Genomic DNA, 52932 nt, shown 5'->3' on the forward strand with positions numbered 1-52932 from the left:
TTTGGAAAAGTTCTATATCTCTCATAATGAAAACGGGATACCACGATAGGCGGTGGCTAAGCAAGCATTACCCACAGGAAACAGCGAGGAACCGTTTATTTCCGGTGTCTTGCCGGAAAGTCGGTCACAGGGGGTGTATTGCCTCTGAATGGATTACCAAGGCAGTTGGGGGCGAGTTTTGAAAAAGGGCAACCATTGAAAGAATGTTGTTCGGTTCTCTATTTTAGGCTTATTCAACAAAGGAGAAGATAATGAAAATCCAAATCCTGGGACCAGGATGCGCTAAATGCAGCAAACTCATGGATACAGCTAAGACTGCAGCAATGGAGTTGGGTATTGCCTGCGATTTTGAAAAAATTTCGGACGTGAACCAGATTATGGGTTTTGGTGTCATGATGACTCCCGGCCTTGTAGTCGACGGAGTGGTAAAAAGCGTCGGTAAGGTGCCCTCGCTTGAAGAAATGAAAAAGCTCTTACAATAAAGGAGAGAGTAATGAGTGCAACGCAAAGCGAATGTACCTGTTCCTGTGGAGGAGAGAACACCGGATTAAAAGTCATTTTTTCCTGTTCAGGATGTGCGGATGTCGGAGAATTGGCTGATCAATCAGCACGCAAGCTTACCAGGGACGGTGCGGCAAAGATGGCTTGCCTGGCAGGAATTAGCGGCAAAGTCGACGGCATTGTTAAATCTGCTGAAGCAGCCGATTCAATTCTTGCCATAGATGGTTGCCCCCTTGAATGCACAAGAAAAACATTGGAAGAATCTGGATTTACCGAGGTAAACCACTTGCGATTAAGTGATCTTGGTTTTGAAAAAGGAAAAACAGAAATTTCCGCCGCCTCGATTGCCGAGGTTATCAGCAAAGCGAAAATGTATCTTTAAGATAGGAGTTAGCGGTGAGAAAGTATTCTTTATTATGTGTCTTGATGGCGCTTGTCTTTTTTATAACCCCTGGACTCCTTGTACTTACCCAGAATTCTGTCAAAGCAGAATCCTTGCCACAGGTTCCGGTCCCCGGATTAGTGACCATGGTTGATTTAGGAGCTAAAAAATGCATCCCTTGCAAAATGATGGCCCCGATTATCGAAGAGCTGGCCAGGGAATATGAGGGACGGGCAGCGGTCATATTCATTGATGTCTGGGAAAATACCGATGTCCCGTCGAAGTTTGGAATCCGCACTATTCCTACTCAGATCTTTTATAATGCGCAAGGTAAGGAAATTTCCCGCCATGAGGGATTTTTAGATAAAGAATCCATCGTCGGTATCTTCACAGAATTAGGGGTCAAATAGAAGCTATGGATCAATTTTTCCTCACCATAAATACCTGGATGACCCAGGGCCTCCTGCTAGGGGGCCTGGGATGCTTTCTTTGGGGGATGGTCAGCGTGTTGTTCAGTCCCTGCCACTTGGCATCCATCCCGCTTATTATAAGCTATGTGGCAGGACAAAATCACACCATGGCAGGAAAGAAGGCCGCCCTTTATGCAGTGGTATTTACACTTGGCCTGTTTCTCACCATTGCTACCGTTGGAATGATATGCACTCTCCTTGGACGCATGCTGGGAGATGTTGGTCCCTATATGAATTTTGTCGTTGGTGGCATTCTTGTATGGGTTTCGTTGGACATTCTCGGTGTGGCGAAATGTTCCATGTCCGGTGGACTCATGGCAAAGATCAAAGTAAAGGGGATGGTTGGTGCACTCACCCTTGGCCTGGCTTATGGCGTTCTCTCTGGTTCTTGCACATTTGGCTTCATTGCCCCCATCCTTGCCATCATTACCGTACAGCAGAAAATCCTTACCGGTGTTGTCTTTATTCTTCTTTTCGGCATAGGTCACTGCATTCCCATTGCCGTTGCCGGCAGTTCCACTGCCCTCGTCAAACGTTTTCTGGAAAATGGTACCTGGTTACAGGGAAGTGGCCTGTTTCGTAAAATCGCAGGGGTTTGCATTGGTGCTCTTGGCCTATATTTCATAAGTCAACCGTTCATTGCAAGAGTTTACTAGTTCGCTCAGAATCATTTAGGAAAAAGTATGACACGTTTCATCGGTCCACGACGAAATCATTCATCATATCGAGAATCCGAAATCACTTGAAGCCTGTCGGAGACAAGTGTTCTCTCTTCCTGGCAAAGCATTGATCAAAGTGCAACCCTATGGCGAATACTTTCTGCATACAGCCTGCTCTCAATATATAAAGACAGTGAGGCCACGGCACGATCGCACACGGGAAAAACCGGAATACCTTTTTCAAGCAGAACATCACGAAAGGGATCATACATTCTCCCTCCGTCCACCACGGCAACAACGGGAACTCTGCTCTCGACAACCACCTGGGACAACAAGGAAACAATACCCTGTTCCGCATCAAGCGCATATGCAGGGTTGCAGGTTTCTTTAAGAGTATGCATCTGCGGCGACAGCGGGTCCAGACCAACAACAATGGCATCAACAGCACCGTCCCTGCTCAATATTCGGACTGCTTCTGCGTGCATCTCATCATCTGCAGACGGGTTGATGTCCAGTGGATTATTTATGGTAACCAGTGAATCCAGCTGTTTTGCCCGTAGAATATCAGCGATTTTATCAATGGTAGTCTGGGAATATTCAGCCAGCTTCATCTGGAAATCATCGGATTGTATGGAATCAGCCATACCCACGGCTTCAAATCCTGCCCCGCTCAGAGCTGCCAACCGATTACCGCGTATAGGTTTCATACAGAAAAGCTCTGCGAGCAAAAACAAATCCTGAAATTCGGTAAAGGTTCGGGCAACAATGGCACCAGCCTGCCTAATACAGCTTTCACACACCATGTAATCCCCTGCAAGGGATGCGGTGTGTCCACTGGTGGCTGTCTGTCCCTCAGGGGTTCTGCCGGCCTTGTAAAACACCACCTCTTTCCCCTGTATCACAGCTTCTCTTACAGCCCAGGCAAATTCAAGACCATCCTGGTCGTTAAACCCTTCAGCATACACGGCAATAACATCAACCTCATCGGAATCCTTGAAGTACTTGACCATATCACCCAAGGTAAGGTCTGTCTGATTACCCATGGAAACCAGATACGCTGGGGCCAGCTCCGGGCACTGACTGCTCCGGTGCAGCATAAATGCACCGCTCTGGCTGACCAGTGCTGCCCTGCGCGGGCTCTCATCTCTGTTTCTGGGAAGTTTATCTTCTGGAATAAACCAGGTGTCATACTTGCCCGGAAAGGAAATCACGCCCATACAGTTGGCTCCGAGAAATACAGGACCACCATCTCCTTTCCCATGTGCCAGGTTTATTTTTGTTACCAGTTGTTCCGCACGTCCTCTGCTCTCTTCATTTTCACCCATACCACCGGGAATGAGCATGACACTTCTGGCACAATCAAGGGCGATGATCTGCTCAACCAGATCAGGAACCTGCTCAGCATGGATGGCAACCACCAGCAAATCAAGCTGCCCGGGCAGAGATGAGAGGTCTTTTACACAACGTACTCCGGCCAGTTCTTCATGGTCTGGCTTGATAATGATTACTCTCTCTTTGTCAAATCCCTGGGCGAGGATATTATCCAGAATGGTGCGTCCAAAGTTTTTTCTTTTGCCCGAGGCTCCGATTACGCCGATGGTTCGAGGGTGCAGCAAATTATCTATTTTGGCAACAGGACGTTGATACTCCACTCTTTCAGGGATGGAAAAATTGCACATTCCATCCAAAGGTACCATGAGAAAATCTGTAAACGCATAAGGATTGATCTCCATTTCTTCAATCACGAACTTTGTTTCAGGATTGGCAGGAGAATAGGTACGCCCAAGTTCTATAAACGAGCTGAAACACTCTATCAACTGTTCATCGCTGACAATGCGTCTCTGGCCACGGGTAAGACCTGCCAGTTTTCTGTAGGATATGGTTTTCCTGAACAGTTCAAAAAAACGCTCCCCGTCAATCAGTTCACAGGAGGCGGCAACAACTGCCTGTCCCTTACGGAATCTTTTTGCGTACAACTCCGTATCAGTACCGCCAAGACCCGCACTGATAACCATGCCAAATTCACGGGTATTTCTCAGACCTACGATCAGTTCATTGCCAAAGGCTTCCGAATCAGGGGGCATGAACTGAACCATGAGAACGCCCTTGAGATCTCGGGCTATGGCATTGATCAAGGCCTCTCCAGACAACCCACGGTATATTTCCGGTACCCCTTGAGGATTAGCCTGACACCAGGCAGCATAATTTTCAGGCACCTCATACATCATCCTCCGAAAAGCAGAGCGTATCTTGTTGGCATCCTTGTCCACGATTCTGACGCCCTTTACTTCGGTCTTATGGATAATTGTGGGAGAAACAATCTTGAGAACAATTTTTTCACCTGGCAGGGCAAGCAGTTCTTCTTCCGAAGAACGAGCCCCCCTTGGAATAAAAATGGACTTAGGTGGTGTTTCAGCGCCTGATTTTGCCAACAGGTTATACACCTCATATTCAAACAGGTACGTACGCCCATCCTGCTGTGCGGAACCAAACAGTTCTGTGATGGCTTGATGTTGAATCTGAGCGGTTATACTGGTTTCCATATGAAAACTCCGGATCATTTACAAATATAAAACCTGAGAGAGTGACTACTCGCAGGGGAAAAGGATAAGCTTGGCAGCCTTCCGTGCTATGACTGGGCACAGGGTGTATGGGACTTTCGCAAGCAGGCTGGCGCAACGTTTAGGCAGACTCAAGCCAGGTTCTTCATAACAAGAGCAGCTGTATAGTGATCAGCTCACCTTAAAAGAGAAGATACGGCATATGGAGTCTGCATGCCATAACCAAGCGAGACTATACAGGCATTTCTGGTAATTGGCTTGTGGCAGTTCTCACCTGTGACCAGTTGCAATAAATTATGTAGAATAACAGGATTTATTGCACCCAGATTTGCATTTGCCGATTTCCTGGAATATCATAATGACAGCGATGTTCATGCAGCCATACTGGACGCTGCAAAATCGACAGGCTCTTCTTGTAAGTCAGTAAAGAAAAACCCGGTGTGGGCAATTCATACAGCATCTATGTGTCAGTTACACCCTTTCCGGGGCCACATACTGTAAGCGTTAGCAATATATTTATCACCGTGTTCACATTCTATGACGTCACAGGGGTATTCTATTGGTTCACCTGATAAGTTTACAAGCAATCATAAAGGATTCGGAAAACCTGCTTACCTTGCCTGATATATGGCTCCGACTCAGAAGAATGATTGATGACGACCACTGTTCAGCGGATGATATGGCAACGCTTATCTCCCGTGATCCGTCACTGAGTGCCCAATTACTGAAGCTCGTCAATAGCCCCCTGTATTATTTTCCCAGAACCATTTCCTCCATCTCCCAGGCCATAACGCTCATCGGCAGCAAACAGCTGTATGCGCTGGTTACCGCTGCCTCCACCGGGGCGATAATCAGATCTGCTGCCGGACGACATATTGAGCTGAAATCATTATGGAAACACTCATTGTACACTGCTTTCGGCACAACACTCCTTGCTGAAGAGATGAAACAGAGTGCAGATACGTTTTTTCTTTCCGGTCTTCTCTGCAACATAGGAACACTGGCTGTAGTAACATATGCTCCAGATATCGCCTTGGCTGCCGTGGGATATCACTGTAAAAACCAGTTTCCATGGGACAGAGAAAAAGAAGTACTGGGCTTTACCATGGCCGAGGCCGGAGGAGCTCTTCTGGACGCCTGGAACCTGCCGTTTGACATTGTTACTCCGGTATTGTTTCAGCATACACCCGGTAAGTCGGCGGAATATACAGCCAACTGCCACGCATTACACTGTGCCAGTCGAATTGCTCTGGAGATATTGCAATCCAATGGTCAGGATACCCTGGATTATCTCTCTGTCATCAACGATGACAGCCTTTCCGCCATCGGTCACCCAAGAAATACTCTGGACGCTCTGGTTAAACAAATTACTGCTCGTGCTCCCGAAATGTTGGATATTTTCACAATGTAACCGTAGGTAATCATGGATGAATTAATTTTCAAAAGCGACGACGAGGCCACCGCAGTTGAGGAAAAGTACAGCCCATGGAAAATCCTTGTAGTGGATGATGAAGACGGTGTGCACCAAGTAACCAATCTGGCCTTAAAGCATTTCAGCTTTGACCATAGAGAATTGTTACTCCTGCACGCATATTCTGCCGAAGAAGCATTGCATCTTCTCAATGAACATGCAGATATTGCAGTAATTCTACTGGATGTTGTCATGGAATCCGAGCATGCGGGGCTCAATCTCGTGCATACCATCCGCAAGGAGTTGAATAATACCAGCGTACGTATTGTCCTGCGAACCGGACAACCTGGAAAAGCTCCTGAACACGACGTCATCCAGAATTACGATATCAACGACTATAAAACAAAAACCGAACTCACCTCCAACAAACTCTTTACCCTGATGTATTCAACATTGCGGGCATACAGAGATATCATAACACTGGACAAAAGCAGAAAAGGCCTTGAAAAACTCATTATCGCCTCAAGGGGAATCTCTTCACGCAGTGCCCTTGCTGAATTTATACGGGCAACACTGGGACAGCTTTCCAATTTACTGAACATAGAAAACACCACTATTTTTTCCTGCAAGGCAATTGGGTATATTCTGTTTGACGAATTTCTTGAAATCTTTGCTCCCGATGATACGGGAGATGGGCAATGCATTGATATCGATGATCTCCCTGAAGACAAAAAAGAACTCATTAACAGGGCCATTGAAGAACAGAGAAACATCTTTGCCGGAAATAAATTTGTGATGTACTGCTCAAATCGCAGACACATTGTTCTCTTTTTTGCCCAGATCAACCAACCACTCTCAGACATTGACACCAGACTGCTCAACATCTTCACTGAAAACCTTATAGTTACACTTGAAAACATCTACCTGAACGAGGCTATCACAGGAAGCCAGAAGGAGATGATATACAGGCTGGGAGAGGTCGTGGAATCTCGTTCCAACGAAACCGGCAACCATGTTAAACGCATTGCCCATTACACTGAGCTGATGGCCCGTCTTATTGGTTTTGACAACAGTGAGGCTGAGCTGATAAAGACGGCTTCAACCATGCATGATATCGGGAAGATAGCTATTCCGGACGCAATCCTGACCAAACCGGGGAAACTGGACAGTGAAGAATGGGAAATTATGAAAACCCATGCCGAACGTGGATATCAGATACTGCAATACTCCTCGCTGACAGTCATGAACATGAGCGCGACTATTGCCCTGACCCATCATGAAAAATGGGATGGTTCCGGATATCCCAAAGGACTGAAGGGTACAGACATCCATATTTATGGACGCATCACCGCCATTGCCGATGTATTTGACGCCTTGGCCAGCGATCGCTGCTATAAGGCTGCATGGCCAATGAAAAATGTATTGGAATTGTTCAAGGAGGAGCGGGGAAAACATTTCGACCCCCTGCTTACAGACCTTTTTCTTGAAAATGCAGAGCAATTCATTGCCATAAAAGAACGATTTGAAGATTAACCGGCCTCTAGGAGGTTGTCCGAGAATAGGAATTTTCGTTCAGTTCGAGGCAAACCTGAAAAAATACCACAGGCATATACATGATATTCCGAGGATATTTTTTCAGGTTTAACAAAGATATGGGCGGAAATACCATTCTTGGACAGCCTCCTAGTGTGGTTCGCACAATGTGTACATAAACCGGCCAGGTAGTTTCTTCAAGTAAAGGATTATTACCGTTAACGGCTAAAGACAGCCCGACGAGGATTGTATGACTGAAACCCCAGACAGAACACAGCCCCTTATTCTTGTTGTTGACGACGAACCCTTTATCAGAGATTGCTTTTCAGACACCCTTGAAGACAGTGGCTACGATCCACTCGTGGCAGAAAACGGCCGCATTGCTCTGGAGCTTATAGAAGAGCATCATCCTGATCTCATTCTCTGCGACATGCAGATGCCGGAGGTGGGAGGTCTGGAAGTTGTCCGCACTGTGCACGAGAAATACCCCAACCTGCCGATTATTGTGGTCTCTGGCGCAGGCGTAATAGAGGATGCCATTGAGGCCGTTCGAGAGGGTGCCTGGGACTACCTGGTCAAACCTCTCTACAGCCTGAAAACGCTTATCCAGTCCGTTGAAAAAGCCCTGGAACGGGCACACCTGATTGCGGAAAATCAAGAATATCAAAAAAACCTGGAAAAACGAACACTGGAATTACAGAAAGAAATTGAAGACAGGGAAAAAGCAGAGAAAAAACTGGTTCAGTCCGAAAAAATGGCCGCACTTGGTGACCTTGTCGCTGGTGTTGCCCATGAAATCAACACCCCCCTGGGGATAGGGGTGACCGGTATATCCTACCTGCAGGATGCGACAAACACCTTTCAGCAGCTCTTTGAAACAGGAGAAGCCAAAAAAAGCGACCTGGAAAAGTTCCTTAAAGACTGCCGTGAAGCCTGTGAAGTCACCTTGTCGAACCTGAGCCGTGCTGCTCAGCTGGTAACCGGATTTAAACAGATAGCCGTTGACCAGAGCAGCGACGAACGGCGCACATTCAATGTGAAAGAGTACATTCAGGAAATCCTTTTCAGTCTGTACCCACGTATAAAAAAAACAAAACATACGGTCGACCTGGACTGCCCGGAAGAACTGGTTATAGACAGTTATCCCGGCGCATTTTCCCAGATTCTCACCAATCTGGTTATGAATTCCCTGATTCACGGATTTGAAGATATCGAACAGGGAACGATCAGTATTGCCATCATGCAGGAAAACAGTTCGTTAACCCTGCATTATAAAGATGACGGCAAGGGCATGACTGAGGAACAACGGACAAAAATCTATGACCCTTTCTACACAACCAAGCGCGGTTCAGGTGGAACCGGCCTGGGCATGAATCTTGTCTTTAATCTGGTGAGTGAAAAATTCACCGGTGAAATTGAATGTGAAAGTACGCCTGGTGGGGGAGTTCATATTACCATATCCATTCCAAATGTAGTAAAAAGTGGGGAAGCATCATGATTCTCATATATGGTTGTCGACAAGCAAAACGGCATCGCACAAAGTAATGAATACAATTTTAATTTTAGATGATGAATCCGGAGTTCGGCAGAGCTTTGCAGATTATTTCGAAGATCAGCTCTGGGAGGTAATTCAGGCTGCCAGTGCCGAAGAAGCTTTGGACCTTACCGCTGACCGGACCATCCAGGCAGCGGTGGTAGACATGCGTCTACCAGGAATGGATGGCAATGATTTTATCAGGGCCATGTACCAACGGGGGCATAGAGCGGCCTTTGTAATCTGTACAGGGTCCCCTGAATATACAATTCCCGATGATCTGTTACCCCTGCCCTGTGTCTGCAGCCAGATAGTTACCAAACCGGTGTACAGGTTTGAAGATCTGCAGGAGCTGGTCCTGCAAACCATGGAAGAGCTTGCAGACGAAACATAGCCCCAAAAACAAAAAAGCGATACGTATAGGATCAAGAGAAGATCTATCTCTGAAGAGGAAGGCGGATAACAAAGGTTGAACCTTTTCCTGGAGAAGAATCAACACTCAGTGTTCCACCATGATTTTCTACAATAATAAAATAGGAAACGCTTAGCCCCAAGCCTGTTCCCGTACCTACTTGTTTGGTGGTAAAAAACGGCTCAAACACCCGCTTTCTGGTTATCTCGTCCATTCCCGGTCCATTATCCGTGATTTCAACACATGCCATCTTCTTTTTCTTATCCCGGTAGGTATGAATACCGAGAGAGGGCGACGGGGTACCAGCCTCCTGCATTGCCTGGGCAGCGTTACGAAAAATATTGAGCAGCACCTGCTGAATTTTGCTCTGTTCGCAGGGAATATGCAACGGAGAGTCCTTGAAGTCCTTGTGGATTGCAATCTGCTTGAAGTCGTACTGCTTTTTCAGGTCATAGTCCGTTGCAGCAAGCTCCAGGGTTTTTTCTATAAGTTCTTCCAGGTCGCTATAGGTGACAATTGACTCTCCTTTACGCGCAAAACTGAGCATATTTGCAACAATGGAAGCCACTCGCCTGCCGGATTCATTGATGGTATCAAGCATGCGATATATGCCGCGGGCATCCATGAACTGCTCGATGGACTCCATGGTTGTTCCGGCGGCCTCTGCCGCTCTCGTGTTGGCCGAAATTGGCACACCTCTTCGCAACCGATTGCTCATCACCTCTGCTGTCTGCATTATGCCCGCCAGGGGGTTGTTGATCTCATGGGCCATACCGGCAGCAAGTCCGCCAACGGAAAGCATCTTTTCACTCTGAATCATCATTTCTTCCAGACGAATATGTTCGCTCACATCATCTACGCGGATTACGGCGCCCTCCACACCATTTGCAATAAGCGGATAAATGGTTAATTCTTCATACCCCTCGCTGCCCCCCAGAAAACCAGGTCTTTTTTGCTCATGAATTATCTGTCGCTGGGTGATACTTGTATAAATTTTCTCCATCTCAAGCGACATGTACGGTAACACTTCAGGGAGCATCCTGCCCCGGGCAATGTCAGCCTCTATCCCCGTATGCCGCTCTGCTGTTTTATTCCATTGAGTTACCCTGCCCATCTCATCCACGCCGATCAAGGTAGAAGGCATGGAATCAATGATATTGGAGAGATAATTTCGCAGGCTCCGTAGCTCGTGCTCATCCTGTTTTCGCCTGCTGATATCACTGACAACCCCTACTACACCGATGATGCAGTTATCATCATCCTTAACTGGAGAGAAACTTTCACTGAACCATCCCATGCGTCCACTTCCTGTGGGTAACCGTCTTTCAACGGTTTCTGTCACTTCACCCCGCATGGTTTTTCGGATCTGTTTTTCACTCTCGCTCTCTCTTACAAAAGCAAAGACTTCCCAGGGGGTTTTACCTAAAATATCTTCCCTTGACGTGCCGCTCATCATCTCCATGTTCTTGTTAAACACGGTATACCGAAACTTCTGATCAAGCACCAGAACCCCTTCATTCATGGATTCCAGTATATAATTGAGCAGACGCTGATTTTCGCGCAGCTTATTTTCCGCCTCTTTCCTCTGGGTGATATTCTGGCAGAAAAGGACATAAAAGTCCTGACCTCCAAAAGAGATCATGTTTATGATGACATCTACCTGAAACTCCTCTCCGTTTTTCCTCTTATGTATCGATTCTCCAGTGATTACACCCTGTTCATGCAAAAGTTCCTTACTTGCCTCCCACAAATCAGGAGAGAGGGTGGGATTAAATGTAAAAAGATTTACCTCAGAAATTTCTTTCTCTGTATACCCTAAACTTTGGCGGGCCTCTTCATTGGCTTCCAGAATTTCTCCTTGCTCCCCTATTCTGAAGATACCTATGGAGGCTTTATCAAAACAGAATTGGGTTAATTTCAATGAATCTTCTGCCTGTTTCCGTTGTGTGATATCCTGTATAAAAATAATGGAATACCGTTTCCCCTCATATTCAAGCCTGTTACTGAATATCTCCACGACTATTCTGGTACCGTCCTTTTTTACAAAAGTGGTTTGAAAATGTCTCTTTTGTCCTGGAGATAGTTCATCCCAGAGTACCTGCCAGCGCTCTTCATCCAGGTCAAAATCAATATCTACAACCCTTTTGGTAACCAGTTCTTCACGGGTATACCCCAATAGTTCTGCGGCCTTGTGATTGACATCCAATATACTGGCATCTGCAGCAACACGAAAAATTCCCATTTCAGCATGATTAAAGCTGAACTGGGTAATGCGAAGGGATTCTTCAACCCGTTTGCTTGCCGTAATATCAAAAAGAACACCGGCATGGATAACAACATCACCATATGTCTGGGGTTCGGCATTGCCTAAAAACCACAGAGTGGAACCATCGGACTTAATAAAACGCCCCTCGTAGTTCCACGGTACCTTCTGCTCTATCGCCCTCCTTCACAGACAGGACAAACAGTTCACGGTCCTCTTCAGGAAGGTGTTTGCAAAACTCTTTAAAAATCGTTTCAGGATTAGAATCCAGACCAAATATACGGGTGATATTATCACCAAAAAACTCAGTGTAAAACTGATGATTCGGACGATCAATAAACTGAAATACAGCACCAGGAACATTGCAGGTTATGATTTTAAGGCGTCTCTCACTTTCCAGTATAGCACCTTCCCGCTTAACGATTTCCTCTGACATGTACTCCAAATTCCGCTCCAAACTGCGAAAGTCTTCTTCCTCTGCCAGTGGCCAGGAAAGAGCAAAATTTCCCAGGGCTATGCTGCGGGCGTTTTCTGCATATTGGTGTATATACGAGGAGAGCTTGTTGATGTATAGCCAGGAGAGGGATAAAGCAAGCAGGAGAGAAAAAAAGATACCGGAAATGATGGGAATGAACAGCTCAGTACAATCCCTGCCGCGATTTAACAGCAGGAATATGACCGTAAAGCACACTGGCAATACAGCCGCTAAAATAAGTTGCAGTGTTACAAAGCGTTTCAAGATATCCGTACGTATTTAAGATAGTATGTTACAACACTCCAGAAACTCAGTAACTGATCACAGGTACGCCACAAAGTCTCCCGCTGGTCGCTTATCTCTTTGCATGATCGCGGTTTCCCGCATAGATATGCTATGGCGAAAAACCGCACTTGCACAAATCTGAAGCATCTGTGATCAGTGACGACTCAGAACTCATTGAAATATCAGTGTTGTTAACCCAGTGATCAATTACGAAACTCAACTTAAAATCAGTATAGCATAAACTGACAACAGATTATCAAAGGAAATGTACCCCCGTTCGCCAGCAGCTCTTTTTTTATGGAATGCTCCCTGCAAAGATACCTGCCTGACCAAATAACAGCGACCGGTTAACAGCGGTGTAATATACACGCTAAGTGATTCTGACAGTATCAGGAGCCGCATTTCTTATGAGTATATTTTCCAGTGGATACGAGGCATCGGACATGCAGCCGCAGTAAACTGCCGTAAACCTGCGCTTGCCTGCAAGTGCCTGGTAACAAAGCAGATACTGAAAAAATGTATCTCCCTCCCGTAGGATGACTTTTGTGAGATTTTATGAAAAGACAATGGCTTCAAGGCATGCCACATAAACAACAGCATGACAGCTTGTCAGCCATTCGCTCGATAAAATCATGAGAGATGCTGGGTAGCTTCACTTAGTCTCTTTAACTGCCACTCAAGAAGTTCTTTAAATTCTTTGAGCACATCATCCTCTTCAGAGAGGCTGCCAGCGGTTATCTTTTTAAAGAACCGCTCAGCCACGGCTCGTTGTTCCCTGCTCCAAAGCGTGGTTACTCCGGCACGCGTTGTTGAACCATCAATTTCTGCAGAGGTATAGTCCCGCCTGCCGTGAGCCCAGTTGGTCACGTGGCTGTAAAACAGAAAAAAACGGTCCAGAAGAATATACACCAGTTGCACATTGGTCACCGGACCAATACGAACCTGATCGCCCCCCACCTTCATGCCAAGAAGGTGCAAATCACCAAGCCATTTTTTCCCTTTCATGGCCGTGCCAATCGCCCCAATGACACCGCCGAGGGTAGAGAACACTCCAAAAGTAATTCCACCGGCAGCAAGGTCCACTCCTGCTCCGACAGCGGCTCCTCCCATGGCACCGGCCATGATTACCTGTTTATCAGACAGGCCCAGGAACTCCCAGGTGCGTTCACTAAACAGGTCTTCCTGGAGGATAGACTGCTGGGGTAAACTCACATTAAAAATATTGTGTTTAAACAATCGCCTGATGGCTTTCTGGGCAGCCTGCTCCTTTTTCGCAACATGCTGCTCAAAACGTTCACGGACCTTTACCCTGGCTTCTACCTCCTTGTCCGGAGTACAGGCCAGGGTCTCTGAATAGGGCAATACCTCTTCAAAAAACTCCAGCATTATAGCCACAGTCTGCCGGGTACGTGCCTGCCAGTTGGCGGTGAAAGATTGTACCACCTTGCGCAGAGCCGGCTCCCATTGCTGATCCATGGATTTCAGGCTTTCCAGCAGTTCAATGCGTTGAACATAGGTAGCTTTAGCGGAGTTGAACAAACGAGTGGAATTAAAATGTTTGCGAAAAGCCACATGCCAGTTTTCCAAAAAACCGGTCTCGTTTTCCTTGCTGTTCAAGATGGCCATTCGAGGAGCACCGGTAAGCCGAAGAATCTCCATTTCCGCACGATCGACATTACGAACAGGTCGTGAACCATCAGCCACAAAAATTACTCCTGCTCCTGCGGCAACAGGACCCAGCAACTCACAATCATCACGAAAGGCAGGATTATCTTTATGAGCCTCAATATACGCCGGGATGAGCTCTATCTCGTCTCCGGTGTAGGCCTGCATCCATTCAAGAGTTTTACGTGGATTCTGAAATCCAGGGGTATCTATGAACCGGATAATCTCCTTGCCATCGATAACCACAGGGAACGGCTGGCATTTCACAGTTTCTCCCGGTTTGGAACTGACCCGGACAGAATCGTCTTCTGCCAGCGTTGAAAGAACAGAGGATTTCCCTTCGTTGGGGTGACCTATAATAGCAAACTCAGGGACTTGATCAGACTGTTTATGCATGGGAAAAACTCACTATTTCAAGGTATGGGTCCAGCAGGTCTGCAATTTTTTTCTGCCAGATAACTATGTCCTCCTCCCTGGCAGGGGTAAGAAGGGACTGCGGGCTGGGTTTTCCAAGCAGCCACAAGGTAATTGCCGTCTCTTTGCCTGCTGCATTGCGCAAGGAACTGAGAAACTGAAGCGTTTCCTGGATCGGCGGTTGCCACCCCTCGGTTAACAGGGTGATGGCCAGGAGATCGCCCAGATCTTTTCTCTGTGTGAGATCTGCAAACAGTTTTGCATCTCCTCCCAAGTCACCGTACCGCAGTACCACAGTATGTTGCAGGCCAGTATTGGGTTGGGGATTTCCCATAAGAGAGGGAACGGCAATGTCATCGAATATCTCGTCAGGAATAAGCAGAACCACATCCTTGGGAACAGAACCAGAAACCTGCTCTCCGGTATCAGCTTCCTCCTGACTTGAAATTTCCACCGGCAATTCCTCTGGCTCTGGCTCTGGCTCTGGCTCTGGCTCTGGAGGGAAATGTACAGATGGTTCCTGGGGCTGTCCAGTCTCTTTTATCTCGGTTTTCACCCGCTTTACCGGTTGAGTAGCGGCAGTTGTCACCACCTCAGTCGTCATCCGGTGAATCACCATGTGCATGGCAGTGGATAATGTCGGCATAGAAGCGAGCAGACCACGCAGTCTCCTTCCACTCCACACATATAGGCCGATACGCGGCAGTAGGCCATAGGTGGTTACAGCAAAACATAAAAACGGCCACCAAGAGACCAGATCCTTTGTTGTCAGCAGATACAGACCTTCTTTGAGCACCATTTTGCTGCCTTCTATGGCTTCCAGGCTCGGATAAGCAAGGTGCTCCGGAACCAGCCAGCTCCAGGGAAGTGCGATCAACTGTACGAAATGGCTCAGCTGGGTTGCATTGATCTGCAAAGTGGACTGCCAGCCAAAGGCTGTATCAGTAACCAGCACTTTTCCAAGCGTTGCCAGTAACACGCCTCCATTAAAGCCTGCTCCAAAAAGTTGCAGCCACAAAAAAAACGACCAGACAAATAACGGGGTGCAGAACCCGTATTTTTGCGATGCGAGCCGTATGGAATATAAAGCATCCAGCCTGGAAGGCCCCCTTTTTCTGGCAAGCTTCTGCAGTTGCTTTTCAAGAACACTGATAAGAGACTGTTTCAGCAGGGAAAGCAACAGTGAAGCCGGCAGTTTTTTCCCCTGTATGCTGTTCATAACCAGGCAGCCAAATTGCATCACAAATATCAGTGCCTGGACAACCACAAAAAGAAAAAAATAGAAGGTCACATTAATGGGAGCTTCGCCGGAATAACTCAGCACAGGCACAGCCACTGAAATGCCGAACAGAATGCCGATGCCAAGAAAAAGCCAACGCATTCCGGTATTGACCTCCTGCCACAACTCTCCCGGCAGAACAGATTGTTCATCCTCACCTGCCAGTTTCTTTCTTCGTGCATGCAACCATCCAAGGAGCAATGTATGAGGACTTTTTCGCTCGGCTGCGGAAAGTGCCGGTGCAACAAACTGCAGGTACAGGGATCGATCACGCGTATTCAAATCGCGTTTTCCCTTGCCTGGTTTCTCCTGCTTGTCCAGGTCAAGGAGGAAAAAGAGGTCTAGAATGTCAGCAAGGTGCCATCGCTGTGCCATCAACGGTCCCCCTGGAAAGAAGAAACCAGACAGGTACTTGAAAAAGAATTGCGCAAGGAAGGTATTCTGTATACAAATCGTTTCAGATTCATAGAACCACAGTATGTATTAAAAAAACGTACACCTGAATCCACGGAGGCTCAGATCATAACGCGAGCAACACCCCAGGAGGCTGTCCGAAAATGCTCTTTTGGGGACAGCCTCCTGGGGTACAGAACTCACACATCGGGTAAAATCGGGTTTATACATAATGAAAATCCAGACAGACCACAAGGTTCTAGCACCTTCTTTGGCAAAAAACAGCAGAATTTTCCAACTCAGGCAAGGGCTTATTGCAGGCTGGCCTATCTGCCTCGGATATATCCCCATTGGAATGGCTTTCGGCGTTTTAGCCCAGCAGGCTGGCTTTCCTGCTTGGGCGGTGGGAATGATGTCCATTCTTGTTTTTGCAGGTAGTGCGCAGTTCATCTGTGTAGCCATGGTTTCATCGGGAGCATCTGCGCTGACGATTATCCTGACCACTCTGGTGGTCAACCTTCGTCATGCACTGATGAGTTCGGCCCTGGCCATCCACCTGCAAGGTGTTAACCGCTGGTTTCTCAGTCTATTTTCCTACGGCATCACAGATGAAAGCTTCAGTGTTAACATGGCCAGGTTTCGTGAGACGGATTGGTCCAGATGGAGCGGGCTGACAGTAAACCAAAGCGCCAATATCGTATGGATTCTATCAACGATAAGCGGATGCCTTATCGGTCAGTTCATCCCCAGGGGTGCCTTTGGTATTGACTATGCTCTTACGGCCATGTTCCTCTGTCTGCTGGTTTACCAGTTGCACGGCCCCATATACATCCTTACAGCGATACTGGCGGGATGTATAAGCATTCTATGGTATCTATTTTTGCCTGGAGAATCATACATTGTAGGCGCCTCAATGTTAGCTGCCACACTCGGTTACCTGATCAGACGCTGGAGAAAAAAGCCATGACCTTTTATGAATATTTTGTTCTTTTCGCAGGTATGGGCCTGGTCACCTATATACCTCGCTGGCTCCCCCTGCTCTTTCTGGCTCACAGGCGTCTTCCCCAATGGCTGATAGACTGGCTCAGTCTCATCCCTGTGGCCATTCTGAGCAGCCTATTGGCACCTATTCTGTTCACGACAGCAGAACCTCGGATCTTTTCTCCGGGTAAACCGGAACTGCTTGTTGCCATTCCGACCTTTCTTTTTGCAGTGAAAACCAAAAGCCTGGGAGGTACTGTGGTGGTTGGCATGCTACTCTATTGGCTTGCAGGTCTTTTCTTATAGCCTAACGACCTGTCATTAAATGGACTTCTCAGATCGACTCATTGCAGGACTCGGGAATACGTCCAAGGAGAAAGTATGTCTGTTCCAGACCTTTACCTTTAATATGGACGGACCTGGGGTCAGAAAACAGAAAATCATTTTCCAGCAGGAGATACAGCTCATCAGACACATTGATATACATGGGGAGGGAGAGGCTTTCAATACGTGATGCAATATTCACTGTGTCGCCAAATATATCGAAAAGATATTTATCAGTGCCCACAATGCCTCCCACCACTTTTCCGGTATGCAGTCCAATACGGATTTCCCATTTCAGATCCGCCACCAGGTTACGTCTGACCATAAAATCAATCATATCCAGGGAGACTTCTGCCATTTTATGGGCATGACGCGCGTCTGGTTCAGGTATTCCGGTTGCACACAGGTACGCATCACCTATGGTCTTCATGCGTTCACACTGATGGGCATGGGTAATTGCGTCGAAGGCTGTAAAAATATCGTTGAGTTCCTGAATAACTGTTTCAGGCGGTAATGATGAGGAAATACGGGTAAAGTTAACGATATCTACAAAACAGACCGTTACCGGATCAAAGGACTGGGGACGGCATTCCCCGGTTTGTATAAGCTCCTGGGCCACACGTATGGGCAAAACATTACGCAGCAGACCTTCAGACTTCTGTTTCTCAACCTGAAGCTGCCGGTTCTTTTCTTCAAGTTGCCGCTGCAGCTTACATAACTTCAGGTGAGTGGCAATTCTGGCCATCACCTCACCAGGGTGAAAAGGTTTGGTTATATAATCTACGCCTCCGACATTAAAAGCATGCAGCTTATCGGAGGCGCTGCCAAGTGAAGAAATAAAGATTACCGGGATATCTTCCAGAGACTTATTTTTTTTCAAGTATTTACAAAAATCAAACCCGTTCATCTCCGGCATGATAATATCGAGAAGGATCAGGTCAGGTAAACGAAATGGTGTTGTCTGCAAATAGGTAAGAGCCTGAATACCCGATCCAACAGCAGTGACATCATACCCCTGTTTCTCAAGCAGAGCGCATAAAAGCCTCTGATTAACAGGGGAATCTTCTACAACTAATATACGGGCTTGCTGGTCAACCATATGGCGCAATCAGTCTCCTGTATGGCAAAATTCCAACACGTGTAATAGCCCTCTCATGCTCCTTGTCGTGTTCGTTGACGCAGCGCCATGTCAATCAGCACCAGGGCAGCCATGGACTCAACAATTGGAACAGCCCTGGGTACCACACAGGGATCATGGCGTCCTTTTGCTTCAAGCTCTACTTTTTTACCATCAAAATCAACGGTTTGCTGAGCAACCCCTATGGTAGCCACAGGCTTGAAAGCTACCCGAAAAACAATGGGCTCGCCATTGGAGATACCACCTTGTATGCCACCACTATAGTTGGTACTGGTACCAATTCTGTCGCCTTTACGTACAAAAGGATCATTATGCTGGCTTCCTCGCATTCTGGTTCCTGCAAAGCCTGAGCCAATATCAAACCCTTTGGTAGCTGGTAAAGAAAGCATGGCCTGGGCAAATTTCGCCTCCAGCTTTTCAAAAACAGGCTCGCCCAGTCCCATGGGAACATTTCTGCACACGCAGGTAAGAATACCTCCGGTTGAATCTTTTGCATCAAGCACTTCAGCTACTCGCTGCTGCATCTGTTCTGCAGTTTGTTCATGGGGGCAGCGGATGGCAGTTGCGTCAACCTGCTGCCTGGTAATAGCCAGGGGATCAATGTCCGGAGCCTCAATATCCTCCACGGAACTCACCCACGCCACTATTTCTGTTCCGTAGTTTTCCCGCAACCATTTTTCCGCAATGGCACCGGCAGCAACCCTGCCTATGGTTTCACGGGCACTGGATCGCCCTCCGCCACTGGATGCACGTGTTCCGTATTTCATCTGATAAGTGAAATCAGCGTGTGAAGGTCTGGGAATGGTACTCATCTCACCATAATCCTGCGGCCTCTGATCCTTATTATGCACCAGCAGCATGATGGGAGTTCCCAACGTCTTACCGAATTCTGTGCCAGAATAGATCATTACCTGATCAGCTTCCTGACGCGGGGTGGTATAATCGCTCTGTCCAGGTCGACGCCGGGAAAGCTGGGGCTGAATGTCAACCTCTGTCAATTCCATTCCTGCTGGACAGCCGTCCACAACAGCTCCAACGCCCCGACAATGTGATTCTCCAAAGGTATTGACCCGGTACAGGGTTCCAAAGGTACTGGACATGACAACTCCTTGTATATATGCAAAATAAAAAAACAGACACTAGGAGTCTGTCGGAAAAAACTCTTTTTCCCCACAGTTGTGTTCTTTTCAAAAAATCAATGCTTGCCATATCAACTATATGGCTGTGCTTGATTTCCTAAAAATGCCTTATTCTGAGAAAAAATAGCAATTCTCCGACAGGCTCCTAGCTAAAAATCGTGCAGGATATCGGTTCAGTTCGCTGCCAGATGTTCAATATACCACCGTGCGGCCAAATCAAGCCCCTGGCGAACAGAATACTGCGGAGCATAGCCGAGTAATTGTCTGGCTTTGGTTATATCAGCCAGGGAGTGACGTACATCCCCGGCACGAAAGTCTCTATATACAGGCTCGGCTTTTTCAGCTTCCGCAAAGTGCGGGGCCACCCGGTCACGAATCAGTGCAAACAGTGTATTGAGTGACGTTCGTTCACCAAAAGCCACATTGTACACCTGACCAAGAGCCTGCTGGTTATCAACGGTTGCTGCCAGAATGTTTGCCTGCACACAATTCTCTATATAACAGAAATCACGGCTGGTTTCACCGTCACCGTTGATATACAGGGGCTGATTGTGCAGTAAGGCGGCAAACCATTTGGGAATAACGGCTGCGTACGCCCCCTCCGGATCCTGACGCTTACCGAAAATATTAAAATAGCGCAGACCGATACAGGGTACCTGATACGTTCTAAAAAAAACATCAGCATACAACTCATTTACCACTTTGGTCACTGCATATGGAGAAAGCGGCTTGCCGATAAGGTCTTCCACCTTGGGCAGTCCTGGGTGATCACCATAGGTCGAACTGGATGCGGCATAAACAAAACGCCGTACACCGGCATCACGTGCGCTGACCAGCATGTTGAGGAAACCACTTATATTGTTTCTGTTGGTGTTGATCGGATCTTCTATGGAGCGGGGTACGGAACCCAAGGCAGCCTGATGTAAGACATAGTCGGCATCTCTGCAGGCTTCATGGCAGGCTTCAATGTGACGGATGTCTCCCTCTATGAGTCGAAAATTCTGCCACTGCTCCCTGGTTACGCTATCGGCGACTTCATCCAGGTTATACCAGTGACCAGTGGAAAAATTATCCAGTCCGACAACCCGTTGATTCAGGCTGAGCAGAGTCTCCAGAAGATTTGACCCTATAAATCCGGCCACTCCTGTAATAAGCCAGGTAGCCGGCTTTTCCTGTAATTCTTTTAGTTGTTTCTTGTACATTTCCGTTGTAGGTTGCCCTATATATAAAATCGTAATATGTTTCCTTGTATGAGTAGCACATAACAGCTGCAATTGAAAGGTTCAAGCGGTGTATGGAGCCTCTCATGAGAAAAATTATTCACATAGATATGGATGCCTTCTTTGCTTCAGTGGAACAGAAGGACCATAAAGACCTTCGAGGCAAGCCAGTCATTGTCGGAGGAGATCCGCATGGACGTGGAGTTGTTGCAGCCTGTTCCTATGAAGCCCGGGCCTTTGGCATTCACTCAGCCATGTCCTGTGCAAAAGCACATCAACTCTGTCCTCAGGCTGTTTTCATTCGCCCGCGAAAGGATCGCTATGCGGAAGTCTCAAGGGAAATCATGATGATTTTCCATGCCTATACAGACCTGGTTGAACCACTCTCACTGGACGAAGCCTTTCTGGATATCACAAGCAACACCTGTAACCAGCCATCTGCCACACTGCTGGCGGAACAGATTCGCAGTGAAATCAAAACATCGACAGGTCTCTCGGCGTCTGCTGGTGTTTCCTATAACAAATTTCTAGCCAAAGTCGCCTCTGACCAGAATAAGCCGGACGGCCTCACTGTCATAACTCCAAATCAGGCCCGCTCCTTTCTCATGCAACTGCCCATACGAAAATTCTTTGGTGTCGGCAAAGTTACAGAGCAAAAAATGTTACGCAGGGGCATCAGACACGGCAAGGATCTACTCCGCTTCAGCAGAGAGGAACTGGTGGCATATTTCGGAAAAAACGGCAGTTTTTTCTACGATATCGTCCGCGGTATCGATAACCGTCCCGTACAGGCGCATCGTACTCGAAAATCCATAGGAACGGAAACAACCCTGCACACAGATATTCTGGAATGGCAGCAGGTCCTTGAACTGACCGTCCAACTGGCCGAAAAGGTCGGCTCAACTCTACAGCGAAAAAAGACTGCAGGTAAAACCCTGACCCTCAAGCTCCGTTATAATGATTTTACGACCATCACCCGTTCAAGGAGCAGCCAGGTAGGTTTTTTCTCCACCAGCGACATCTACCCTCTTTTGCAACCTCTGCTCCAGACCACCGAGGCAGGTCAACGAAAAATCCGATTGGTGGGTCTGACAGTCTCCAACCTGTTTGATCCGCAAACACTTCCGATATGCAGGCAACTTATGCTACCTTTCATACAGGAATTGTCACCACCGGGCAAAATAACTGAACATTCGGAGCATTTCTGATGGTTCCCAATCAATCCATACACAAAACATTATGGTTGACGTGACACTTGGCTTGGCCATCCTGCTGGCTACAGGTATGCTCTTTGCCCATATTGCCAAACAGTTTTCCCTGCCTTCTGTTACGGGCTTTATCCTCGCAGGACTGGTTCTAGGCCCATCTGGTTTTGGCTGGCTCACCGAACAGACTGTGGGGCACAAGCTAGATCACTTCACGCAGATAGCTCTCATGCTTATTGCCTTCGGCATTGGCGAGCATGTGGAGTTACGTAAACTGGGGGCCATTTCCAAACACGTATTAACAATCTGTTGCAGCCAGGCCCTTGTAACCTTCCTCCTCGTCAGTACAAGTACACTGGTTGTTTCCTGGCTGTTTGCTGCTGAACATGCCATGTCCAGCCATATCATTCTTGCCTTACTGCTCGGTGCCCTTTCCCTGCCCAGTGCTCCTGCCGCCATATTGCACATGGTTCGCGAGTTTGAAGCCAAAGGTCCGTTAACATCGATTCTCATGGCAGTGATTGCCATGGGGGATGCCCTTGCCATTATGATTTATGGCATCACACTCTCCATTGCCCACCAGCTCCAGGGAAGCGGCGCAGGTTCCCTTTTTGCAGGCATCATCGGTTCATTCTCTGAAATAGGGGGATCCATAATCATAGGTACCTGTACCGGCCTGCTGATAGATGTAACCCTGCACAAGCTGCATACCAAAGGAGAAATGCTGACTGCAGGTCTTGCGCTGCTCCTGCTGTGCGGTGAACTGACTCAGCTCATGGGATTCTCCCCTCTGCTGGCAGGTATGGCTGCCGGGTTCATACTCATCAACAGGGAGGAACGGGATGTCCGCCTTTTCAGAAACCTCAACGGGTTTGAACCCCCTATGTATGTTTTGTTCTTCACTCTGGCCGGTGTGCACCTGGACCTTTCCATGCTCTCCCAGGCGGGGTGGGTGGGCCTGACCTATTTTATAGCGAGAATAATCGGAAAATATGCAGGCAGTCGCCTGGGGGCGATGTCTTCCCATGCAGAGCCAGTGGTACGGAAATATCTTGGCCTGGCCATGATTCCCCAGGCCGGAGTGGCCATAGGGCTCGTCTTCATTTTGGCAGGAGACGCCCTTCTGGTGGATTACGCTCCCCGCATTATTCCCATTGTGCTCGCAGGAGTCGTCCTTGCCGAACTCTTTGGCCCGATTCTGGCCAGGCAGGCCTTTATCAAATCCAACGAAGTGAGTCCTGATGTGCAACAGAAGGATAGCGGTAAAGGCCAGTCCCTGCTCCACCGTGCCTTTTTTCATTCAGAAGAGCTCTCCCTTGCACCATGGACCAATGACAAACTATACCCATCCGGCGCGCCACAGGGTGTTGTCATTTTCGGCGCTGCAAATTATGCCACAGTGAGGGGGCTGGCAAGGGTCGCCACTATTCTGGCTCATCATTTTTATGCACTGCCCATGTCTGTGCGCGTACTCGAAAACAAACTGGATGAAGAAAAAATCGATCTTGCGGCAAGCAGCCGATTCCTTCCTGAAACCGACGAAGTCAATAATATGGGCTACTCCCTGCTTACCTGGGTAGAATACGGAGTGGCTGCCACACGCCTCATTGCGGCGGTTAATGCTCATCATACAAAAGCACTGGTACTTGGATATCCGCTGGGTCGAACCCCCATGGGAATACAGAAAATCGTAGACAAAGTAGCATCCAGCGTCCCCTGCCCTGTGGTGGCGGTACGTTTTGTCGGCAGGTTTTCCTCCAACAGCATCCTGGTTCCCTTTTTACATGTAAAGGAACTGGATGACCTGCTTCCCATCCTGGAAGCAATGGGCGCGGCAAGTCAGCCGGTGATCACGTTGATGCAGATGATGCCGGCTGATTGCACCCGTCAAGACCTCCAGATGATTGAACGAGAAATCTCGGAGTGGGCGGAACTCAACCTGTTAGAGTTTGATACAAACTATCATGCTGTTGCAGCCGAGTCCCGTCTGGAAGCCATCCTGAAAGAAGCTAAAAAGCATGATCTTATCATTCTGAAGGCTGTAAGAATGCATGGAGTCAACCGCTTTTTTCGAGGTTCTTTAGCCAATGCTGTGGTTAAAAACTGCAGCAACAGTGTATTTGCAGTATACAGCAACCATGATTAGATTCTCAAAGAATCAGTTCCTCTTTCTATTACGTTACAAGGTAGTTGTTTTTTATGTTTCTTCCCACCACTGCCCAGGAAGTTGCCCAACGAGGCTGGAAACAATTGGATATCATCCTGGTATCAGGTGATACATATATCGACTCTCCCTATATTGGGATTTCTGTTCTCGGAAGGGTATTGGAACATGCCGGATACAAAGTAGGTATCATTGCCCAGCCGGATACAAAATCAAATACAGACATAGGCCGTCTGGGGGAACCACGCTTATTCTGGGGAGTGAGCGGAGGATCTGTGGATTCCATGGTTGCCAACTATACCGCATCAGGAAAACGCCGCAAAGAGGACGACTATACTCCAGGAGGTAGCAATAATCGCAGGCCAGATCGGGCTGTTATTGTCTACGCCAACTGCATCCGCAGGTACTTTAAGAACACAGTCCCCATTGTTCTCGGAGGGATTGAGGCAAGTCTTCGTCGTATGGCCCATTACGATGTCTGGTCCAATTCCATACGCCGCTCGCTCTTGTTTGACGCAAAGGCAGATTACCTGCTGTACGGTATGGCGGAACGTTCCATACAGGAATTGGCAGCAGCTCTTGACAAAAACCGGCCTCCCCTGGATATTCGAGGGCTCTGCTATAAAACAGCTACACCTCCGGACCAGGCAGTGCAGTTGCCCTCCCACGAAGACTGTCAAAAAAACAAGGATGCTTTCAGTCGTTGCTTTGCCATCTTTTATGCTAACAACGATCCTCTGACGGCCAAACTTCTCTGCCAGGCACATGGCAACCAGTATCTGGTGCACACCCCGCCTCCCTTACCACTCTCCACCAGGGAACTCGACCATATACACGATCTCCCCTATGAACGGTCGCTTCACCCCTTTTATGGAAAAGACGCATCGGTCCGAGCCCTTGATACTATCCGTTTTGGCATAACCACCCATCGAGGTTGTTATGGGGAGTGTAATTTCTGCGCCATAGCTGTACATCAGGGGCGAACAGTACAAAGTCGCAGTGAGACCTCTATTCTTAAAGAAGCCAGAGCTTTTACACAACATCGGGCTTTCAAAGGTATTATCAGTGACGTTGGCGGTCCGACCGCCAATATGTACGGCATTGAATGCAGCAAAAAAATACAGCAAGGAAGTTGCTCAGACAAACGTTGTCTGTTCCCGGAAAGATGTCCTGCCATGCCGATACATCACAAGAAACAAATTTCCCTGTTGCGTAAACTCCGAGCATTACCTGGAATAAAAAGAGTATTTGTCGCTTCCGGTATTCGCTATGATATGATTCTGGAAGATCGCTCCCACGGCCTTGCCTACCTTAAGGAACTTGTGCGCCATCACATTTCCGGCCAGATGAAAATCGCACCTGAACACAGTACGCCAGAGGTTCTCAAAGCCATGGGAAAACCAGGGGCAGAAAGTCTGATCAGTTATCGAAAATTGTTTCAGCAGGTTGTCCAGGATGAGAAGCAGCAGCTGTTTCTCACATATTACATGATTGCTGCACACCCTGGTTGCAAAATAGAGCACATGAGAGAATTGAAAAAATTCTCCCGGCGGGAACTGCGTCTGTTGCCCAGGCAGGTGCAGATATTCACCCCTACGCCTTCGACCTGGTCAACCTTAATGTACTGGACCGAAAAAGATCCCTGGTCCGGCAGACAACTTTTTGTTGAAAAGAATACATCTAGAAAAGAACACCAGAAGAATACATTTCTCTCTCCAGGTCCGCAGCAATCTGATCGCAAGCCGCGCAGACCGGGGAAAACACGAAAAAAGAACGCATAAGCCGGATATTTCACAAGCAGTAAAGGGATCTCCCCAATCAGGCATACATGAAAGGATATACCGGAAAACTAGCTGTGAATAACAAGTGGAAACAATATGGCAGGGAAGGAATGGCATGGCTGCTGCTTCTTCTCCGGTTCGGTGTGGGACTCACCATTATGTACAGCGGATGGAAGCTGATGCGGGATGATATGTATTACGGTGTATCTTTAACCGACGACAACATCACCCCGATCTTCATTTTTCTTGTAGGTGTCTACTGTAGTTTCAGCGGACTGCTGAATAAATTTAAGAAATAAGGAATTCCAGGCACACCTTCTTGTACAGGGATGGTGCACCTGGAATTCTTCGCAAAAAGCAGCACAAACTTGGCCATGACATCAATTGGCTGAATAGCTCACCAGTTTTCTGTAGAGTGTTTTGCGGCTGATCCCCAGCGTATCTGCGGTCTTCTGCCTGTTGCCATCAAAAAATTCCAACATTTTCAGGATATGCTTTCTTTCAACAGACTCAAGACTCAGGGCATCCTCGTTTCCCTCTGACTGGATAACCAGCTCACGGGGCAGACAACGCTCTGTTATAATGTAATTTTCAGCAAGAATAATTGAACGCTCGATGACATTTCTCAGTTCCCGGACATTCCCGGGCCAGTCATATCGCAGCAGGCAATTCATGGCACTGTCCACGACCCTGTACTGACTGCCATCAGGGCTGAGGGTGGTTAAAAAATAATTAACCAGCAGAGGCAGGTCTTCTTTACGTTCCGACAACATGGGAACTTTAATATTAAAAGCGTTGATACGATGAAAAAAAGCTTCGTTAAAACGGCCACGCTCCACTTCTTCAGCCAGATTGCGGTTCGTGGCAAAAAGAAAGCGGATATTTACCTTACGCTCTTCTTTTTCACCCACCCGCCGGTAGGTCTGGGTTTCCAGGGCTCTAAGTAAAGACGCCTGCACTTCCAAAGGTAATTCACCGATCTCATCAAGAAACAATGTGCTTTCGTGGGCAAAGGCCATGAGGCCATCTCTGGTATCTGTGGCACCGGTAAAAGACCCCTTTACATGTCCGAACAATTCACTGCGGGCCAACTCTTTCTGCAGGGAAGCACAGTTTTTAATAATCATGGGACTATCGGCACAGGCTGAGCGCTGATGAATGAGCCTGGCGATAACATCCTTGCCTACGCCCGATTCTCCGGTTATCAGTACTGGTATTTTTGCAGGAGCCACCTTTTCCACCAGAAAAAGGATTTCCCGTACAGATTTTGAGTTGCCGATATAGGTCACCGGCGACTCCTTGCTTTCCGCTCGTTGCCGGAGCACGGCATTTTCTCTGGATAAGACCACCTTATGGTGTGCCTTTTCCACAACCAGATCGAGCCGTTCCAGATTAAAGGGCTTGCGAATAAAATCATAGGCCCCCAATTTCATGGCATCTACAGCGATATCAATATCACCATGCCCGGTGATCATGATAATCTCCACATTGGCCAGCGTCTCTTTGAGTTTTATAAGGAGTTCAAGTTCTTTAACATCGGGCAGACGCAAATCCATGATAATGATATCAAAACGGTGCTCACGAACCATCTCCATGGTTTCCCGGGCATCTGCGGCAACGAAAAGTTCACGGCGGGAAGTGGCTAGTTCTTTTTGTAGTAGACGACGTATTGACTCTTCGTCGTCTACAATCAGTACTGAATATTTATCTCTATCCATTTATGATTGTATCCCTGGTAGTGTGACAACAAATGATGTGCCTTCTCCCTCGGTACTTTCAACGGTAATCTCACCCTCATGACTATTTACAATTGTATAGCATGTGGACAGGCCGATTCCAATACCCTTACCCACAGGTTTGGTCGTAAAAAACGGCTCAAAGAGCTTGTCAATAACTTCGGAAGGAATGCCATCACCAGAATCTTCAACAATTAACTGCACTCCTCTCCCTTCCTCAATCCGTGTATGCACAACAATGGTTCCCCCCTCTGCTGCGGCATCTACGGCATTGGTCAACAGGTTTATGATCACCTGTTTCAGCTGTGATTCATCTCCCATGATCAAGGGAAGCTGCTCAACCAGCTTGGTCTCAACTGTTAAATCATGTCTATCTTTAAATAGATGTTTTAATATGAAAAGCGTATCAGTTACACACTGATTAATGTCAACTGGTCTCCGGCTTGAAGAAACCGGTCTGCTGAAGGTAAGCAGGGTTTGGACAATATCGCGACATCGATAACATTCCTTGATAATGGTATCGATGTATTCCTTGAAATCGTCCCGGTCATCTGGCTCCATCTTACCCTCAATGCGACCAATCCGTCTCTTCAGCCCTTCAGCAAATCCACTGATTGCAGTCAGTGGATTATTGATTTCATGGGCCACACCCGCGGCCAGGGTCCCGACCGTGGCCATCTTTTCAGCCTGGTAAAATTGTGCCTGAAATTCTTTTTCCAAGGTCACATCACGTTTGAAGAGCAACACCTGACGTTCACCGGTGGGCTCGGATTTCAACGGAGAAGCTATAATTTCGAACTGCCGGAATTTTCCATTCACTTTGTAAATGCAGTGATCCTTGACAATCTCATCCCGGTCCAGAGAACGCAGGGCCGGACAATCGTCACAGGTGGATAAATTACCACGAAACATCTCATAACAATACCGCCCCACAGGATCCAGGTCTGCAAACCAGTCACGAAACACGTGATTCACCTGCTGAATACGCAGATCTTCACTGAGTACCACCATCATATCGGTGATCCCGTCGAGAACGGCTTGCATTTCCTTGCGCTTTTTCTCCAATTCTATATTGGATTTCCTCAGCAGTTCAACTTTCTGCTGCAACTCCTGGTAAAACCCCTGTTTACAGTGTTCTATACCAATAAGATCATGCAGGGTAGTAGTTGGAATCATCTACCACACCTCCTCACATATCTTGAGAAATTCCTGCCAGGAAGCAGGTCGTGGATTAGTCAGGTTGCACACATCATGCACAGCCATTTTACAGATAGGCTCCATGTACTGTTTTCCTTCCTCGTCAATGATATCGCTTAAGCGAAGAGGTACATCAAAAGATGCAAAGAACTCATCCAGGGCATCAATACCGGCACGGGCAAGATCGACGTCAGCCCCTTTATGCTTTTTCACCAGTATTTTTCCTATGCCAGCCAGCTTTTCAATGCAGAATTTCATGTTGAAACGCATAACCTCGGTCAACAATATCGGATGAATCACGCCATGGCGCATATCAAAATGCCCTCCCAGGGAGTGAGCCAGGGCATGTTCAGCTCCCAGTCCGGCATTACTGAAGGCCATGGATGCCGATACCGATGCGGAACTTAACTGTTCCAACGCATCCAGACTTCTGGTCCGCACAGCGCACTTGAGGTGGCGATAAATCAGTTCAATTGCCTTGAGAGACTGCATTTCAGTAAAAGGAGAAGCAATACGTGAAAGATAGGCTTCTATGGCATGGGCCAGGGCATCCACGGCAGATTGTATGATCAACCTTTCACTCTTTGTCCGCAAAATCAGTGGATCAACAATGGAAATATTGGGGACAAGTGTCCTGGTAATGATGGACATTTTTACCCCTCGCTCCACATCCGTAATTATGCAGAACTGGGAAATATCTGACCCACTTCCCGCGGTGGTGGTTATAAAAACCATGGGTGGCAAGGGACGCTGCACCTTATTGGCCCCCTCATAATCACGTATCCTGCCGCCGTTACTGGCCAGGATGGCAATGCCCTTCGCGGTATCCATAGGGCTGCCGCCACCAATGGCAATGATTACATCTGTGCCATTTTTCAAATACAGCTCTGCGCCCTGCTCCACCTGAAAATCCCTGGGATTGGAGGTTACACCCGGATAATATACCCACTCAATTCCTTCCTTACTGAGGATATTCATCAATCGCTCAAGCCATCCAGCTTCCTCGATCCCCTCATCGCTGACGAGAAAAACCTTTTTTGCACCCAGTCTGCGAGCGCATAGTCCGGCATAGTTCAGACTTCCGCGTCCAAAAATAATTTCAGGAACTGCGAACTTAGTTATAGCCATTGTTGGTCATACTCCTTAATTGTACGGGGCCTGAAGACATCAGTATCCACCCGGAAATGGACAGTAACGGAAGCCGGTTGACGTTATGCGGATAGTCAGACGTACATCTCCAGGAACTGGAGCCTGGAAGGAAATGCTCTGTACCTTCATAGCATATTCCATACCGGAACCAATGCCTTCAGCCTATTTTGAGACATTTTTTCCCGCTCTTTTTTTATATCCAGATATCAGCCAAATACACTGACCATGCTGCCAGGTCTCCCTGAAAGATAAAAATTCTGGTAAATTACGCAGGAAAATCAAGGCGTTTTTGACCCGCATCACCCACGAAGCGGGTCAAAAAAACACATTCCTCCTAGATATAGTTCTCACTTCCTGCTTTTTTTTCAAGGACTCTGCGAAAACTTACTTTCAATTCTCCCAGGGATTTCAAGGTAAATAACGCTCCTGTTCGTAGGTCAGCCCAGAAAAACAGGCAGGATCTCACAGCAAATAGTAGTTTAAAAACAGAAGGATAGTGCACATAAAATAGAGTAAATGTTTTCATCAATTTTACTGATACAATCAAAATTTGCTTGACGAAACAAAGCGACACAATTAGAAACTGAATGAGTACTCAGTCAAAAACTACAACGCAGTTATCAGGTAATGCAACGATCATCTCCAAAAAAGGATGCCATTCTTCGCGAGGCGACCAAACTGTTTTCTGAAAACGGATACTGGGATACCTCAATTAGTGATATTGCCCACGCAACAGGTGTTGCAGAAGGCACGATTTTTTATCATTTTCACAGCAAAGAAGAACTCTTTCTTGCTGTTCTGCAAAAATTCAAAACAGAGCTGATCAGCTCGTTCCATCAATTTCTCGATACCCATGAATTTGCAGATGGCCTTGAAATGCTTGAGGCCTCGATCACATTTTACCTGCAACAAACCCGTAAAATGGAGGAACGTTTTCTTCTCCTCCATCGCCATCATTACTATCAGATAGCTGAAGACAACCAAAAATGCTGGCATCATCTGGAAGATATTTATTCCAGCCTTATCAGCATATTCGAGCAGGCTATCATCAAAGGGCAAAAAGATTGCTCGATCAAACCGGTTTCAACGAAAAACAAAGCACTGCTCATTTTCACCCTGGTTGACGGTCTCGTCAGACTCAATACATATAAGCTATACAGGGCAGATGAACTCTACAACGACCTTATTGAGTCGTGCCGGAGTATGCTGCAATCGACAACTTAATTTTACTACGGACAACTATGCTACTCTTGAAAATCTTTCCCTTTCTCGGCTGGTTTAAAGGCTATGATGCCAAAAGCTTGCAGGTGGATGTTCTTGCGGGCTTGACCGTTGCCCTGGTCCTCATCCCTCAGTCCATGGCATACGCACAACTCGCAGGTTTACCAGCATATTATGGTCTATATGCAGCGTTCCTCCCACCCATGGTCGCGTCCCTGTTCGGGTCCAGCCGGCAACTGGCAACAGGCCCGGTTGCAGTAGTTTCACTCATGTCCGCAGCATCCCTGGAGCCTCTGGCAACAGCTGGCAGCCCGGAATTTATCGCTTACTCAGTGGTCCTGGCTCTGGTTGTCGGGGTTTTCCAGTTTTCATTGGGGGTACTCCGTCTCGGCCTGGTGGTAAATTTTCTCTCCCATCCAGTGGTGAACGGCTTTACCAATGCTGCAGCAATAATCATTGCCTCTTCACAATTTTCGAAATTCTTTGGAGTATACGTAGACAAGGCTCCCCACCATTATGAAACCATGATTCGGGTAGCCAAAGCTGCCTTTGATTACACCCATCTTCCCAGCCTTGCCTTTGGTGTAGCCGCCGTTGCCATCATGGTGACCCTGCGTAAAATCAATCCCCGTATCCCCAACGTTCTGGTAGCAGTGGTCATAACCACCGTTATTTCTTATTTCACCGGCTTTAACCATGACACGAAGGTACCTGTGGCTGCCCTGCAAGTAGAAGGGATTGCAGAAACTATCACGGCATTCAACCATACGGTTGAGGAAACCAAACATCTTGGCGACAGCCGTGCCGAGGTTGGCAAAAAAATCGATGAATTGAAAAAAGAACCCTCCAGCGGGCACGGTCCATCCATTGAAGTCATTAAGCTACAAAACGACGTCGCTCTCCTTACCGCGCAAATTGAGGAAGCCAAGGCCCACAGTCACGAACTGCGAACACAACTCCGTGGGTACAAATTCGAAGGTGTGGAAGCTAACGGTGCGTATACATTTTTCTCCAAGGATGATCTGCCAGCAGATATTGAAACCGACGGGCGCACCTGGAGAATTAAGGTCGGCAACAATGCTCTGGCAGCCGATTCGCTGCTGCTGACCGGTGGAGGCGCCATCGTTGGGAAAATCCCCGAAGGTTTACCCAAATTCAGGGTTCCCGAGCTCAGCGTAGGATCCTTTTTAAAACTTCTTCCCACAGCAATTATTATATCTCTACTGGGTTTCATGGAAGCCATTGCCATTGCCAAAGCCATGGCTGCCAAGACCGGACAGAAACTTGATCCCAATCAGGAACTCATAGGTCAGGGACTGGCCAATATTTTTGGTTCCATTGGTTCTTCCTATGCAGTCTCAGGTTCTTTCTCCCGTTCTGCTGTCAACCTACAGGCAGGAGCAGTTTCAGGCGTTTCCAGCGTGGTTACGAGTGTTATGGTACTGGTTACCTTGCTCTTTCTGACCCCCCTGCTCTATCATCTTCCCCAGGCTGTGCTGGCGGCGGTCATCATGATGGCAGTTATCGGTCTTGTAAACACCAAAGGATTTGTGCATGCCTATAAGGCACAAAAACATGACGGTATCATTTCCATCCTCACTTTTATAGTTACCCTGGCTTATGCCCCTCATCTGGATAAAGGCATTATGGTTGGCGTAGGCCTGTCCATGGCAGTTTTTCTTTATCGCTCCATGCGTCCGGTCGTTGCAAAACTCTCCATGTATAAAGATGAGTCTCTTCAATCCATGGAACAGTATCAGCTGCGTGGCTGCCGCCATATAGCCGTTGTACGCTTTGACGGCGCGCTGTTCTTTGCCAATGCCAGTTACCTGGACGAACAGATCCTCAAGTTCCGTAGCGATATGCCGGATCTGCGTTACATCCTCCTGGATGCGAGAGGCATAAACGATATCGATGCATCTGGTGAGGAAGAGTTGGCATTGATCGTAGACCGCATGCATTCTGCTGGTCTTGGATTTGCAGTATGTAATGCCAAGGGACCGATTCTGGAGGTTATGGAACGAACTCATCTGCTTGATAAAATAGGCAGGGAAAACTTCTATGCTGAGACGAAAGATGCGGTTAAAGATATTGTTTCAAAAATTCATGACAATACTGATCTGCCAGGTGAAGGCTGCAAAAGTTGTCCATTAACCCAGTATCTGCCCCAGGCATAAAGGGTTCCTATTACACAACATGTTTCTTTCTCAACCTTTCAGGAGCAGAAAGAAACGTGTTGAAGATATCGTCAGACTCTATTCATAGCACGGGTGCCTTTCTGGCACCCGTGCTCTTTTCTCTTCCCACTTATCCCGGATCGATTAAACACGCCTGAGGCATGTCAACCTTCTTCTCCTGACATATCAAGGGAGTGAATTTCGGCACTTTTGGTCAGAAAAAACCCAAGCATTTGTTGCTGGAGTATTTTATAGTTGGAATCTGTACCGAATAGGGAGTCTGTATTGGCGTGATTCACGCGTAAAATGATTAACAGCACGTTTCTCAACAGATATCCCTTTTGACAGAGAAACGCTATGGTAGCCTGCCGCCGTTGCCAACAACCCTCTCCAGCTGACATGTAAAGCTGGTGACACATCGCGGGCTGAACATCAAAAACAAGACGACCCTATTCCCAAGTATAGCGGGCAGACAATATGTGCATTTCCCCTGGCGAGAGTAATTGTGACACAGTCGACGAACAGTGTTCGTCCCATTCTCAAACCGAGACCACCGGACCGGCAATACCAGCAAACTGGTTCCCGCAGAACATTCAGCAAATAAGACAGATCATTGCGAATCTGCCAGAAACGAATCCCGGCTACTGTGCAGTTTTTGATTTTGACAACACCTGTATTTTTCGGGATATCGGTCAGGCTGTCTTTCGCCACCAGCTTTTTCAGTTGGAATACCGACTGGATGCAGCAGAATTTGCAGCACTGATTCCTGAACGTGATGAACCTTTAGCCGGTAAACCCTACCCTGTCATTCGCTCTACCCTGATAGCTCTTTATAGAGAGCTCATGGAACACAAGCAACGTGATTCACTGCCGGAAATCTTCACCACTGATACCTACGGGCAGTTTCAGACCCTGTTTTTCTGGTATACTGCCATGGCACGTAAAGACGAAGGACTAGGGCCCAGATTCGTGTTGCCGTTCCTGGCCAAATTACTGGCAGGTTTTACGGTTGATGAAATGTATGACATGGCGGCAACGACTATCCAGACAGTCACAGAGGAGCCATTGGTTACAAAAGAGTTGCAGGCTAGTTTTGCTGACCCCATCGGTCGCTTGCAGATAGGATATCCCATGGGGATGCAACCGTTTGCAGAAATGCGGCAACTCATGGCAGAACTGGAAGCAAAGGGCGTCAGTTGTAAAGTGGTATCAGCCAGCACCAATTGGTTGGTACAGGAGGCTGTACGCCGTTTTGCCTTCCCAGTACAGAACAGAAACGTCTACGGCATCAAGGTGAAGTTAACGCATGGCAACATGTTGACCACAGAGGAAGAGAACGATTATCCCGTGACTTTCCGTGAAGGCAAAGTGGACGTTATACAACGCTTTATCGAACACCCCATTGCCCTCATCGCCGGTGATGCAGATACTGATTATGAAATGCTGACCCTTGATAATATCCCCCTGCGTCTGATCATTAATCACAACCAGACAGGTATTATCAGCACCCTATATAAGGATTCGCGCTTTCTTCTCCAGGGCCTGGATATCTCCACAGGAAGTTTCCGGCCCGCGCGGGAAACCATCACTTCCTGAATAGCACAGTCATACCGGTGAGAAATGCCTTTATGCAGGCATTTCTCACACGCTCCTGAAAATCAATACCGCAACGTGTTTATAACTGTATATTCTAGCAACTGGTGCGGCCTGGCATCTGTGAATATTTTTGAAATTTCAGCAGAAAAACTCGACGGAAGATTTAACAGTGCCGGCAAATCAGCAGACACAGAACAATTCGGTTTTATGCCGTTTCGCCCCGGAGAGGTATACATGCACCGCTCCAGGACGTTTCATGGACCAACCAGGTATATTATTTTTTCTGTTTCATCTGCGCGGCAAAATCCAGCATCCTCTGAATGGGAATCCTCGCCTTCTTGGCCAGCTCCTGGGAAACCAGAATCTCATTCTCGCCTGTATCAAGGACATGGGCCAGCTTTTTCAAAGAATTCATAGCCATCCAGGGACAACGGGCACAACTTTCACAGGTGGCCCCCTCGCCCATGGTCGGCGCTGGCAAGAGCACTTTATCTGGAGCTAGTTGCCGCATCTTATGCAGAATGCCGGCATCTGTGGCTACAATAAATTCTGGATTATCCATGGTGCGTACTGCTTCAATCAGAGCTGTTGTTGACCCCACCACGTCTGCAAGGTCAACCACATTCTGAGGAGACTCGGGGTGTACCAGAACTGCTGCCTTGGGATGGTTAAGATGCATCTTCTGCAGGGCGTCTGCCTTGAACTCCTCATGGACCAGGCAGGATCCGGGCCAGAAGATCATCTCCACGCCGGTCATATGCTGTACATACTGGCCAAGGTGTTTATCAGGCGCCCAGAGAATTTTTTCTCCCAGCTGGGAAAGATGCTTGATCACAGGTAGTGCGATGCCTGAGGTTACAACCCAGTCTGAACGGGCTTTGACCTCTGCGCTGGTATTGGCATAGACAACAACAGTGTGGTCGGGGTACTGATCACAATATGCCCTGAACTGATCAATCGGGCAGCCTTCATCCAGAGAACAGGTTGCAGCCAGATCAGGCATAAGTACCCGTTTTTCTATATTGAGGATCTTTGACGTCTCCCCCATGAAGCGCACACCGGCAACAACCAGAGTGGAAGCTTCCTGCTCTGCTCCAAATCGGGCCATTTCCAGAGAATCAGCCACACATCCTCCGGTTTCCTCAGCCAGATCCTGTAAGTCACCATCAGTATAGTAGTGAGCTACCAGTACAGCATTCTGCTCTTTCAGTTTCTGTTTAATCTGCTCCTTGAGTTCACGTTTCTCTTCCTCACTCAAGTGGTCCTGCTCCGGGTATGGCGGTGCCTTTACCTGAGGAATATGAACCTGAGCCTCTTGTGTAGTTCCTTTAACTTTCATGACTTCTACGACCTCAACGCTATAACCGGTGACTGTTTCAAGTATATGCTCCACAGTATAATGCCATGGAGGATCATCACCCGGTAATCCTCAACAATGTAATTCTGCCTACTCCTTTTTTTCACCCCTCACAATCTGCATGGATTCAGATCATGAGAAATAAGGATTTCCTGTAAACTAAATTCGACCTAGTACAGCAAATTCGCCAGAAATACAACGCATTTCCTTTGGCAGAGCGCCCTGTAATCCTATCTTTCGCCCTGCATCCTCCTCTCTTTTTTGCGAAAAACAGGAAAAAATGGTATTGTACGTGTTACTATTTTCTGATTTTCCGGTTCTCTCTCCCTTACACCCCCTATACTCTATGAAAAAAATTCTAGTTCTCATTCTTTATAGTACACTTCTCATTCCTCTTGCCACTGGTCATACAGCTGAAAAAGCTGATAAAGAGAAAACGCCGATTACAGAACTGACGACTCCGGTACAGGCTGAACCCAAAGACAAACTTGAGGAAACAGCTGAAATGCTCAACTCGCTTTTAGAGCTACAGCAAGGTCTTCAGGAACAAATCAAACTCTCCAAAAAGGAACTCAAGTCCAGTTCGTCTGATACCGAAAAGTCAAAACTACAGGAAGAATTGCAAAAACTGGACCGTCAGCTTTCAGATACCAATACTGACTTTGAACGTATTGCCACAGGGGTGGAATCTGCACTTTTTGTGGAAAAAGCCCCAGAAACATTCAACTGGAAAGAAGAAATTGCATCCCTGGTAGAGCCAGCCATAAAAGAACTCAAAAGATTGACCATCAGGGCAAGACAACGAACGCATCTCAAAGAGTCCATCAATGAACTGGACAAGCTCACAGCAACAGCCTCGGCCGCAGTATCCCATCTGGAAGAACTCTTAACAGTCAACCAGGATAAAAAGGTTAATAAAAAGCTTAACACCCTGCTTCCTGAGTGGAAAACCATTCTCAACAGGCTTGAACGTAAACGCGAGCTTGCCCAGATGGAGTTGAACCAGCTCAACCAGCAGGATGGTTCACTGGTCGAACATTCCCGCAAATCCGTCCGCACCTTTTTTAAGGACCGTGGCCGCTTTCTCGTCATATCTCTGCTTACATTTTTCCTTATCCTCCTGTTCTGTCGATTACTGTACCGTTTCTTTTTTGTCTATCTTCCCAGAAAGCTGCACAAAGGAACGGAACAGCGCTCATTTCAGGTCCGGCTCATTGACATACTCTTTCAGGCCACTTCATTCTTTCTGGCTATCTGCAGTGCCTTTCTGGTGCTTTACCTTGCAGAGGACTGGTTCCTTCTCAGCCTGACCATAATTTTCATCATTGGCCTCACCTGGACTATCCGCCAGGGAGTGCCCAAACTCTGGCAGCAAGGCCGCCTGATGCTCAATATTGGATCTGTACGCGAAAGGGAGCGTATAACCTTCCATGGAATCCCCTGGCGGGTGGATTCCATAAACGTGTTCTGCAAACTGACCAACCCAGCACTGAATACCACCCTGCGCATTCCAGTGGAGCAACTAGTTGGCCACTCATCCAGACAGTATCAACCTGACGAGCCATGGTTTCCCTGCAAAAAAGGAGATTGGGTGGTTATTGGAGATGCGCCCAGGGCACGAGTGGTCAGCCAATCTCATGAATTGGTGGAATTGGTGGAACGTGGAGGGACCCGCAGGGTTTATACCACAGAAAATTTCCTGGCCGGAAACCCGCAGAACCTTTCCCGTAACTACAGGCTGAGAGTAGTTTTCGGGCTCAGTTATGCTCTGCAATCCAGTATAACCACCACAGTTCCTGTGATCCTTGAAGAGTATATCAACAAGCGGTTGGAAGCATCTGAGTTTGGCCAGAGTTTGATCAACCTCAGAATTGAATTCATGCAGGCAAACAGTTCGTCATTGGATATACTGCTACTGGCAGATTTCAAAGGAGAAACCGCCGATATCTGCAAACGTATTGAACGTAGCCTCAACGCCTGGTGTGTTGAGTGCGCCACAGAGAATGACTGGGAAATACCTTTCCCTCAACTGACCATTCATGAAGCTGCTCAAAAAAACGTTTAACGATTTGCACAAGATGAGCATGGTATTTGCTTTAAAATATGGTACAAAGAAAACACTCTCCTTCGGGTAAAACCTGACTCTTTTTTACCCGGAGGAAGCATTGCAGATGGTTCGTTTTTACCCATCTGTAACACGGGTGTCGGAGATCATACAACATAAACCCTGTTTTTGGCCGCCATGCATGTCTATCCAACAGAACTTGTTTCTTTAATAACTGAAAAATGGGACACCCTGGCCCCATCTTCACTTCCTGATACAGACTCACCTTACGTACTCCCTGATACTAAAAATCTGGAGGATGTGATCTCCACCTGTTATCAGGTGAGCATGATGCGTGAAGAAAATCGTCCGGTTAACATTCGCCTGATTATCACCGGCTCAGAGGCATTTCCCGCCGGCCAGGGACCACCACGAGGTTTTCAACGCATTCTGTTCTCCACCAAGCGTCCTTTCAATGAATATGAGCTGCGTCGTCTTTCACCTGCCGTGGATTTTGAACGTTCGCTGGTTGGTGTTTCCTTTACACCCCAGACAGGTTTTCAAATCTGGGGTATTATCAATTCTGGAAAACGATGGCTGCAAAGTGAGCGTGGGGGCAGTAAAAAGTCTAACAAGCTTCCGGAAGCCCTTGTTATTCATGTAAACGGCCCTGGTATGCTGACCATTTGTCGCGGGGTAAAGACACTTGCGGTGCTGAACTGCGGCAGGGTTGTCGACTCTTCCGCCAATGTATTTACTTCGCAGTGGATGAAAAAACTTTTTGCCAATGACAGGGAAGATATCATAGCCATTCATGAAGCATTCAGGAGCTCTTCCGATGTGCCAGTGGCAAAAATCACTGATGAATTCATTGAAAGCATGCAGTTCCAACTGCTGAAAAGAACCATCAGTGCCACACGAATGGCCAGTCATGGAGGAAGTTTTCTTATTTTTCCCGGTGACCAGCCCCCTGAACTGGGAGGAGATTCCCCTCATATTCTTTTGAAATACGCTTTTGCAGACGACGAGGCAATTCGCCGTCAGATCCGGCTTTTTCGACGAACCATAGAGATTGCGACCACCTTGCTGGCAGACCCTGAAGACCCGGACAAGGTCATCACCTGGGATGATTACGTGGGCCTGCGCCATGAAACCACATATGACCTGGAAGAGGCCTTTTATGAACAGGCCCAGTTTGTAGCAAGCCTGGCCGCTGTAGACGGCGCTGTTGTAGTCAACAAAGGTGGAGCTATCGGTTTTGGGGGAATGATTGTAGGCAGCCTGGACAAACTTACGGAAATTGCCATGGCCACGGACACCGAAGGTAAGATGGTAACCCTGGAAAAAATCGAGGGATCAGGGTCACGTCATCGCTCAGTGTATCATCTCTGCAACGCACTGCATCACGTCATGGCCATTGTTGTGTCACAGGATGGCAGTGTACAACTTGCCAAATGGAGAAATGGAATCGTTACCTGCTGGGATCTGACGTCGTCTACATTTACCGGCGAAGTGTAATCCGGGCGCTTCACATACATCTTTCCTCTGCCAGTGAAAAACCTGGAGGGAATACCAGGCCCATTCCTGCCACATCTGCAGGATTTTATAACAACGTTTCCATATATCGCCCAGCAGCATCATGAAAAAAATACTTCCCACCTACAGACCAGCATAGAGAACATGCCACACCACAGTATATGGTGGTTTGGCATTCTACTCTCCTTTATCTGCTGTTGATGTCTGCTCAATCTCAGTTCTGTGCAGCCCGTTATATAGCGGAATTCTTCATCAATATCTCAAAAAAAAATCTCAGACATTTGACATCTGGCTTGCCCGACACCTATCCTAAAATATAAGCGATATTTTTGTAATCGTTCACCAGCATCCGCTCCTGTACACGACTCGGTCACCGTGTATGGACTGAACACATCCAGTTATGTAACTGTACCTGCAACCCCATATCTTGGTGAATGATTATATGTTTTTTCACATCCAGGGGTGCTCTCACACAGATCCCCCTGCCAGGCAAGGAGTGTCATTATGCTCAATAGGCTAAGCGTCAAGAAACGCATGTTTCTCGTTATTTTTCTCATTATTCTTCTTTTTGCGCTCATGACATATTTCGCTGTATCCACAGCAAATAAGGTGAAGAGCGAAGGCCTGAAAGAGACAGCTACAATCATGCTGGCTGGACAAAAGGCTAAGCTCCAGGTGGCGACCCATACTGCCGCTCTTACTCTGAGCAAGGCAATTACAGGACTGGATGAAAAACAACAGATTGAAACTATACGTAAACTCATTGATGAGATTCGTTTTGAAGACGATAGTTCAGGGTACTACTTTGTCTATAACAAAACCACCAATGTGGCTTTGCCTCCTGGGAAGGATAAACAGGGCAAAGACCTGGGTGGAGCAAAAGATAAAGATGGTGTGTATTATGTCCGTGAACTGATGAAAGCAGCCCTCAATGGGGGCGGATTTGTTCATTACATTTTTCCCAAACCTCCTACAAAGGAAAATAAGCCCAAACTGGGCTATTCGGAAATGATACCGGGAACAGATCTGTGGATAGGAACCGGTGTCTATATCGATAATATTGACACCACCGTAGCAAACATGCAGGATGAAATGAACAGCCACCTACGTAAGTCCCTGTTTGCCATGGGGGCGACATCAGGTGTTGTGTTCCTGATCATTATTTCCATTATCCTGCTCATAGCATATGGAATCGTGCAGCGTTTGAATCATGTCGTGATCAACTTGAGCGATATCGCAGAGGGTGAAGGTGACCTGACCAAACGAATTCAAATTCTGACCAACGATGAAATTGGCGAACTTGGCAATAAATTCAACCTGTTCATCGAGAAACTCCACGGCATTATTTCAGGAGTTATCAGCAACAGCTCCCAGGTTGAAAGCGCCTCGAACAGTCTTACAAGGGTTGCTGCGGAAATGTCGGATAATGCCCAGACAAGTGCTGAGCGATCAAACGCAGTAGCAGGGGCGGCAGAAGAAATGAATGCCAACCTGGCCAGCGTGGCAGCTGCCATGGAACAGTCAACCACCAACACAGCCATGGTTGCCAGCGCAGCTGAAGAGATGACGGCCACTATCCATGAAATCGCGCAGAACGCCCAGCAGGCGCATGCCATATCAGAGGAGGCTGTGAGCAAAGCAGGACAGACCTCCCAGAAAATGGCAGACCTCGGCCAGGCCGCCCTGGCTATTAATAATGTAACAGAGACAATCACAGAAATTTCCGAACAGACAAACCTGCTTGCTCTGAATGCAACCATCGAAGCTGCACGTGCCGGGGAAGCAGGTAAAGGTTTTGCCGTGGTGGCAAACGAAATAAAAGAACTGGCAAAACAGACAGCCGCAGCAACCCTTGATATTCGGCTGCAGATTGAAGGGGTTCAGGCAACCACAGACCAATCTGTTCATGAAATCCACGAAATTACAGATGTCATCAACAGGGTAAATGAAATTGTGGCAACCATTGCTTCCAGTGTGGATGAGCAGTCAACGGCAACCAGAGAAATTGCCGAAAACATCGAACAGGCCAGCTTGGGGTTAAAAGAGGTAAATGAAAATATCAGCAACACAACAGTGGTTGCCAGCTCCATTACCACCGACATGGTTGAAGTCAATACAACATCTAACATGATATCAGAAAGCAGCAGCAGCCTTTCTCAAAATGCAGAGGAACTGTTGGAAATGTCGCGCCAACTGAATCAGCTTGTCAGTGTATTCAAGGTATAACCGGAATATTCTCTGCCTTTCATCCGGGCTTCCCTGGGAAGGGAGCCCGGATCGACTCGCATTTCCCCCTTCAAAACCACGAACTGCTCACAGCCCCTCGTTGCCAAACCACGGGTACTTATCCAAAGCGGCCAACGGTTATCACTCCTGCTGTTGACACCTGGCATACTTGCGGGTAAAAAAATGTCCCACCTTGCTCAGGGCCACAGACAACTGGCTCTGCAGATCAGCCAGCTTCTGGACATCCACTTCACAGGTCCATTCATCCATAAAGACCTTTTTGACCTCCAGGGAAATACACAAACATCGAGGATAATGGGTGTATAAAAATTCAGTCAGGTATCCTTCTCCTGAAAAAACGTCATCACAGGCAACGGAACAATCCACTCCATCCAGACAGACTTGGTCCAACTGTTCAATGAGACAAGCCAACACATCGCCAAACATCTCTGTATCAACAAAATAGGTATCGATATTGAACAAAGGAGCTCCTTTTCTCTGACGATGCCCATTATATGTATGCAAATCAAAAAGCAGGCAATACTCATATTCTCCCAACAACCGTTCAACAATCTCAGTAAGATATTGATAATAGAGGCTGTGCCGCTTTAACAGAACCTTTTTTTCGCTGGCAACCAGAGGTTTTTTCCAGACAGGTCTATCCCACGCGACCTCATACAGGGATTCCAAAGGCTTTCGATTAATATCATACATATACCGTGAATCCCTTGCCTGAATCACCATGCCCATATCTTTCAGCAGTTCGCCTGTATGGGGATCTTCTTCCTGCAAACGCTCTTTGTCACTGAGCAGGCAATTATCCCTGGCCCAGCTAAACATATGATGCCCGTCATGGATAGCAGTACAAAGCAGAGGACTGTACTGCCGTAACGAGAGAGTGACAACCCCATCTGCGGTGGTTCCCTGTATTGGTTCTAAATTCTGTAATCGCGAACTGATGTTCGTGTTTTCAAGAATATGCATGAATCTGCTCTCGATAAAAACTATTTGCCTCATTTATGGCCAGGTACCTACTATAACAGCCCCCTCTGCACGTTCTTGCAGACAACATTAATGCGCCAACCTGGCCTGTAAAAGAAAATTAGCAGGAAAGGTGATACCCAATTTTTTTGCCAGGGTCATATTCAGGCTGATGGCAGCCTGCCTGTTCTGGCTGTTTTCAAGCTGGCTCACCGGAACACCATCAAGAATTTTCAAGGCCTGATTTGCTATCCATCGTCCCTGCTCTTCAGGTTGGGTAGCGAGAGTAATAAGTGCAAAAGGTGCCATCCAACTATCCCAGTTACCTGTGGGTATACGGGTTGCCCGATCAATAAACACTTTAGCCTGTTGAGCATCCCACCCCATTACCCTGGAGGAATTGCCGATAAGGAGCATATCAACTTCACTTTGCAGACGGAGATATTGCTCTTTCCATTGGTCAAAGGTGGCTACCAGACGAATATCCAGGGGCAGGTTCAAACGTTCGGCATAAAACTGGGCCTCTTTTCTCGCAGAATAATCATTCCCCTTGAGAAAACCTATTCGCGGTCCCTTTGCATATTTTTGCAAATGGTCGACAATCTGATCAACAAGCTGTACTTCAACCATGCCGACCACCTTTTCCGGAGGCAGATCGTATTCATCGGCACTCCCATTGACACCGCAGAAAATAACAGGAAATTTCCATTTTCGACAGTTCGGAACAACAAGGTATTTCACTGCATTGTCATCGGACACCAGGAGCAGGTCCGGTTGAAACTGCTCAATAACACCTTCCATTCTGCGAACAGCAGAGGCAATAAAGTCGGGCTCTACGTTCCGCTTAGTATCCATATATTCAATTTTAAGCAAAACAGCACCTGTTGATTGCGCTTTGGCATACCCCTGTTCGTCAAGTTGTACCTGTAAAAGCGCTGCCGCAGCACGAGTGATGCCCCTGGTCCAGGGATACCCATAATCATAGGAATTAATAAGAAGAAGACGAGGCAGCTCTTTTACAAAACTGACGCTCTCATGACGACGGGATGGAGATTTCCGGGAATTTGCCCTTTCATCAGAAGGAGTACAGCACCAGAAGCACAATGCACTCAGGGTAATACAAATCAATGCTAACCAGCGTTGTCGAAGCATTGCATTCAAACGCAGGCCAATATACATGGGAGATATCCTCTTATAAGTACCAGTCGCATAATAAGCAAACCCAGACTCATCAGCATAATGGTTTGCAACCACGTAAGGGGTATTTGAAACAAAGCAGATGAAACTGCACCCAGGCAACTTATGACTGAGAATCCAGACCACATAACGTCACACCTGCACAGCAAAAGGCAAAAAGATGTTTCCTGCCCGGAAAACATGCTCACATATTAGTATATCCTCTCAAAATTGGGTGATGAAATCAAGGATTGAGCAAAAAGAGGGAGAAGATCTACAGAAAAAATAAACAGGGAAAATCAAAAAACATGCGGGCAACCAGTGGACAACACAACCACTGGCTATATTGCCCGCATGCACAAGAAGAGAGAGGGAGGAGGTAAAAATTCTATTCTATCAGCCGCAGCCTCCGCCGGTTCCTGTACAGGTGCCTTCGGCACAGGGGTTACGACGACCACGAAGCTGATTCAGATCTCTTTTTTCATATACGGCACGCAGGCCGTCTTCGATAAAACCGGATGCCTCCACGGGCTTTACACCGGCACTGCTTAAAATCTCATAGGGTGTTTCGCCAACACCGCTGACCAGTACAGCCCTGCAATCACCTAAAATACGGGCCAGCTGATGCCATCGTTTAATACCGCCACCAATTTCCGCCGCAGGCCGCTCTTCCACCTTACGGTAACTGCCATCATCCATTTCCCAGATTTCAAACGAGTTGGCTTCTCCCAGGTGCTGATTCACAAGCAGACCTTCAAGGGTGGCAACAGCCACATAGGGACGCCCATTGACCGGCATGGGCTTAATACTTGAGCAGGATGAAAGGCAACTTCTGAATTCTTCTGTTTTGTCATCATCCAACAGACCGACGGCGTCTGCACGACATCTGGTGCAATGACGCATCTGGGGCAGGTACTGTTCTGCCATGGAGCGAATATTTTCCATGGTTTCCTTATCCGGCTGGGTCAAATTTCCAAACGGCGTGTTAGCATTGGGGAAAAGAGCCATGGCGTTGAAGAGATCAACCCCAAGCTCTTTCATTTTGCTGGCAATATCTTCAATATGATGGTCGTTGATGCCGGGAATAACAATACAGTTCACCTTTACGGTAATGCCATGTTCCTTTAATCTGCTAATGGCGGCAAGCTGGCGGGAAAGCAGCAGTTCTGCAGCCTGCAGTCCTCTGTAGACAACCTTGCCGTCTCGCACCCAGGAATAGATATTCTGTCCGATTTCAGGATCAACAGCGCAGACCGTTATGGTTACATGCCCTACATTCAGTTCCGCCAATTCATCTATATACGGACCTATATTCATGCCGTTGGAGGAAATGCAAAGCAGCATCTCAGGATGATTTTTATGAATCATACGCATGGTGCCCATGGTCTCATCACCATTGGCAAAAGGATCCCCCGGGCCTGCAATACCGGCAACAGTGATACGTGGTTCTTTTTCAAGAACACGTTTGACATATACCCCTGCCTGCTCTACGGTCAATACCTTGCTGGTTACACCCGGTCTGGATTCAAGCACGCAGTCATACTTGCGATCGCAAAAATTACATTTAATGTTACATTTTGGGGCAACAGGAAGATGCACTCGCCCGTATTTGCCTTTTGCCTTTACGTTAAAGCAGGGATGTTTCAAGAACTCTTTATCCTTTGAAGTCGTCATAGTCATATCCTCATTTATGAAGCATCTTCCGTTTACATATAGCTGTAGCCAATGGGTGAGTCGCTCTGTTTCTTGGCAATAACAGTATTGGTAATCAAATCAAACAAGCCCTGTGCACCATGGTAACCGAGGTGGAGAATCCTCTGGCCACCAACTCTGTCGTGGATGGGAAATCCCACCCGAATCATGGGAATTTCCATCTTACGGGCAAAGGAGTATCCTTTGGAATGCCCCACAACCATGTCAACCTTTTCTTCTCTGGCAAGGTGCTCAATATCAAAGAAATCAACATCCTCTTTAACAATTGGCATGGCACAATCCAGGCCTTCCAAGACCGTGGCAATACTTTCTTCGAATTTTCCGCTGTGGCCGCCTGAAGCACAAAGCACAGGTTTGACACCGATTTCAGCAAGCAAGGCAGCCACTCCAACTACCAGGTCTTCCTCTCCATAGACAACAGCGCGTTTTCCACTGATATATTTATGCCCATCAACCATGGCATCAATGAGACGTCCCCTGGCACCGATATACTTTTCAGGCATCGGTTTGCCGCTGATTTTAGTCAGCAAATCCATGAAGGCATCTGTTTCACGGATACCGATGGGCAATCCAGCCTGATAGAGCTGAACTCCGTATTTATCCCGCAGGACTGTGCCAGCTGTCTGGCCGGGTAGCGTTGATCCAAGTTCTATAGAAGCCTTGGCTCCTCCCATTTTACGAATATCATCCAGTGGCGTGCCACCTTTCGGAACCAATGGATATTCATTGAGAGCGGGTCCATCCAAGGTGTCGCTGTAATCAGGCATCAAAGAATACTCGATGCCAAAATCTTCGCAGACATCTTTGAGATAACGGATATCAGCTGTGGAAATAAACCCGCTGAATACATTAATTTTTTCATGCTTTGCAGCAGGACCGCTAAGCTGCTCTACAGTGGCTCTGGTTGCAGCTAGAAACCCTTCCATATGGGTACCGGCGTAGCTCGGCGTGGAGACATGAACCACTAACGGAGAATTTTCATCTGCAAATTCCTCTTTATATTCATTGAGAATCATAGGAACATTGTCGCCAATGGTTTCCGTCAGACAGGTAGTGGCAACACCTATGATTTCAGGTGAATATTTGGCTGTGACGTTTTTCAATCCCAGCTTCAGGTTAGCGGAGCCACCGTACACAGCATGTTTCTCTCCCAGGGATGAAGAGGCAATATCAATGGGCTCATTAAAATGACTGATAATGTATCTGCGCATATACGTAGCACACCCCTGAGAACCATGTAAAAAGGGGACACATCCTTCTATACCGCGAAAAGCCAGCGAAGCACCTAGGGGTTTACAAAGTTTACAGGCGTTGGTGGTTGATGTATAATTTGGCATTTTGCTCATGACGCACTCTCCTCACTGGCTCTACGGGGTACAAATTTCCACACCGGACTTGTCACAGAGATATACACTTCGTGTGCAAAATTGAGCATGCCCGTAAATCCAGCTAATATTTCCTTTCGTTCGTGATTATGATCGCAGAAGGCTACGCCAAGTTTGTATGCGATTGGCCGTTCCTTTACTCCACCAACAAACACATCCACGTCCTTTTCCTTTATAAACGCTGAAAGCTCCAATGGATTGGCATCATCAACAATTATTGTGCCGTCATCGGTTACCTGCTCCAGTTCTTCGTAATCTGCAGTGGTGCCGGTCTGGGAGCCAACCATGACGACTTCCATATCCAGCATGCGAAAAGCCTTGATCAAGGAAAAGGCCTTGAATGCGCCACCGACATAGATGGCAGCCTTTTTCCCCTTCAGTGCTTCTCTGTATTTTTTCAGATCAGGCAGAAGCGCTCCCAACTCTTCCCTGACCAGGCTTTTAGCCTTTTCCATGAGCTCAGGATCATCAAAATGCCTGGCAACGGAATACAGCGACTCAGCCATGTCATCTACTCCAGAGTAGGAGACACGTATGGACGGAATGCCATATTTTTCTTTCATTATGTTCGCCAACTCCATGGTTGCGCCGGAACACTGCACTACGTTGAGTGATGCTCCGTGGGCACGCTGTATATCGGCAACCCGGCCATCACCGGTTATGTTGGCAACTATTTCAATACCGATGCGCTCGTAATATTCACGAATGAGCCATATCTCACCGGCAAGGTTAAAATCTCCCAGAATATTGATGGAATACTTGGAAATACCTGCGGTATCGCCGGTTCCAACCAGACTGGACAGGGCGTTACATGCCGCTTCATACCCTGCACGTTTGTTCCCTTTGAACCCTTCAGACTGTACCGGTAAAACCGGAATGCCCTTTGCCTTAGAAACCTTTTTGCAGACAGCTTCCAGATCATCACCAATGATGCCGACAATACATGTAGAGTAGACAAAAGCAGCATTGGGCTTATGACGGTCAATGAGTTCATCAAGGGCAGCTTCGAGCTTTTTCTCTCCCCCAAAAATAACGTCCATCTCCTGCAGATCAGTAGAGAAAGAAAGCCTGTGAATTTCGGGTCCAGAGGACAAGGCACCGCGAATATCCCAGGTATATACAGCACAGCCTATGGGGCCATGAACCAGGTGCAGCGCATCGGCAATGGGATACAGGACAACTCTGGAACCACAAAAAACGCAGGCTCGCTGACTGACTGCTCCAGCAAGACTATCTTTATTACAGTCTATTTCGAAAGGTGCAGCGCCCTTACGGACGACCTGTCCCTTACGTTCATCGAGTACTGTTGCTGTGCTCATAAGTCTGCTTCCTTGTATATGTAAAAATGAATGTATGATCTTTACCCCTATATCAGCAAAGGGTATGCCAACGATTCATTTTAAAAACAAACAAGGAAAAACAGTGAGTTAAAAAAATGAGAAAATACAACACACAATAATGTAAACATCAAACACCTGCACACATGCCCCTTTTTGTGTGCTTATCTACAAAAAGGTAGCCAGCGAAGCCTTTGCAAATGTTTGACGTAAATTTTTCGTAATTGTACAATTTGAAAACGGTGCCCAAACATCAGGGCACCGAAGGAGACAGTCTGCCTTGAACAGGCATGACCAGATAAAAAAAAGTATTACAGCTCAGAGGTATGCCATCTTCAAATGATCACGGTTTCCCGCATTGAAAGCCCTCCAGAGCTTTCAATTGCCTGCAAGAAACCGTGGCTTGCCAAATCTGGCGCACCTTTTATGCATTTAGAGTAACTGCTCACAGTACACCTTATCTTTTCACGGTTAACCGGGCTTGGGTATGATCCAATACGCTGCGCCAGCCTGATTACGAAAATCTCAGGCACCCTGTAACCAGTTACAAATATATCACGTAAACTTAATCTGCAGGGTTTCCTCTTCTTCATTGGGAACCAGGGCATATTCCCCCTGACGGATAAGGGTCAAGCCAAACTGCTTTCCCTGTTGATGCAACGTGTCAAAGATCGCCCCCCGCTTATCCGGCTCACTTTCCGTATTAAACCAGACCAGTACCTCTTCGCCCTGCTCTCCCATCTGTAACAAAAAGGCATTATGCTCAATGAAGACCAGATCATCATAACAATGGGTCATCTGATACCCGGTACTTTCCAACATACTGACGATTACTCCCAGTGGTCGATATGGGACAGCCTCCTGTGCACTCACGTCACACCTCAGCGTAGTAAAATTATTCTTCTGAACCTATCGTTCGAATGGATTCAACAGTATCCCAACTATAATAGGTGTTTACTGTCTCTGCATCGAGCTTCTCTGTTATACGGATAAACCCTTCACCAAGAAACATCGCGGCTTCAGCATACACCCTGCCCTCATTAATCTGCAGCTTCACCCCCTTTCTCAGTTTTCTGGAGAGCGTGCCGTGCACAGGCATGGATGCATATTCAAAAATCTTTTCCATGGTTTCTTTGTTCATACTACACCTCGCAATTATAGCAAAAAAATACAATGAGCCCGCATTTCTCAATTTCCCCAGGACATGCGTTTACTCACTTAAAAAACATTGCTTTCCTGGGAAATTCAAAAAATCTACCTCTCGGAGCGAGCACTTTTGACTGCACCAGCTTTGTCACCGAGCATTTGTGCACACAAACGAAAACTCAGCCTGTTGGGCACGACTGTATTTCCGGCGGATTACAGTTACTGCAAAATATCCTCGTGGAAAAGCAGACTAGCCGGCCAACCTCGGCACCAGCAAATTATGGATATCATCACCAATACCAAGAAACCTCTCCACATCCTCGTCTGTAGGAATCTGTATTGTATAAGCATCCACATCACAGATCTCCTGGAAAGAATCCAGATAGTTCAGCTTTTCAATCAAATCGCCGCTCAAAAGCAAATGACGACTCAAGGCGACACGCAAATCTCCTATGGTATGATTGTCAGCCAGATCACCGTTTTTCATCAGGAAAGCCATGACTAATTTTTCAATCCCCATACAAACCAGATTGTACAGTGTCTCAGGCGAAAACGCTTTTTTACGTTGTTTCCAGGCGTTTTTGGCTACACCCATAAACTGCTCGCCATCGCGACGATAAATTTCCCAATCATCTATTTCAACACCAATCATAGCGATAACCTATTTGAAATATCCATTTCACTGTTTCAGTCAAACCATCTAGTACAGCTTTGCAGCGGTACAACCCGCACCGCTGCCATTTGTCCTGTACATTTTATCCGATCAGGTACTCTGCAGGCGGCTCACCATCTTCGACACCATCGAGTATGGCATCAATGACCTCTTCACTGTCTACACCTTTGAACCACCAGTTATCAGGCTGAACAACCATTATCGGACCGGACTCACATTGTTTCAGACAACCGGTGGCGATAACCTGCATATCCAGCCCACGGTCCAGAATTTCTTCTTCTATATACTGCAGAAATCCATCTGTCTGCTTGTGGCAGATGCCCTTTGGATCACCTTTTAAGCGAAAACTCTGACAGACAAGAATCTGTTTCTCCGGAATAGCCATCTCACGTTCTCCTTTCAATACTGCACATAATCGCAAAAACGGCATGAACGCAGCCATGCCTAGGTTACAGTTACTTTTTTAAACCTTTCCCTTTTTTGCCTCCGCCGTACAACACATCAACACATCCTTCCACATTATCAGTAACAGACATTACCCTGATGCCGTTCTCGCCAAGTACTTGTCTCGGACTTTCACCAGCACTTGCAGCAAGCAAAACAAAACAGTCAGTAAGAACTTTCGCCAGCTCCTGCCAACGGTTTTTCCCACTACCCGGCTCAGGCGCATCCCTGGTCTCGATCAGACTGGCCAGACCATCACCCTGCCTGGGTCCATACACCAGGACTTTAACCGCATGCCCAAGGTGTAAGTCAATATCCATACCATTGGAACTGACCACAGCGACATTGGGTCGCTCTTTGCTGGGCTTAGGCAAAGTGGAATGCATTACACCTGCTTCTTCGGGGTCATCACACTCTACCTGAAAATCTCCGAGCGAGTGAATCACAGGAAGAACGTTTGCACATCTTGCCTTCAGTTCAGCCATGGCAGCACACCCAGGCTCCTGTTCAAGTTCCCCGTCGCTGCCATATATCTGTCCCGGCACAAGAGACAGGGCAACCAGTCCTTTTTCTTTAGCCTGGAGAGCAAAACTTTCAGCCTTCTCCAAGTTCACTCCAGGATAGAGAGTAGCACTGCCGGTAACAGTAATGCCTGCACCTTGCAAAGCAGCAATGGCCTCCTCCCTTTCCTGCAGCAGCAACTCTGCTGCACTGGAAACAGGAACGGTTTTCCGTGCCGGACGAAGCCATTGATATACCGCTGTAAGAGTTTCGAGATCAAAACCATCAGTGATAAGCTCTACATACTTAACCCCTGTATCTGCAAGGGTTTGCGCATATTTGGCAATACCAAAGCCCAGTGTTCTCAACGCAAAACAAAGCTGAGGATGCCGTTGACGAAGCAATGAAAAGACCTCCACAACCTCACCTAAGGAGGCCATGGGATCACCTGGCCCGACAACACCCACGAGTATATCCTCTCCAAGTTGCAAATGATCACGCGTCTCTTCAAACAGCGCAAGCGCCTCACCAGGCAGCAAAACATCCTGCGTCACTTTTTTCGAAGACGCATATTTTGTCCGGCAAATAGCCACGGGTGCAATGGGCAACAAAATCACTGAATGATCAAAATAGGTATTCTGCGTGGTCAAATTATTTTTGTAAGCAGCAAAGGAAAGAACGTTCATGATGTCCCTAAAAAAGGGTAAAGGTGGTGCAACAGCAGCCGTCATGCGGCCACTGCTGCAGAATATAGAGTGTTACAGTACAAGCTCAAATTTGGTTTCTGTGGCATCACGATCAAGTCGATCCAGCAACACTCCCAGAATTTTTTCCAGAAGTCGCAAACCACCCATGTATCCTACGGTTGGAAAATGCTGATGCCCCTGGCGATCAAGGATGGGGAAGCCCCAGCGTACAAACGGGATATCCTCATCACGAGCTATATACTTGCAGTAGGTGTTGCCGATAAGCAGGTCAACAGGCTCGTTCTTGATCAACTGATGCAGCATGAACATATCACTGGCTGCCTTCACGTTTACTTCACGCCCCATCTCGGCAGTAATCTCTTTGATACGTTTCTCAAACTTCTTACCAGGCGTACCGGTGATGATATGAATCGGCTGCATATCAATGGACACCAGGAACTC

43 protein-coding genes are annotated in these 52932 nt (G+C 47.3%); 20 read left to right on the top strand and 23 right to left on the bottom strand.

Annotated elements, in window-relative coordinates:
- Positions 1-251 precede the first annotated feature (251 nt).
- The 4 genes from G493_RS0117655 to G493_RS0117670 are packed head-to-tail and all read left to right on the top strand — an operon-like array spanning position 252 to position 2009.
- Entirely contained in the window at positions 252-482 is a 231-nt protein-coding gene (locus tag G493_RS0117655; protein WP_028581475.1) for a thioredoxin family protein, read from the top strand.
- Between the two features lie 11 nt (positions 483-493).
- A complete protein-coding gene (locus tag G493_RS0117660) occupies positions 494-883 on the top strand; it encodes a putative zinc-binding protein (protein ID WP_028581476.1) in 390 nt (129 codons plus the stop codon).
- Between the two features lie 14 nt (positions 884-897).
- A complete protein-coding gene (locus tag G493_RS0117665) occupies positions 898-1293 on the top strand; it encodes a thioredoxin family protein (RefSeq protein WP_028581477.1) in 396 nt (131 codons plus the stop codon).
- Positions 1294-1298: 5 nt separating this feature from the next.
- Positions 1299-2009, top strand: a complete 711-nt coding sequence (locus G493_RS0117670; protein WP_028581478.1) for a cytochrome c biogenesis CcdA family protein — start codon at positions 1299-1301, stop codon at positions 2007-2009.
- A 134-nt stretch (positions 2010-2143) separates the two neighbouring features.
- Here the strand turns inward: G493_RS0117670 and G493_RS0117675 are convergent, their stop codons facing one another.
- Positions 2144-4555: an acetate--CoA ligase family protein gene (locus G493_RS0117675; RefSeq protein ID WP_028581479.1), complete on the bottom strand. Its 2412-nt coding sequence runs from the start codon at positions 4553-4555 to the stop codon at positions 2144-2146.
- A gap of 577 nt (positions 4556-5132) precedes the next feature.
- Between G493_RS0117675 and G493_RS29900 the strand changes: the two genes are divergently transcribed.
- From G493_RS29900 to G493_RS0117700, 4 genes are all read left to right on the top strand, one after another.
- Positions 5133-5984: an HDOD domain-containing protein gene (locus tag G493_RS29900; protein WP_051309469.1), complete on the top strand. Its 852-nt coding sequence runs from the start codon at positions 5133-5135 to the stop codon at positions 5982-5984.
- A gap of 9 nt (positions 5985-5993) precedes the next feature.
- The gene (locus G493_RS0117685; protein WP_028581480.1) at positions 5994-7517 is read left to right on the top strand and encodes an HD domain-containing phosphohydrolase; all 1524 of its coding nucleotides are present in this window, start codon (positions 5994-5996) and stop codon (positions 7515-7517) included.
- 250 nt (positions 7518-7767) lie between these two features.
- Entirely contained in the window at positions 7768-9015 is a 1248-nt protein-coding gene (locus G493_RS0117695) for a hybrid sensor histidine kinase/response regulator (protein ID WP_028581481.1), read from the top strand.
- Between the two features lie 46 nt (positions 9016-9061).
- Positions 9062-9445, top strand: coding sequence for a response regulator (locus G493_RS0117700; protein WP_028581482.1), 384 nt, complete (start codon positions 9062-9064; stop codon positions 9443-9445).
- Between the two features lie 43 nt (positions 9446-9488).
- Here the strand turns inward: G493_RS0117700 and G493_RS32450 are convergent, their stop codons facing one another.
- From G493_RS32450 to G493_RS0117730, 4 genes are all read right to left on the bottom strand, one after another.
- Positions 9489-11903, bottom strand: coding sequence for a PAS domain-containing sensor histidine kinase (locus G493_RS32450; RefSeq protein WP_332308223.1), 2415 nt, complete (start codon positions 11901-11903; stop codon positions 9489-9491).
- Positions 11860-12465 (bottom strand): hypothetical protein, encoded by a 606-nt coding sequence (locus G493_RS0117715; protein WP_028581483.1) that lies wholly within the window; start codon positions 12463-12465, stop codon positions 11860-11862. The genes G493_RS32450 and G493_RS0117715 overlap by 44 nt, the downstream gene beginning before the upstream one ends.
- 651 nt (positions 12466-13116) lie before the next feature.
- Positions 13117-14547: a GTPase/DUF3482 domain-containing protein gene (locus G493_RS0117725; protein WP_028581485.1), complete on the bottom strand. Its 1431-nt coding sequence runs from the start codon at positions 14545-14547 to the stop codon at positions 13117-13119.
- Positions 14540-16219, bottom strand: a complete 1680-nt coding sequence (locus G493_RS0117730; RefSeq protein WP_028581486.1) for a DUF2868 domain-containing protein — start codon at positions 16217-16219, stop codon at positions 14540-14542. Before G493_RS0117730 ends, G493_RS0117725 begins: the two co-directional genes overlap by 8 nt.
- 250 nt (positions 16220-16469) lie before the next feature.
- On the opposite strand from G493_RS0117730, the gene G493_RS0117735 reads away from it, so the two are divergent.
- Both G493_RS0117735 and G493_RS0117740 read left to right on the top strand, forming a co-directional pair.
- Positions 16470-17204: an AzlC family ABC transporter permease gene (locus G493_RS0117735; RefSeq protein ID WP_084813637.1), complete on the top strand. Its 735-nt coding sequence runs from the start codon at positions 16470-16472 to the stop codon at positions 17202-17204.
- Positions 17201-17524, top strand: coding sequence for an AzlD domain-containing protein (locus tag G493_RS0117740; RefSeq protein ID WP_028581488.1), 324 nt, complete (start codon positions 17201-17203; stop codon positions 17522-17524). Before G493_RS0117735 ends, G493_RS0117740 begins: the two co-directional genes overlap by 4 nt.
- A gap of 28 nt (positions 17525-17552) precedes the next feature.
- Here the strand turns inward: G493_RS0117740 and G493_RS0117745 are convergent, their stop codons facing one another.
- The 3 genes from G493_RS0117745 to G493_RS0117755 all read right to left on the bottom strand — a co-directional run bounded on the left by G493_RS0117745 (position 17553) and on the right by G493_RS0117755 (position 21021).
- Positions 17553-18641, bottom strand: a complete 1089-nt coding sequence (locus tag G493_RS0117745) for an adenylate/guanylate cyclase domain-containing protein (protein WP_028581489.1) — start codon at positions 18639-18641, stop codon at positions 17553-17555.
- A 53-nt stretch (positions 18642-18694) separates the two neighbouring features.
- Complete coding sequence (gene aroC / locus G493_RS0117750; protein WP_028581490.1) at positions 18695-19780, bottom strand: chorismate synthase; 1086 nt, start codon at positions 19778-19780, stop codon at positions 18695-18697.
- A 212-nt stretch (positions 19781-19992) separates the two neighbouring features.
- The gene (locus G493_RS0117755; protein WP_028581491.1) at positions 19993-21021 is read right to left on the bottom strand and encodes an NAD-dependent epimerase/dehydratase family protein; all 1029 of its coding nucleotides are present in this window, start codon (positions 21019-21021) and stop codon (positions 19993-19995) included.
- Positions 21022-21125: 104 nt separating this feature from the next.
- On the opposite strand from G493_RS0117755, the gene dinB reads away from it, so the two are divergent.
- Genes dinB through G493_RS0117775 form a run of 4 tightly spaced genes read left to right on the top strand, consistent with a single transcriptional unit; the run spans position 21126 to position 26488 of the window.
- The gene (gene dinB, locus G493_RS29910; protein ID WP_084813635.1) at positions 21126-22247 is read left to right on the top strand and encodes a DNA polymerase IV; all 1122 of its coding nucleotides are present in this window, start codon (positions 21126-21128) and stop codon (positions 22245-22247) included.
- A 31-nt stretch (positions 22248-22278) separates the two neighbouring features.
- Entirely contained in the window at positions 22279-24390 is a 2112-nt protein-coding gene (locus G493_RS0117765) for a cation:proton antiporter (protein ID WP_028581492.1), read from the top strand.
- A gap of 53 nt (positions 24391-24443) precedes the next feature.
- Entirely contained in the window at positions 24444-26189 is a 1746-nt protein-coding gene (locus tag G493_RS29915; RefSeq protein ID WP_051309476.1) for a YgiQ family radical SAM protein, read from the top strand.
- Between the two features lie 47 nt (positions 26190-26236).
- A complete protein-coding gene (locus G493_RS0117775) occupies positions 26237-26488 on the top strand; it encodes a hypothetical protein (RefSeq protein WP_028581493.1) in 252 nt (83 codons plus the stop codon).
- An 81-nt stretch (positions 26489-26569) separates the two neighbouring features.
- On the opposite strand, the gene G493_RS0117780 is transcribed toward G493_RS0117775, so the two are convergent.
- The 3 genes from G493_RS0117780 to G493_RS0117790 are packed head-to-tail and all read right to left on the bottom strand — an operon-like array spanning position 26570 to position 30250.
- Positions 26570-27907, bottom strand: a complete 1338-nt coding sequence (locus G493_RS0117780; RefSeq protein WP_028581494.1) for a sigma-54-dependent transcriptional regulator — start codon at positions 27905-27907, stop codon at positions 26570-26572.
- Positions 27908-29101, bottom strand: coding sequence for a two-component system sensor histidine kinase NtrB (locus G493_RS0117785; RefSeq protein WP_028581495.1), 1194 nt, complete (start codon positions 29099-29101; stop codon positions 27908-27910).
- The gene (locus G493_RS0117790; protein WP_028581496.1) at positions 29102-30250 is read right to left on the bottom strand and encodes an iron-containing alcohol dehydrogenase; all 1149 of its coding nucleotides are present in this window, start codon (positions 30248-30250) and stop codon (positions 29102-29104) included.
- Positions 30251-30898: 648 nt separating this feature from the next.
- Between G493_RS0117790 and G493_RS0117805 the strand changes: the two genes are divergently transcribed.
- The 3 genes from G493_RS0117805 to G493_RS0117820 all read left to right on the top strand — a co-directional run bounded on the left by G493_RS0117805 (position 30899) and on the right by G493_RS0117820 (position 35265).
- Positions 30899-31495, top strand: a complete 597-nt coding sequence (locus G493_RS0117805; RefSeq protein WP_028581498.1) for a TetR/AcrR family transcriptional regulator — start codon at positions 30899-30901, stop codon at positions 31493-31495.
- Between the two features lie 17 nt (positions 31496-31512).
- The gene (locus G493_RS0117810; protein ID WP_028581499.1) at positions 31513-33669 is read left to right on the top strand and encodes a SulP family inorganic anion transporter; all 2157 of its coding nucleotides are present in this window, start codon (positions 31513-31515) and stop codon (positions 33667-33669) included.
- A gap of 477 nt (positions 33670-34146) precedes the next feature.
- The gene (locus G493_RS0117820; RefSeq protein WP_028581501.1) at positions 34147-35265 is read left to right on the top strand and encodes an HAD family hydrolase; all 1119 of its coding nucleotides are present in this window, start codon (positions 34147-34149) and stop codon (positions 35263-35265) included.
- A gap of 274 nt (positions 35266-35539) precedes the next feature.
- Here the strand turns inward: G493_RS0117820 and nadA are convergent, their stop codons facing one another.
- The gene (nadA, locus tag G493_RS0117825; protein WP_028581502.1) at positions 35540-36604 is read right to left on the bottom strand and encodes a quinolinate synthase NadA; all 1065 of its coding nucleotides are present in this window, start codon (positions 36602-36604) and stop codon (positions 35540-35542) included.
- A 364-nt stretch (positions 36605-36968) separates the two neighbouring features.
- Here nadA and G493_RS0117830 point away from each other — a divergent pair, with 364 nt between their 5' ends.
- The 3 genes from G493_RS0117830 (at position 36969) to G493_RS0117840 (ending at position 42428) form a co-directional block, all read left to right on the top strand.
- A complete protein-coding gene (locus tag G493_RS0117830) occupies positions 36969-38687 on the top strand; it encodes a mechanosensitive ion channel family protein (RefSeq protein ID WP_028581503.1) in 1719 nt (572 codons plus the stop codon).
- Between the two features lie 177 nt (positions 38688-38864).
- The gene (locus G493_RS0117835; protein ID WP_051309479.1) at positions 38865-40184 is read left to right on the top strand and encodes a putative sensor domain DACNV-containing protein; all 1320 of its coding nucleotides are present in this window, start codon (positions 38865-38867) and stop codon (positions 40182-40184) included.
- A gap of 522 nt (positions 40185-40706) precedes the next feature.
- The gene (locus G493_RS0117840) at positions 40707-42428 is read left to right on the top strand and encodes a methyl-accepting chemotaxis protein (RefSeq protein ID WP_028581505.1); all 1722 of its coding nucleotides are present in this window, start codon (positions 40707-40709) and stop codon (positions 42426-42428) included.
- A gap of 141 nt (positions 42429-42569) precedes the next feature.
- Here the strand turns inward: G493_RS0117840 and G493_RS0117845 are convergent, their stop codons facing one another.
- The 11 genes from G493_RS0117845 to G493_RS0117895 form a co-directional block, all read right to left on the bottom strand.
- Positions 42570-43412 carry an N-formylglutamate amidohydrolase gene (locus G493_RS0117845; RefSeq protein ID WP_028581506.1) on the bottom strand — a complete coding sequence of 281 codons (843 nt, stop codon included), beginning with the start codon at positions 43410-43412 and terminating at the stop codon, positions 42570-42572.
- 87 nt (positions 43413-43499) lie between these two features.
- Positions 43500-44588 carry an ABC transporter substrate-binding protein gene (locus G493_RS0117850; RefSeq protein WP_028581507.1) on the bottom strand — a complete coding sequence of 363 codons (1089 nt, stop codon included), beginning with the start codon at positions 44586-44588 and terminating at the stop codon, positions 43500-43502.
- Positions 44589-44981: 393 nt separating this feature from the next.
- Entirely contained in the window at positions 44982-46259 is a 1278-nt protein-coding gene (locus G493_RS0117855; protein WP_028581508.1) for a radical SAM protein, read from the bottom strand.
- Between the two features lie 32 nt (positions 46260-46291).
- Entirely contained in the window at positions 46292-47644 is a 1353-nt protein-coding gene (locus tag G493_RS0117860) for a nitrogenase component 1 (protein ID WP_028581509.1), read from the bottom strand.
- Positions 47641-49002: a nitrogenase iron-molybdenum cofactor biosynthesis protein NifE gene (gene nifE, locus G493_RS0117865; RefSeq protein WP_028581510.1), complete on the bottom strand. Its 1362-nt coding sequence runs from the start codon at positions 49000-49002 to the stop codon at positions 47641-47643. Before nifE ends, G493_RS0117860 begins: the two co-directional genes overlap by 4 nt.
- 573 nt (positions 49003-49575) lie before the next feature.
- Positions 49576-49893, bottom strand: a complete 318-nt coding sequence (locus tag G493_RS0117870) for a hypothetical protein (protein WP_153306574.1) — start codon at positions 49891-49893, stop codon at positions 49576-49578.
- 22 nt (positions 49894-49915) lie between these two features.
- The gene (locus G493_RS0117875; RefSeq protein ID WP_028581512.1) at positions 49916-50161 is read right to left on the bottom strand and encodes a hypothetical protein; all 246 of its coding nucleotides are present in this window, start codon (positions 50159-50161) and stop codon (positions 49916-49918) included.
- A 255-nt stretch (positions 50162-50416) separates the two neighbouring features.
- A complete protein-coding gene (locus G493_RS0117880) occupies positions 50417-50818 on the bottom strand; it encodes a hypothetical protein (RefSeq protein ID WP_028581513.1) in 402 nt (133 codons plus the stop codon).
- 103 nt (positions 50819-50921) lie between these two features.
- Positions 50922-51224 carry a (2Fe-2S) ferredoxin domain-containing protein gene (locus G493_RS0117885; protein ID WP_028581514.1) on the bottom strand — a complete coding sequence of 101 codons (303 nt, stop codon included), beginning with the start codon at positions 51222-51224 and terminating at the stop codon, positions 50922-50924.
- Positions 51225-51294: 70 nt separating this feature from the next.
- Positions 51295-52515, bottom strand: coding sequence for a NifB/NifX family molybdenum-iron cluster-binding protein (locus G493_RS29920; protein ID WP_051309481.1), 1221 nt, complete (start codon positions 52513-52515; stop codon positions 51295-51297).
- A gap of 27 nt (positions 52516-52542) precedes the next feature.
- Positions 52543-52932 (bottom strand): nitrogenase component 1 (locus tag G493_RS0117895; protein WP_028581515.1); only part of this gene is annotated, 390 nt, incomplete at its 5' end.

The organism is Desulfogranum japonicum DSM 18378, from assembly GCF_000429945.1.
Taxonomy (GTDB): Bacteria; Desulfobacterota; Desulfobulbia; order Desulfobulbales; family Desulfobulbaceae; genus Desulfogranum; species Desulfogranum japonicum.

Excerpts from the sequence above, each read along its gene's own strand:
- G493_RS0117655 (WP_028581475.1), top strand. The coding sequence starts at position 252 with ATGAAAATCCAAATCCTGGGACCAGGATGCGCTAAATGCAGCAAACTC.
- G493_RS0117660 (WP_028581476.1), top strand. The coding sequence starts at position 494 with ATGAGTGCAACGCAAAGCGAATGTACCTGTTCCTGTGGAGGAGAGAAC.
- G493_RS0117670 (WP_028581478.1), top strand. The coding sequence starts at position 1,299 with ATGGATCAATTTTTCCTCACCATAAATACCTGGATGACCCAGGGCCTC.
- G493_RS0117675 (WP_028581479.1), bottom strand. The coding sequence starts at position 4,555 with ATGGAAACCAGTATAACCGCTCAGATTCAACATCAAGCCATCACAGAA.
- G493_RS0117695 (WP_028581481.1), top strand. The coding sequence starts at position 7,768 with ATGACTGAAACCCCAGACAGAACACAGCCCCTTATTCTTGTTGTTGAC.
- G493_RS0117700 (WP_028581482.1), top strand. The coding sequence starts at position 9,062 with ATGAATACAATTTTAATTTTAGATGATGAATCCGGAGTTCGGCAGAGC.
- G493_RS0117725 (WP_028581485.1), bottom strand. The coding sequence starts at position 14,547 with ATGCATAAACAGTCTGATCAAGTCCCTGAGTTTGCTATTATAGGTCAC.
- G493_RS0117730 (WP_028581486.1), bottom strand. The coding sequence starts at position 16,219 with ATGGCACAGCGATGGCACCTTGCTGACATTCTAGACCTCTTTTTCCTC.
- G493_RS0117735 (WP_084813637.1), top strand. The coding sequence starts at position 16,470 with ATGAAAATCCAGACAGACCACAAGGTTCTAGCACCTTCTTTGGCAAAA.
- G493_RS0117740 (WP_028581488.1), top strand. The coding sequence starts at position 17,201 with ATGACCTTTTATGAATATTTTGTTCTTTTCGCAGGTATGGGCCTGGTC.
- G493_RS0117745 (WP_028581489.1), bottom strand. The coding sequence starts at position 18,641 with ATGGTTGACCAGCAAGCCCGTATATTAGTTGTAGAAGATTCCCCTGTT.
- aroC (WP_028581490.1), bottom strand. The coding sequence starts at position 19,780 with ATGTCCAGTACCTTTGGAACCCTGTACCGGGTCAATACCTTTGGAGAA.
- G493_RS0117755 (WP_028581491.1), bottom strand. The coding sequence starts at position 21,021 with ATGTACAAGAAACAACTAAAAGAATTACAGGAAAAGCCGGCTACCTGG.
- dinB (WP_084813635.1), top strand. The coding sequence starts at position 21,126 with ATGAGAAAAATTATTCACATAGATATGGATGCCTTCTTTGCTTCAGTG.
- G493_RS0117765 (WP_028581492.1), top strand. The coding sequence starts at position 22,279 with ATGGTTGACGTGACACTTGGCTTGGCCATCCTGCTGGCTACAGGTATG.
- G493_RS29915 (WP_051309476.1), top strand. The coding sequence starts at position 24,444 with ATGTTTCTTCCCACCACTGCCCAGGAAGTTGCCCAACGAGGCTGGAAA.
- G493_RS0117775 (WP_028581493.1), top strand. The coding sequence starts at position 26,237 with ATGAAAGGATATACCGGAAAACTAGCTGTGAATAACAAGTGGAAACAA.
- G493_RS0117780 (WP_028581494.1), bottom strand. The coding sequence starts at position 27,907 with ATGGATAGAGATAAATATTCAGTACTGATTGTAGACGACGAAGAGTCA.
- G493_RS0117785 (WP_028581495.1), bottom strand. The coding sequence starts at position 29,101 with ATGATTCCAACTACTACCCTGCATGATCTTATTGGTATAGAACACTGT.
- G493_RS0117790 (WP_028581496.1), bottom strand. The coding sequence starts at position 30,250 with ATGGCTATAACTAAGTTCGCAGTTCCTGAAATTATTTTTGGACGCGGA.
- G493_RS0117805 (WP_028581498.1), top strand. The coding sequence starts at position 30,899 with ATGCAACGATCATCTCCAAAAAAGGATGCCATTCTTCGCGAGGCGACC.
- G493_RS0117810 (WP_028581499.1), top strand. The coding sequence starts at position 31,513 with ATGCTACTCTTGAAAATCTTTCCCTTTCTCGGCTGGTTTAAAGGCTAT.
- G493_RS0117820 (WP_028581501.1), top strand. The coding sequence starts at position 34,147 with ATGTGCATTTCCCCTGGCGAGAGTAATTGTGACACAGTCGACGAACAG.
- nadA (WP_028581502.1), bottom strand. The coding sequence starts at position 36,604 with ATGAAAGTTAAAGGAACTACACAAGAGGCTCAGGTTCATATTCCTCAG.
- G493_RS0117830 (WP_028581503.1), top strand. The coding sequence starts at position 36,969 with ATGAAAAAAATTCTAGTTCTCATTCTTTATAGTACACTTCTCATTCCT.
- G493_RS0117835 (WP_051309479.1), top strand. The coding sequence starts at position 38,865 with ATGCATGTCTATCCAACAGAACTTGTTTCTTTAATAACTGAAAAATGG.
- G493_RS0117840 (WP_028581505.1), top strand. The coding sequence starts at position 40,707 with ATGCTCAATAGGCTAAGCGTCAAGAAACGCATGTTTCTCGTTATTTTT.
- G493_RS0117845 (WP_028581506.1), bottom strand. The coding sequence starts at position 43,412 with ATGCATATTCTTGAAAACACGAACATCAGTTCGCGATTACAGAATTTA.
- G493_RS0117850 (WP_028581507.1), bottom strand. The coding sequence starts at position 44,588 with ATGTATATTGGCCTGCGTTTGAATGCAATGCTTCGACAACGCTGGTTA.
- G493_RS0117855 (WP_028581508.1), bottom strand. The coding sequence starts at position 46,259 with ATGACGACTTCAAAGGATAAAGAGTTCTTGAAACATCCCTGCTTTAAC.
- G493_RS0117860 (WP_028581509.1), bottom strand. The coding sequence starts at position 47,644 with ATGAGCAAAATGCCAAATTATACATCAACCACCAACGCCTGTAAACTT.
- nifE (WP_028581510.1), bottom strand. The coding sequence starts at position 49,002 with ATGAGCACAGCAACAGTACTCGATGAACGTAAGGGACAGGTCGTCCGT.
- G493_RS0117875 (WP_028581512.1), bottom strand. The coding sequence starts at position 50,161 with ATGAACAAAGAAACCATGGAAAAGATTTTTGAATATGCATCCATGCCT.
- G493_RS0117880 (WP_028581513.1), bottom strand. The coding sequence starts at position 50,818 with ATGATTGGTGTTGAAATAGATGATTGGGAAATTTATCGTCGCGATGGC.
- G493_RS0117885 (WP_028581514.1), bottom strand. The coding sequence starts at position 51,224 with ATGGCTATTCCGGAGAAACAGATTCTTGTCTGTCAGAGTTTTCGCTTA.
- G493_RS29920 (WP_051309481.1), bottom strand. The coding sequence starts at position 52,515 with ATGACGGCTGCTGTTGCACCACCTTTACCCTTTTTTAGGGACATCATG.